The organism is Natrialba sp. INN-245 (assembly GCF_009807105.1).
GTDB classification, from domain to species: Archaea; Halobacteriota; Halobacteria; order Halobacteriales; family Natrialbaceae; genus Natrarchaeobius; species Natrarchaeobius swarupiae.
On the sequence record NZ_WUBV01000016.1, the window covers coordinates 1 to 56580 of the forward strand.

57 protein-coding genes and 3 pseudogenes (1 of these 60 only partly in view) are annotated in these 56580 nt (G+C 62.4%); 24 read left to right on the forward strand and 36 right to left on the reverse strand.

Going from position 1 to position 56580, the window contains the following annotated elements; all coding sequences use genetic code 11:
* Positions 1-160: 160 nt before the first annotated feature.
* The 5 genes and pseudogenes from GRS80_RS04285 to GRS80_RS04305 form a co-directional block, all read right to left on the reverse strand.
* Positions 161-1504: an RNA-guided endonuclease TnpB family protein gene (locus GRS80_RS04285; protein WP_160046497.1), complete on the reverse strand. Its 1344-nt coding sequence runs from the start codon at positions 1502-1504 to the stop codon at positions 161-163.
* Positions 1505-1676: 172 nt separating this feature from the next.
* A pseudogene (locus GRS80_RS04290) lies at positions 1677-1922 on the reverse strand (LLM class flavin-dependent oxidoreductase); the annotation flags it as partial.
* Between the two features lie 150 nt (positions 1923-2072).
* A complete protein-coding gene (locus GRS80_RS04295; protein WP_160046498.1) occupies positions 2073-2690 on the reverse strand; it encodes a metal-dependent hydrolase in 618 nt (205 codons plus the stop codon).
* A 107-nt stretch (positions 2691-2797) separates the two neighbouring features.
* Positions 2798-4144, reverse strand: a complete 1347-nt coding sequence (locus GRS80_RS04300; RefSeq protein ID WP_160046499.1) for a hypothetical protein — start codon at positions 4142-4144, stop codon at positions 2798-2800.
* Between the two features lie 167 nt (positions 4145-4311).
* Positions 4312-4947 (reverse strand): vitamin K epoxide reductase family protein, encoded by a 636-nt coding sequence (locus tag GRS80_RS04305; protein ID WP_200840321.1) that lies wholly within the window; start codon positions 4945-4947, stop codon positions 4312-4314.
* A gap of 491 nt (positions 4948-5438) precedes the next feature.
* Here GRS80_RS04305 and GRS80_RS04310 point away from each other — a divergent pair, with 491 nt between their 5' ends.
* The gene (locus GRS80_RS04310; RefSeq protein WP_160046500.1) at positions 5439-5843 is read left to right on the forward strand and encodes a helix-turn-helix domain-containing protein; all 405 of its coding nucleotides are present in this window, start codon (positions 5439-5441) and stop codon (positions 5841-5843) included.
* A 33-nt stretch (positions 5844-5876) separates the two neighbouring features.
* Here the strand turns inward: GRS80_RS04310 and GRS80_RS04315 are convergent, their stop codons facing one another.
* Positions 5877-8684, reverse strand: coding sequence for a cation-transporting P-type ATPase (locus tag GRS80_RS04315; protein ID WP_343161442.1), 2808 nt, complete (start codon positions 8682-8684; stop codon positions 5877-5879).
* Positions 8685-9202: 518 nt separating this feature from the next.
* Positions 9203-9694 carry a pyridoxamine 5'-phosphate oxidase family protein gene (locus GRS80_RS04320; RefSeq protein WP_160046501.1) on the reverse strand — a complete coding sequence of 164 codons (492 nt, stop codon included), beginning with the start codon at positions 9692-9694 and terminating at the stop codon, positions 9203-9205.
* Between the two features lie 175 nt (positions 9695-9869).
* Between GRS80_RS04320 and GRS80_RS04325 the strand changes: the two genes are divergently transcribed.
* Positions 9870-11228: a sulfatase gene (locus GRS80_RS04325; RefSeq protein ID WP_160046502.1), complete on the forward strand. Its 1359-nt coding sequence runs from the start codon at positions 9870-9872 to the stop codon at positions 11226-11228.
* 163 nt (positions 11229-11391) lie between these two features.
* Here GRS80_RS04325 and gap read toward each other — a convergent pair whose 3' ends face one another.
* Positions 11392-12456 (reverse strand): type I glyceraldehyde-3-phosphate dehydrogenase, encoded by a 1065-nt coding sequence (gene gap, locus GRS80_RS04330; RefSeq protein WP_160046503.1) that lies wholly within the window; start codon positions 12454-12456, stop codon positions 11392-11394.
* Between the two features lie 84 nt (positions 12457-12540).
* Positions 12541-13983: an ADP-dependent glucokinase/phosphofructokinase gene (locus GRS80_RS04335; RefSeq protein ID WP_160046504.1), complete on the reverse strand. Its 1443-nt coding sequence runs from the start codon at positions 13981-13983 to the stop codon at positions 12541-12543.
* 129 nt (positions 13984-14112) lie between these two features.
* Between GRS80_RS04335 and ppsA the strand changes: the two genes are divergently transcribed.
* A complete protein-coding gene (ppsA, locus tag GRS80_RS04340; protein ID WP_160046505.1) occupies positions 14113-16389 on the forward strand; it encodes a pyruvate, water dikinase in 2277 nt (758 codons plus the stop codon).
* Between the two features lie 83 nt (positions 16390-16472).
* Here the strand turns inward: ppsA and GRS80_RS04345 are convergent, their stop codons facing one another.
* Complete coding sequence (locus tag GRS80_RS04345; protein WP_160046506.1) at positions 16473-16913, reverse strand: hypothetical protein; 441 nt, start codon at positions 16911-16913, stop codon at positions 16473-16475.
* 230 nt (positions 16914-17143) lie between these two features.
* Here GRS80_RS04345 and tnpA point away from each other — a divergent pair, with 230 nt between their 5' ends.
* Positions 17144-17584 (forward strand): IS200/IS605 family transposase, encoded by a 441-nt coding sequence (tnpA, locus tag GRS80_RS04350; RefSeq protein ID WP_160046507.1) that lies wholly within the window; start codon positions 17144-17146, stop codon positions 17582-17584.
* A complete protein-coding gene (locus tag GRS80_RS04355; protein WP_343161443.1) occupies positions 17581-18888 on the forward strand; it encodes a transposase in 1308 nt (435 codons plus the stop codon). The genes tnpA and GRS80_RS04355 overlap by 4 nt, the downstream gene beginning before the upstream one ends.
* Before the next feature lie 69 nt (positions 18889-18957).
* Here GRS80_RS04355 and GRS80_RS04360 read toward each other — a convergent pair.
* Positions 18958-19173 (reverse strand): annotated as a pseudogene (locus GRS80_RS04360) (inorganic phosphate transporter); the annotation flags it as partial.
* Positions 19174-19427: 254 nt separating this feature from the next.
* Here GRS80_RS04360 and GRS80_RS04365 point away from each other — a divergent pair.
* Positions 19428-20402 carry an NDP-sugar synthase gene (locus GRS80_RS04365; RefSeq protein ID WP_160046508.1) on the forward strand — a complete coding sequence of 325 codons (975 nt, stop codon included), beginning with the start codon at positions 19428-19430 and terminating at the stop codon, positions 20400-20402.
* A 21-nt stretch (positions 20403-20423) separates the two neighbouring features.
* Here the strand turns inward: GRS80_RS04365 and GRS80_RS04370 are convergent, their stop codons facing one another.
* From GRS80_RS04370 to GRS80_RS04395, 6 genes are all read right to left on the reverse strand, one after another.
* Positions 20424-21320 carry a universal stress protein gene (locus GRS80_RS04370; RefSeq protein ID WP_160046509.1) on the reverse strand — a complete coding sequence of 299 codons (897 nt, stop codon included), beginning with the start codon at positions 21318-21320 and terminating at the stop codon, positions 20424-20426.
* Positions 21321-21396: 76 nt separating this feature from the next.
* Positions 21397-22650, reverse strand: coding sequence for a glycosyltransferase (locus tag GRS80_RS04375; RefSeq protein ID WP_160046510.1), 1254 nt, complete (start codon positions 22648-22650; stop codon positions 21397-21399).
* Positions 22651-22771: 121 nt separating this feature from the next.
* Positions 22772-23956 (reverse strand): inorganic phosphate transporter, encoded by a 1185-nt coding sequence (locus GRS80_RS04380; RefSeq protein ID WP_160046511.1) that lies wholly within the window; start codon positions 23954-23956, stop codon positions 22772-22774.
* A 24-nt stretch (positions 23957-23980) separates the two neighbouring features.
* Complete coding sequence (locus GRS80_RS04385; protein WP_160046512.1) at positions 23981-24442, reverse strand: YeeE/YedE family protein; 462 nt, start codon at positions 24440-24442, stop codon at positions 23981-23983.
* A gap of 1 nt (position 24443) precedes the next feature.
* Positions 24444-25001: a YeeE/YedE family protein gene (locus tag GRS80_RS04390; protein ID WP_160046513.1), complete on the reverse strand. Its 558-nt coding sequence runs from the start codon at positions 24999-25001 to the stop codon at positions 24444-24446.
* Between the two features lie 17 nt (positions 25002-25018).
* Positions 25019-26212 (reverse strand): MBL fold metallo-hydrolase, encoded by a 1194-nt coding sequence (locus GRS80_RS04395; RefSeq protein ID WP_160046514.1) that lies wholly within the window; start codon positions 26210-26212, stop codon positions 25019-25021.
* A 244-nt stretch (positions 26213-26456) separates the two neighbouring features.
* On the opposite strand from GRS80_RS04395, the gene GRS80_RS04400 reads away from it, so the two are divergent.
* From GRS80_RS04400 to GRS80_RS04415, 4 genes are all read left to right on the forward strand, one after another.
* Positions 26457-26702 carry a sulfurtransferase TusA family protein gene (locus GRS80_RS04400; protein ID WP_160046515.1) on the forward strand — a complete coding sequence of 82 codons (246 nt, stop codon included), beginning with the start codon at positions 26457-26459 and terminating at the stop codon, positions 26700-26702.
* A gap of 1 nt (position 26703) precedes the next feature.
* Positions 26704-27312 (forward strand): DsrE/DsrF/DrsH-like family protein, encoded by a 609-nt coding sequence (locus tag GRS80_RS04405; RefSeq protein ID WP_160046516.1) that lies wholly within the window; start codon positions 26704-26706, stop codon positions 27310-27312.
* A 3-nt stretch (positions 27313-27315) separates the two neighbouring features.
* On the forward strand, positions 27316-27561 hold the full coding sequence (locus GRS80_RS04410; protein WP_160046517.1) for a HalOD1 output domain-containing protein: 246 nt from the start codon (positions 27316-27318) through the stop codon (positions 27559-27561).
* A gap of 253 nt (positions 27562-27814) precedes the next feature.
* Positions 27815-28930, forward strand: a complete 1116-nt coding sequence (locus tag GRS80_RS04415; RefSeq protein WP_235019643.1) for an MFS transporter — start codon at positions 27815-27817, stop codon at positions 28928-28930.
* Between the two features lie 298 nt (positions 28931-29228).
* On the opposite strand, the gene GRS80_RS04420 is transcribed toward GRS80_RS04415, so the two are convergent.
* Complete coding sequence (locus tag GRS80_RS04420; RefSeq protein WP_160046518.1) at positions 29229-29648, reverse strand: helix-turn-helix domain-containing protein; 420 nt, start codon at positions 29646-29648, stop codon at positions 29229-29231.
* Between the two features lie 247 nt (positions 29649-29895).
* Between GRS80_RS04420 and GRS80_RS04425 the strand changes: the two are divergent.
* From GRS80_RS04425 to GRS80_RS04460, 8 genes and pseudogenes are all read left to right on the forward strand, one after another.
* Positions 29896-30597, forward strand: a pseudogene (locus tag GRS80_RS04425) (DUF2270 domain-containing protein).
* Between the two features lie 66 nt (positions 30598-30663).
* The gene (locus GRS80_RS04430) at positions 30664-32007 is read left to right on the forward strand and encodes an FAD-dependent oxidoreductase (protein WP_160046519.1); all 1344 of its coding nucleotides are present in this window, start codon (positions 30664-30666) and stop codon (positions 32005-32007) included.
* Positions 32008-32009: 2 nt separating this feature from the next.
* Complete coding sequence (locus tag GRS80_RS04435) at positions 32010-33296, forward strand: M20/M25/M40 family metallo-hydrolase (RefSeq protein ID WP_160046520.1); 1287 nt, start codon at positions 32010-32012, stop codon at positions 33294-33296.
* Positions 33297-33402: 106 nt separating this feature from the next.
* The gene (locus tag GRS80_RS04440; protein ID WP_160046521.1) at positions 33403-34518 is read left to right on the forward strand and encodes an aminotransferase class V-fold PLP-dependent enzyme; all 1116 of its coding nucleotides are present in this window, start codon (positions 33403-33405) and stop codon (positions 34516-34518) included.
* 436 nt (positions 34519-34954) lie between these two features.
* Positions 34955-35206, forward strand: a complete 252-nt coding sequence (locus tag GRS80_RS04445) for a hypothetical protein (RefSeq protein WP_160046522.1) — start codon at positions 34955-34957, stop codon at positions 35204-35206.
* A gap of 171 nt (positions 35207-35377) precedes the next feature.
* Complete coding sequence (locus GRS80_RS04450) at positions 35378-36040, forward strand: methyltransferase domain-containing protein (RefSeq protein WP_160046523.1); 663 nt, start codon at positions 35378-35380, stop codon at positions 36038-36040.
* Positions 36041-36263: 223 nt separating this feature from the next.
* Entirely contained in the window at positions 36264-36623 is a 360-nt protein-coding gene (gene trxA, locus GRS80_RS04455; RefSeq protein ID WP_160046524.1) for a thioredoxin, read from the forward strand.
* Entirely contained in the window at positions 36620-37648 is a 1029-nt protein-coding gene (locus GRS80_RS04460) for an FAD-dependent oxidoreductase (protein ID WP_160046525.1), read from the forward strand. The genes trxA and GRS80_RS04460 overlap by 4 nt, the downstream gene beginning before the upstream one ends.
* A 115-nt stretch (positions 37649-37763) precedes the next feature.
* Here the strand turns inward: GRS80_RS04460 and GRS80_RS04465 are convergent, their stop codons facing one another.
* Positions 37764-39074, reverse strand: a complete 1311-nt coding sequence (locus GRS80_RS04465) for a polysaccharide deacetylase family protein (RefSeq protein WP_160046526.1) — start codon at positions 39072-39074, stop codon at positions 37764-37766.
* A gap of 484 nt (positions 39075-39558) precedes the next feature.
* Here GRS80_RS04465 and GRS80_RS04470 point away from each other — a divergent pair, with 484 nt between their 5' ends.
* A complete protein-coding gene (locus tag GRS80_RS04470) occupies positions 39559-40065 on the forward strand; it encodes a hypothetical protein (protein WP_160046527.1) in 507 nt (168 codons plus the stop codon).
* Between the two features lie 115 nt (positions 40066-40180).
* On the opposite strand, the gene GRS80_RS04475 is transcribed toward GRS80_RS04470, so the two are convergent.
* The 11 genes from GRS80_RS04475 to GRS80_RS20310 all read right to left on the reverse strand — a co-directional run bounded on the left by GRS80_RS04475 (position 40181) and on the right by GRS80_RS20310 (position 49632).
* Positions 40181-40381 carry a cytochrome-ba3 oxidase subunit gene (locus tag GRS80_RS04475; protein WP_149082210.1) on the reverse strand — a complete coding sequence of 67 codons (201 nt, stop codon included), beginning with the start codon at positions 40379-40381 and terminating at the stop codon, positions 40181-40183.
* Between the two features lie 164 nt (positions 40382-40545).
* Positions 40546-40737, reverse strand: a complete 192-nt coding sequence (locus GRS80_RS04480; protein ID WP_149082209.1) for a CbaC protein — start codon at positions 40735-40737, stop codon at positions 40546-40548.
* An 8-nt stretch (positions 40738-40745) separates the two neighbouring features.
* A complete protein-coding gene (locus GRS80_RS04485) occupies positions 40746-42518 on the reverse strand; it encodes a b(o/a)3-type cytochrome-c oxidase subunit 1 (RefSeq protein WP_343161444.1) in 1773 nt (590 codons plus the stop codon).
* On the reverse strand, positions 42515-43303 hold the full coding sequence (locus GRS80_RS04490; protein ID WP_160046528.1) for a cytochrome c oxidase subunit II: 789 nt from the start codon (positions 43301-43303) through the stop codon (positions 42515-42517). The genes GRS80_RS04485 and GRS80_RS04490 overlap by 4 nt, the downstream gene beginning before the upstream one ends.
* 10 nt (positions 43304-43313) lie before the next feature.
* Positions 43314-43478, reverse strand: coding sequence for a cytochrome oxidase (locus GRS80_RS04495; RefSeq protein WP_149082206.1), 165 nt, complete (start codon positions 43476-43478; stop codon positions 43314-43316).
* Between the two features lie 278 nt (positions 43479-43756).
* Positions 43757-44728 (reverse strand): deoxyhypusine synthase, encoded by a 972-nt coding sequence (locus tag GRS80_RS04500; protein WP_160046529.1) that lies wholly within the window; start codon positions 44726-44728, stop codon positions 43757-43759.
* A 72-nt stretch (positions 44729-44800) separates the two neighbouring features.
* Positions 44801-44935 carry a hypothetical protein gene (locus GRS80_RS20905; protein WP_255455245.1) on the reverse strand — a complete coding sequence of 45 codons (135 nt, stop codon included), beginning with the start codon at positions 44933-44935 and terminating at the stop codon, positions 44801-44803.
* A gap of 545 nt (positions 44936-45480) precedes the next feature.
* Positions 45481-46281, reverse strand: coding sequence for an IclR family transcriptional regulator (locus GRS80_RS04505; protein ID WP_160046530.1), 801 nt, complete (start codon positions 46279-46281; stop codon positions 45481-45483).
* Positions 46282-46526: 245 nt separating this feature from the next.
* Positions 46527-48380, reverse strand: a complete 1854-nt coding sequence (locus GRS80_RS04510) for a cation:proton antiporter (RefSeq protein ID WP_160046531.1) — start codon at positions 48378-48380, stop codon at positions 46527-46529.
* A 73-nt stretch (positions 48381-48453) separates the two neighbouring features.
* The gene (locus GRS80_RS04515; protein WP_160046532.1) at positions 48454-49482 is read right to left on the reverse strand and encodes a sulfite exporter TauE/SafE family protein; all 1029 of its coding nucleotides are present in this window, start codon (positions 49480-49482) and stop codon (positions 48454-48456) included.
* Positions 49483-49632, reverse strand: a complete 150-nt coding sequence (locus GRS80_RS20310; protein WP_200840322.1) for a hypothetical protein — start codon at positions 49630-49632, stop codon at positions 49483-49485.
* Positions 49633-50048: 416 nt separating this feature from the next.
* Between GRS80_RS20310 and GRS80_RS04520 the strand changes: the two genes are divergently transcribed.
* On the forward strand, positions 50049-50885 hold the full coding sequence (locus tag GRS80_RS04520) for a universal stress protein (protein ID WP_160046533.1): 837 nt from the start codon (positions 50049-50051) through the stop codon (positions 50883-50885).
* A 196-nt stretch (positions 50886-51081) separates the two neighbouring features.
* Positions 51082-51438, forward strand: coding sequence for an SHOCT domain-containing protein (locus GRS80_RS04525; protein ID WP_160046534.1), 357 nt, complete (start codon positions 51082-51084; stop codon positions 51436-51438).
* Positions 51439-51487: 49 nt separating this feature from the next.
* Here GRS80_RS04525 and GRS80_RS04530 read toward each other — a convergent pair whose 3' ends face one another.
* The 3 genes from GRS80_RS04530 to GRS80_RS04540 all read right to left on the reverse strand — a co-directional run bounded on the left by GRS80_RS04530 (position 51488) and on the right by GRS80_RS04540 (position 53374).
* Positions 51488-51835 carry a DsrE family protein gene (locus GRS80_RS04530; RefSeq protein WP_160046535.1) on the reverse strand — a complete coding sequence of 116 codons (348 nt, stop codon included), beginning with the start codon at positions 51833-51835 and terminating at the stop codon, positions 51488-51490.
* 88 nt (positions 51836-51923) lie between these two features.
* The gene (locus tag GRS80_RS04535) at positions 51924-52355 is read right to left on the reverse strand and encodes a PKD domain-containing protein (RefSeq protein WP_235019644.1); all 432 of its coding nucleotides are present in this window, start codon (positions 52353-52355) and stop codon (positions 51924-51926) included.
* A 287-nt stretch (positions 52356-52642) separates the two neighbouring features.
* Positions 52643-53374, reverse strand: coding sequence for a DsbA family protein (locus GRS80_RS04540; protein ID WP_160046537.1), 732 nt, complete (start codon positions 53372-53374; stop codon positions 52643-52645).
* 239 nt (positions 53375-53613) lie between these two features.
* Here GRS80_RS04540 and GRS80_RS04545 point away from each other — a divergent pair, with 239 nt between their 5' ends.
* Positions 53614-54162 carry a hypothetical protein gene (locus GRS80_RS04545; RefSeq protein ID WP_343161445.1) on the forward strand — a complete coding sequence of 183 codons (549 nt, stop codon included), beginning with the start codon at positions 53614-53616 and terminating at the stop codon, positions 54160-54162.
* Positions 54159-54713, forward strand: a complete 555-nt coding sequence (locus tag GRS80_RS04550) for a hypothetical protein (RefSeq protein WP_343161446.1) — start codon at positions 54159-54161, stop codon at positions 54711-54713. Before GRS80_RS04545 ends, GRS80_RS04550 begins: the two co-directional genes overlap by 4 nt.
* Positions 54714-54720: 7 nt before the next feature.
* Here the strand turns inward: GRS80_RS04550 and GRS80_RS04555 are convergent, their stop codons facing one another.
* Positions 54721-55371, reverse strand: a complete 651-nt coding sequence (locus GRS80_RS04555; RefSeq protein WP_160046576.1) for a DUF2270 domain-containing protein — start codon at positions 55369-55371, stop codon at positions 54721-54723.
* Positions 55372-55527: 156 nt separating this feature from the next.
* Here GRS80_RS04555 and GRS80_RS04560 point away from each other — a divergent pair, with 156 nt between their 5' ends.
* Positions 55528-55899 carry a thioredoxin family protein gene (locus GRS80_RS04560; RefSeq protein WP_160046538.1) on the forward strand — a complete coding sequence of 124 codons (372 nt, stop codon included), beginning with the start codon at positions 55528-55530 and terminating at the stop codon, positions 55897-55899.
* 126 nt (positions 55900-56025) lie between these two features.
* Here the strand turns inward: GRS80_RS04560 and GRS80_RS04565 are convergent, their stop codons facing one another.
* Complete coding sequence (locus GRS80_RS04565; protein WP_160046539.1) at positions 56026-56244, reverse strand: hypothetical protein; 219 nt, start codon at positions 56242-56244, stop codon at positions 56026-56028.
* Between the two features lie 256 nt (positions 56245-56500).
* Positions 56501-56580, reverse strand: the end of a protein-coding gene (locus GRS80_RS04570) for an RNA-guided endonuclease TnpB family protein (protein WP_160046540.1). It continues 1177 nt past the right edge of the window; only the last 80 of its 1257 coding nucleotides appear in the window; its start codon lies off the right edge, out of view; the stop codon is at positions 56501-56503.

The window sequence follows — 56580 nt, forward strand, 5'->3', positions numbered from 1 at the left end:
ATTTTCACGAAGTTGACCGATCAGCTGAGTTTCGCAGGCTCCTGGATCGAAAATCACCTCGACGGATTCATCCAGAAGTTGCGTTAATCACTAAGCTCCCTCAAGCAGTCGGGCGTAGCCCGACGACGACGGGGTTTCCTCCGTGGGAGTCTCAATCGGTCTAAGATTCCCCGGAAGCAACATTCCCGTCACGGTGGACGGTACTCGGGTCTGTGCGCTGTTCTTTGGGACTTTCGTGAGAGTGTGGTGACTCCGACCATTCATGGTCGTCCCACTCGAACCGCACGGGCCGTGCCATCGGCCTGACTACCTGTTCTGTCTGCTGTCTCAGGAACGTTTCTGACGCCGTGAGGTCGGCGTGTCCCTCGAACCCACACGGGCATGTGAGTGTGTCCTGATGCCGTGTTGTTCGGTCTGTACCGCCGCACTGCGGACACTCTTGGCTGGTCCACGCTTCCGACCGAACTTCGACCGAGATTCCGTATTCCTCGGCGGTACAGACCAGTCGCTCGGTGAATTGCTTGAACGCCCAGAAGTTGTGCGTCTTCGCGTTGGTTTCGACCGACCAGTGCGTTTCGAGCACGTCGGTCAACCCACCGATATACACCGTGTCCACTCCTTCGGCGTACAGCCGTTCGAGCAAGTCACGACACAACGCTTCCTGAGCGTGGTCGCGGCGGCGAGTCCGTTTCCGGTACAGCCGCCGGATACGCTCGCTACTGTATCGTCCTTCCCGTAGCTTGGACTGCAACCGGGCGATCTCTCGCGTCGTGTCGCGGAACCTGTGGAACAACTCGCGGCCTTCGTACAGGTATTGTTCGCCGGTCGTCGTGGTACAGGCGACAAGATTGTTCGCACCGATGTCCAGGGCGGCCTTCTCGTCGGCCAGTGGAGTTGCCTGTTCGTCTGAAGAAACAGTCACGGGTTGCGAAGCCCTGAACGTGCTGTCAGTCTCGTCGTACCACAGGTCCAACCGGCCCTGTTTCTCGTAGTCGGGCCAATTCGGGTCGCCAGCGATTTCCAGCCGGAGACGCCCGGTGTGGTCGTATCGGTCTTTCAACTCACTTCCGACCAGTACCTCGATCCGGGAGCGGTCGCCCCATTCGACGGTGTACGACGTGTTACGAATGACGGTCTTGAGTTGCCGCCCATCGTCCTCGTTGCCACGGAATCCCGGCGGTTCCGGGTGTTCCGTAACCGACGTGTTCGACTCGTCGTGATACGCTTTCTTGTTCTCGAAGAACCCGCGCCACGCTTCGCTGTTCTTTCGTATCACTTGTTGGGCAGTGGACGCACCGAGAACGCCTTTGTATCGGCCTTCGAGTCGGCCCGTATCGGCGTCCCACACGTCTTCGTCCTCAAAGCCGTCCTCGTCGTTGTACCGCATGAGGCGTTCGTAGTTGACTTCGTTCCAGAGAGCGGCGGAAGCGTCCAACAGGTCCCGTAGCAGCTGCTCTCCTTCGTTGGAGAGCGGTCGCACGGCAAACGTGTTGGTGCGCTTCATCTGCCAGCTGCCGGTAGGAGTTGTGGGAACGTAAATGCCAGTCAGCCAGAGTGAAAGTGAAACTGGTGGTGGACGTTTGAGACTCGCGGGCCAGCTGTACATGGCGGTTTCCCACCAGAGCGTACGCGATTCACGCCCGCCGTGAACGGCGGGACTCTCTCGCTGTTGAAAGGTAGTGATTGAGGAGGACGGTGCCGGAGCCGACGCGGATCAACGTCGTTTCGGCCGCGAGGTGACCGATGAGCACTTCAGGTGTCGTGCTCGCGATCGACTCTCCCATCCCGTGATGTTCGGCGACCCAGTACCGGGAGTAGCCGAGGCGTTCGGCCAGCCCTGCGAGTTCGGTCGTGTTCTCGTACGCGTCGGTCGCGGACTCGCCCGCTCGAACGGGTGCGACGTCGACGATAGAGAGGTCCATAGCCGACGTTGGGTCCTCCCCGGGATAACGATTCTCGTTGCGGTGCACTCGAGACGTCGCTGCGCATCGGTTGAACGGCCGTTACTCGAGTCCTCACCATCGGTGTACGGCCTCGAAGTTCACAGTATCGCTAACGCGGAGTTCGATGAGTTACTGGACGTGGTCGTCGGTCCGGTAGCGTTTGGGCACGTACGGGCGGACTGTCGACGGCAACACCTGGACCACGACGGGGGCGAGTGCAGCGAGGTGTCGGCGGGAGAGCGTGTAGACGGCGGCGACGAGGACGGTTCCAAGGACGACGAGTCGCAGCGATCCCTCGAGGGTCGCAAGCAACGGCACCGCGAGCACGCCCGTCAGGAGTAGATCCTCCCCGGACCCGTCATACCGGATCGTCCGACGCGGGGCGATCCACCGGCCGCGGACGTGGTCGTAAACCGCGCGGTCGGAGGTGCCTTCCCACGGGCGAAGCTCGAGGCCGCCGCCGAAGACGTCGGCGACGCAGTGGACTGCCGCTCCCAGGAGGAAAAGTGCCACGGCGACCGTCAACACCGACGGAACCGCGAGCCCGACGAGGACCCCACCGGTGGCCAGCACGGAGTAGTACACCGGGTAGTGAAGGGTCTTCCGGTGACCGACGTACATATCCAGATCGGGAACGAGCCCGCCGAGAAAGCCCGCGACCAGGCCGACGGTGGCGAACTCGGGGGCCACGACCAGCAGGGGGAGCGCAAGGACCATCCCACCCAGGACGTGCGTCGGGAGCATCATTGTGTCCTACTGTTTGGGACAGAAACGTATGAACGTGACGGTGAACTCTCCACGACGATTACAGGGATAACAGGAGAAAGCCCACGACTTCAGTCGTGTGGAGGACGTCAACCGTTCGGGCCGGAATCGTCCGGGCCGCCGAATCGCTCCTCGAGGAGATCCGCGAACGTCTCGGAGACTTCGGTGAGATAGACCGTTCCCCACGCCGCGACGATGATGGCTCCGAGCGTGTTGAATATCATGTCGACGATGGTGTCGTCGATCCCGTGCTGGGCGAGGATCGGCTCCATCCCGAGCAAGAGTGCACCCTGATCGACGGCGAACTCGAGGAGTTCCCAGACGACGCCCATCGCGAGGACGAAGACGACCGTGAACGCGAACATCGCCCATCGGGGCAGGTGAATCGACTCGCCGTGCAGATGGATTCCCCGGAGTGTGGCGTACCCCGCGGCGGCGACGACCGTCGCCGAGAGCGTATGCGTCAGGTGGTCGTACGGGCCGATCGCGTCGTACAGGCCTGCGGTCCCGATCGCGTGGAGGAAGACGGCGGTCGTCACCCACAGCGCGAGGCCGGGTTCGACCGCGATATGATAGTCCCGTTCCAGGACGGCCGGAATGAACGTGATGAGGAGTGCGAGTACGGCGTTGGTTACGACAGGTAACTGAAGCGTCCACAGGCCGTACACCAGCAAACCAACGAGTGCGAGCTGCATGATGCGGACCAGTTGGGTCTGTCGCCGCACCGAGATGCCGAGTCGGTCGCTGAGAACCGTCTCGTCAACGGGTTCGTCACCGCCTTCCTCGACCGACCTCGTGGCACTGGCTTCCCCCGTAGATCTCGCGGGGACGGTCATGCGCGAGTCGGGTTCCGGTGCGACGCGAGTGAAGTAGTAGTAGAAGATCGCGCCGGCGACGACTCCGGCGACCGTGACGTAGCCGAGTTCGATCATCACCGCCGCGTTGATCGCGTCCTGGCTCCGGCCGTCGAGCAGGAACGTCGTCCCGACGAGGACGTCCGCCGACCACCGGAGGACGTTCAGGAGCCCGCCCATCGCCATCGCGAAGAGAGTGGTGAGGACGACGGCGAACCACGGCACCAGCCGAAGTTGCGTAAACCGGTGGAGTTCGACTGCGAGCAACAGTCCGAGCGTGGCGAGTGCGAGACTCGGGACGACGGCCGTCACGAGCGGTTGCGGTGCGAACGCTTCCCACAGCACGGGCAGACAGATCAGCCCGACGAAGTACCACGGCGGCATCACCGTCGGATCACGAAACGCGATCGCTGGAGCGGCGATGACGGCGATCGCGACGATGCCGAACAGAACCGATTCGTATCGCTCGAGGTAGCCCCCACCGAGAATTACGACGACCAGGACGGCGACGAGAAGCCACGAGAGCATCGTATTCCGCGACGACTCGACGAACGCGGCGGCGAGCCGATCGGTATCGCTCATACCCACTCTGGCGAGACAACGCCGCTAAAGCTACCGGTTCAGCCTTCCAGTGATCCGTCTCAGACGCTATCGTCGTCGGTACGGGCCGTCGAGAGCGTCGTGACGGCGGGTGGATGAATCGGCAGTCGGCTCGAGGGGTGAAACGACAAACGGCAGTACGACTCCGATCAGACGAACTGGACCGCGTCGGGAAGCGGGAGCAACGGCACGAGGAACAGCCCCGCGATCGTGACCAGTCCCATGAGAATCGGGAAGAACACGACGGCGACGTTCGTCTCGGTCAGGACGCGGCTGAGGTCACTGCCCATTCGTGAGAGCGGTGGCGTCGTACTCTGGCGAAGGATGGCGAGCTCGAGTCCGAAGAGGACGACCGTCGCCGCTGCAGACATCATGCAGAACGGGCAGATCTCGCCGATGACGCCGAGTTGCAGGTAGACGAAGTACGCCGAGAACGCGACGCCGCTTGCCGTAATGGGCGTCAGAATCTTGATGAGCAACGGGTGTCGGGTATCGAACCACCAGAGTGCGAGCCCGATCGTCGTCAGGTAGTAAACCCCGCCGAGGGTGGCGAGTGGGATACCGACGACGTAAGCCCACGGACTGGTAATAACTTCGATACTCCCCTGGACAGGCGCATCGGCTGGTATTGCAGGAATTGCAAATATATGGATCGCCGTTAGCGCGACCGTCACGAACCAGCCAATCACTGCGACGAGAGTGAAGAGGCCGAACAATGACGTCACTCGTGGTGAGTAGTTCCACTCGTAGTCGAACGCCATCGAGGCCGGTGTTTCGGTTGACATACAAGACTGGCTTCGTGGTCAGTATACTAAAGTATTGTGCAATATATCCAATTCCCTCGGATCGAGTCACCGATCAAACACGTACAATGATACCAGGGATGAGCAGAGGAAGTAATTGGTATTGTACAAATAATACAAACTATAATGATTCGGCTGTCGGTTACACGTAGCGATCCGACGCGATTTCGGCTCGCGCTGGTTCGACGGCCACGTGTGGTTCACGTGATCGACACCGACGGACGTCTCTACGTGTGTGTACGCTCTCCCGTGGCCGACTCGAGTTCGCGGTATATCGGCGTTCGCGCCGGCGGAGCGGCCACACCGTCAGCGCGCTGTGGGACGTACTGGCGGGTGGACCTCTGCGTCGTCTGGCGCAGTCGGCCCTGGTGTCCAAGAGCCGGGCCGTCACCCGCTGGCACAGGTGCTCAGCATACTTGCGCAATATTCGCACAACCCTTATACCGGTACGGCTCCTATCGTAACACGAAATAATGGCACGATCGATGGCGGAACTACTGCAACAGGATATGGAGTGTGAGGGGCTGCTCGAGTGTATCCACGGCCTGAAACAACTCGACAAGGAGTGTTTCCAGGTGATGGTCGAGAGCGACGAGCCGTTGACGATCGACGACGTCGCCGAGCAGGTCGACCGCGAACGGTCGACCGCCTACCGGTCGATCCAGCGACTCCTCCAGACTGGATTCATCCAGAAAGAGCAGATCAACTACGAACAAGGCGGCTACTACCACGTCTACTATCCGACCGATCCGGACCAGATCGCAAGCGAGATGCAACGGATGCTAAACGACTGGTACGCGAAGATGGGGCAACTCATCCAGGAGTTCGAAGACAAATACGAACACGGCGAGGACACTCGAGTGGCGGCCGAAGGGTGACTCTATTCCGTTCCAAGATCCGGTCCAGGAACGTCAATATCGCTCGAAGTATCGGTCCTGGACCTTGACGAACGCAGCCATGAGCAGCGCGAAAACGCTCGCGGCAACGGCGATCTGGGCCCAGTGGACGAGCGCGAGCGGTTCGACGTCGAACAGCAACTGACCGGTCGGGGTATAGAGGACGAGCAACTGCAGCGCGACGGCAATTGTGACCGCGAGTACGAGCCAGTTGTTCGAAAACAGCCCGAGCCCGTATCGGTATCGGATCGCCTGGATGCGGACGATCTCGAAGACGACGAACCCAGTAAACACCATCGTCTGGGCGAGTTCGCGGCCGACTTCGTAGCCAGGGCTCCAGCCGACGAGCGCGGCGGTCACGTCGTATCCCGGTACGAGTTCGCCGTAGAAGTTGAGCGTAAACAACGGCAACAGACAGATCGTCATGAAGGCGGCGATACCGACGATCGACGTGATGATCCGGTCGGTAATAACCCCCTCGTCCGGCGGTCGCGGGTCCCGGTCCATGACGTCCTCTGCAGCCGGGTCGACGCCCATCGTCAGCGCGGGAATCCCGTCGGTGACGACGTTGATCCAGAGAACCTGAATCGGCGTGATCACGAGTCCGAGTCCGGCGAGCGTCCCCGTGAAGATCATCGTCACCTCGCCGCCGTTGCCCGACAGCAGGTAGTTGACGAACTTCCGGACGTTGTCGAAGATGCGACGACCACCTTTGACCGCGTCCCGGATCGTCGCGAAGTTGTCGTCGAGCAAGACGATATCGGAGGCCTGTTCGGTGACGTCGGTGCCGCGGATCCCCATCGCGACGCCGACGTCAGCGTTCTTCACCGCGGGGGCGTCGTTGACGCCGTCGCCGGTCATCGCGACCGTGTGGCCCTTCGCCTGGAGCGTCTGCAGGATGCGCGTCTTGTGCTCCGGGGACGTCCGCGCGAAGACGTCGACGTCCTCGACGACCTCGGCGAGTTCCTCGTCGTCTATCTCCTCGAGTTCCGGCCCCGTGATCACCGTCGTCGAGCGAAGCCCGACCTCCTTGCCGACCGCGCGGGCCGTGATGGCGTTGTCGCCGGTGATCATCACGACGTTGATCCCCGCGTCGAGACAGCCCGCAAGCGCGTCCGGCACCTCGGGTCTCGGCGGGTCGAGCATCCCCTGGAGGCCGAGTAAGATCATTTCCTGCTCGAGATCCTCGTCCGGATCCTCGACCTGATCGGCCGGCACGTCGGGCCGGTAGGCAAACCCCATCACGCGTAGTGCGTCCTCGGCGAACGCCTCGGTTCTGCCCTCGATCTCCGCGCGTCGCTTGTCGGTGAGGTCGACAACCTCGCCGTCGACGAGTTCCCGGTCACAGCGCTCGAGGACGGTCTCCGGTGCGCCTTTCATGTACGCTGTGACATCGCCGTCGGGCGTCTCGTGGACGGTCGTCATCCGCTTTCGTGCGGACGTGAAGTCGACTTCGCCGATCCGCGGGTGCTCCGCAGCGAGTTCACGGTGATCAAAGCCGGCCTTTTGAGCGGCAACGAACAGCGCGATTTCGGTGGGGTCGCCGAGATAAGTTCGTTCGCCATCCGCTGCTTCGCTGTCCGTCTCCGCATCGCCCTCCTCGCGCTCTCGAGTCCCGACGTCGACGTTGTTACAGAGCATGCCACAGCGCAACACCTCGCCGACCCGCTCCGCGCCGACTGGCTCGCCGTCCTGCAAGAACTCCCCATCGGTGTCGTACCCGGTGCCGGTGACCTGGTAGGTCTCACGGTTGGCGACGATCCGCTGGACGGTCATCTCTTCTTCAGTGAGCGTGCCCGTCTTGTCCGTACAGACGACGTCGACCGAACCCAGGGCCTCGACGATCGGTAGCCGACGCACGAGCGCGTTCTGGTCTGCCATCCGCCGAGCACCGAGCGCGAGCGAGAGCGTGACCACCGCGGGCAGCCCCTCGGGAACCGCGGAGACGGCGATGCCGACCGCCGTCAGGAACACCTGCAACGGCGGCGTCTCCCCGATCACGAGTTCGGTGATCGCGATGATCGAGACGATACCGACGACACCGAGCGCGATGAGTTTTCCCAGGCGGTCCATCTCCGCCTGGAACGGCGTGTCTCGCTCTTCGGCCTCCTCGAGGGCCGTCGCGATCTGCCCGATCTCCGAGTCGGAGCCGGTCTCGACGACGACCGCCGTTCCCGATCCACGTTGGACCACGGTGTCCTTGAACAGTACGTTCTCCCGATCTGCAAGCGCGACGTCCGCGTCGACCGTCCCGACGTCCTTGGAAACGCCGACGCTCTCGCCGGTCAGGGCCGCCTCGTCGACGCTGAGGTTCGACTCCTCGATGAGGCGGGCATCGGCCGGAACGATGTCGCCGGATTCGACGAAGATCACGTCTCCGGGCACGACGTTTCTGGCGTCGATCTCGGTCTTCTCGCCGCCGCGTCTGACCAGCGCGTACGTCGTCGACATCTCCTTTAATGCCTGGATGCTCTGTTCGGCCCGGTAATCCTGCAGGAAGCCGAAGACAGTAATGAACACGACCACACCCGCGATGACCCCGGCGTCGATCACGTGGCCGACCGCCGCCATCACCACCGCAGCGACGATCAACACCCAGATCAGTGCCGGCTTGTACTGATCGATGAAGATCTGCAGCGGCGAAATCCCTTCCTCACTTTCGACCTCGTTCGGTCCCTCACGTTCGAGTCGCTCGCGGGCCTCCGAAGGCGGTAACCCCTCCTCGGACGTCTTCACGTTCGCGTAGACCGTCTCGAGCGGCTGTGCGTGCCAGTCGGTGTCGGCGTCTGACTCCGTCCGTTCGTGGTATTCTGATCGTGACACGGATAGGTCGATGACAGCACCCTCTCCCTCGTATTCAGTCTCGATACCTCAGGTGAAAGACCGTGGAAGGCCACGGACACGAACCACCCTCCCAACGGACGCGACCGACGAGCACCGCCCCGACGTGGGTCTGGTACTCCGCCACGCGTCGACTGCAGGGTCGAATCGAATCACACCACCGAATTCGACCCTGTGGTTCAGGCTTGTCAAAGCACTTGTCGAGACGTCGTCAACGACAGAGCCGGCGGACGGTTCGGCGAGATACCGCGGTGACGACGTATCCCCACGTTCCTCGAGTGTAGCGTCGGTAGAGTAATGGCACGCCGAAGATCCGCCCCGTTCGTCAGCTACCGTGCTGGCCACGCCAGCGATCCGACCGATCATGTGACGAGTGCTACGACGGTTTCCCGTTTAATACCTGTACAAATCCATCCAACCGCTGATGATTCATACACTGTGACGACCGTCGCCGGGTCGTCCGTCGGGAGGGCGATCGCGAGCCGACGGCCCTCTCCGTGTCACTCCGGCCGGTCGGGACTCGAGCGTTGCATAAACGACGGTGGCTCGATCGCGTGTCGAAGCCCCGTCCACTCCTCGATCTGTAACTCGTAATACTGGTTTTCGTCCGCCTCACTCGCCGTCTCGAGAAGTTCGGGACGCCACATCGGCCCCTCGACCGCCGTCGCGTTCGACGTCTCGTCCGGGGGAAGGGCCCGGAGCGTCCCGGTCGCGAGAACGCTTTGCCAGTGGAACATCGTCTCGACGCTGTAGACGAGAAACGACGCCGCGTCCGCCCGGTCCGAGAGCTCCGCTTTCCGGCTCTGGGACCCCACAACGTACCCGAAATACAGTCGCGATTCCCCGTCGAACCCGTAGGACATCGGAATCAGGTACGGCGTCTCTTCGGCCGAGAGGCCGAGAACGCCGAAGCTCCGCGTCGAAAGGAAGCTTACGATCTCGTCGTCGTCCATTCGCTCCATCCCGTATTCGGTGAGGTCGTCGACTGTCATCCGTACTGTGCGATACGTGGTCGACTCACATAATTCGCACACCACCGCCACAGTCGTGGTCGAGCCGTCGCCATCCGCTCGAGCCGGCGGACCGGGTCCGAACACACCCGACGGCGGAGCGCCACGTCGATCAGGCGGCAAATAATTATCCCGGAGGTTACTGTAGACCAGGGTCATGAACGACTCGCAGCCGAACGTCCTCCTGATCCACGCCCACGACATCGGCCAGTATCTCGGCTGTTACGGCGTCGACATCGAAACGCCACACGTCGACGCGCTCGCCGACGCCGGCGCGCTGTTCGAACGCCACTTCGCGACCGCACCGCAGTGTTCGCCCAGTCGCGGGAGCCTCATGACCGGCCGCGTCCCCCACGTCAACGGCCTCATGGGCCTCGCCCACGGCGACTGGGAAATCCACGAAGACGAACGCATCCTGCCCCAGTACCTGAGCGACGCCGGCTACGAGACCCACCTGTTCGGCCTCCAGCACATCTCCCAGGACACGGACCGCCTCGAGTACGACCACGTTCACTCCGAGGGGAACCTCTATCCGGGCGTCTCGCCGGCCGTGCATCAGGTCAATCGAGCCCGTAACGTCGCGTCGGTCGTCTCGTCGTTTCTCGAGGGGGGCGCGTACGACGATCCGTTTTTCGCCTCCATCGGCTTCTTCGAGTGCCACCGCGCCGAAGAGGAGAACGGCCGCTTCGGGTTCGACGCCGACTACTACGGCGCCGACGATCCCGAGGACGTGCGCCCGCTTCCGTACCTCCCGGATCGACGCGGACATCGCCACGATCTCGGCGAAATGCACGGGATGATGTACGCACTCGACGACGGCGTCGGGACGATCCTCGAGGCGCTGGCCGACTCCGGTCTCGAGGAAGAGACGCTCGTACTTTTCACGACCGAACACGGCATCGCCTTTCCGCGAGCGAAGGGGACCTGCTACGATGCGGGCCTCGAGGCGGCGCTCGTGATGCGGTATCCAGGTGTTATCGAGGCCGGCGAGCGCTACGACGACCTCCTCAGCAACGTCGACGTGTTGCCGACGCTGCTCGAACTGCTCGATATCGACGGTCCTGACGCGATCGGTGGTCAAAGCTTCGCCGACCGGATCACCGATGGCGACGAGGGCGACTACGAGGCGCGCGAGCGAATCTTCGGCGAGATGACCTGGCACGACATGTACAATCCGGTTCGGGCGATCCGGACGGATCGATACAAATACATCCGGAACTTCTGGCATCTCCCCAGGGTGTATCTTCCGGCGGACGTATTCGCCAGCGAATCGGGCCGTGAGGTCCGCGAAACCGACGGCATACCAGCGCGACAGTACGAGGAGCTCTACGACCTCCGCGATGCACCGCAGGAAGACGATAACGTCGTCTACGAACCCAGATATCAGGACGTCCGACGAGAACTCTCGCAGGAGCTCTACGAGTGGATGGACGAGACCGACGATCCGCTGCTCGAGGGTCCCGTCGTACCGGGCGACTACGACGAGATTCAGTCGTGGCCACACGAGTCAACCTGATCGACTCGAGCGGCCTGACCCGTCCACTTGGCTGACCGACGGTCCGACTGGCCTGACTCGTCTCCCTGTCTGACCGACGATCCGACTGGTCCGACTCGTCCACCTGGCTGATCAACTCGACCGACCTGACTGGTCCGACTCGTTCGAGACGGCGCGGTCCTGATTATCGCATCGCCGTCGTTTCGCCGTCGACCAACCCCGATTCGGCGGCGACGTGGCTCGCGAGCGAGAGCATCTGTGCGGAGAACCCGTACTCGTTGTCGTACCAGGCCAGTACCTTCACGAGACCGTCCTCGAGTACCATCGAGCCCTCCAGGTCGACGTAGGACGCGAACGGTAGGCCGACGATGTCCCGCGAGACGATCTCCTCGTCGGTGTAGCCGAGGATGCCGGCGAGTTCGTTTTCGGCCGCCTCGCGGACGGCGTCGGCGAGGTCCTCCTTGGTGACATCCGTCTCGAGGTCGACGGTGAGATCGGTAATCGAACCGTTCGGGACGGGCACGCGCACCGCCATCCCGTCGAGTTTGCCCTCGAGTTCGGGGAGGATTTCGGTGGTGGCGATCGCGGCACCGGTCGTCGTCGGGACGATGTTGTCGGCAGCGGCACGACCGCGGCGGCGCTTGCCGCTGGGCCCGTCGATCAGGTTCTGGCTCCCGGTGTAGGCGTGGACGGTCGTCAGCAGGCCGGATTCGATGCCGAAGCTCTCGTCTAACACCTGGACGACCGGCGCGACCGAGTTCGTGGTACAGGAGGCATTCGAGAGGACGTCCGCGCCGTCGTACTCGTCGTGATTGACGCCGTAGACGAACATCGGGACCGGCTGCTCGCCTTTCGGCGGCGCCGAGATGATGACCTTGTCGGCGCCGGCCTCGAGATGCTGGGCCGCCTCGTCGTGGGTCCGAAAGAGGCCGGTCGCCTCGAACGCGACGTCGACGTCGTGGTCGCCCCACGGGAGGGTCGTGGGATCGCGTTCGGTACAGAGCCGAATCTCCTGACCCGCGACGACGAGCGTGTCGCCATCGCGGGAGACATCCTCGAGGTGGCCGTGGACGGAGTCGTACTCGAGCAGATACGCCATGTCGTCGTTGTCCATCACGTCGTTGACGGCGACGACCTCGACGCGGTCGTCTGAACGGGCGGCTCGCAGGACGTTGCGACCGATCCGGCCGAAGCCGTTGAGTCCGATTCGGACCGGCTCCGTTGCTGTGCTGTCAGTGTGTGCGCTCATACGGAGGTGGGCCACCGCTGTCTGTATATTTCTTGGCCCGAATCCATCGGACGGTCAGAGAGACGTGCGAGTCGATAGGCTGTCTTACGAAGGCGTGGATTCATCCCTATCCTCGTTTCCGTCCCCGTTCCCATTCCCGTCCCCATCCCCACCCCCGTTCGCGATCGCGAGCTCGAGGACGAAACTCGAGGACGAGACGATGTCACCAATGCCGACCGTCCCTGCGGGATCCTCGACGACCCGATTGGGGCAGGCAGCGACTGTCGGAGTCGAGAGGACGCCGTCTTGGGATGTCTCCTCGAGGTGGTCCGCGAGGAGTTCGATCGCCTTGCGTCCCTTCGTGGAGGGCTCGTACTCCAGGCCCGCCTCGAGGTCCTCGGGCGACGTGATGTCGCCCAGCGCGGCCTTCGTTGCGGCGTTGACGGCGGAAAACTCCAGCCCGCGTGCGACGGCATCCGGACGGGGGTAGGCGTCCATCACGGCGAGGTGGTACTCCATCGCGTGGAGCTGGACACAGCCGACGCCGAGGTCGTCCCGGATCGCCTCGAGCATGCGGTAGTGACTGATGATTTCGTCGCGCTCGAACGGCGTCTCCTCCGTCGGTTCCTCGTCGACGACCGCGAGGTCGGCGTCGTCGTGGAGGAGCGTGAGTTCGTGCGTGTCCGCGCCGACGACGTCTGCCTCAGGGAGAATCCACTCGTACATACTCTCTCGCAAGTCGTCGTCGTGAGTCACGGCGTACTCGATGTGAACCGGCAACTCGCCCTCGCTGCCGGATTTGAGCCGGCGAATGACGTCGCGAGCGTGGCGGTGGGCCTGCTCGTAGTCCTCCTCGACGTGCTCGGGCGTGAGGTTGTGATAGCCAGCGAGCAGTGCTCCGTCGACGACCGCGCCGACCTGATCGGCGTGGGCGTCGAGGTCGCCCGCGGTGAGATCGAACTCTGGGGGCCTCGAGGCCGCGATGAACCGGGTGTCTTCGATCGCTCGGACATCGAAGAGTTCGTCGTCGACGCGGAACTCGAATACCCAGTTGATCTTCGTTCGGTCCGTGTTGATCGCCTCACGCAGCGACACGAACGCCACCTCGCCGTCCTCGACCGTCGGGTACTCCACCGCGTCGGCGTGATCGAACATCGAGAGCTGTCTGTCCGAAATCAGGTACGTGTAGGTTACCGGCGACGCGCCCAGCGAAGTGACGAGGTTGGTCATGATCCCCGTCTGGCCGCCCATCTGCTGGCTGTCGGGCTCCAGTTCCGACTCGAGGGTCGCGGAAAACTCGTCGGTCATCGCGACTTCGTCGCCCCGGCCGGCCGCCATCGTGTGCGTGATCGCCGTCGCGAGGTCGCGTTTCGAATCCAGCTGACTCGGCGGGTGGCGCTCGCCGGGTTCTGCGGGCCGCTCGAGGAACGACTCGAGGTCCTCGCCGACCCGGACGATCGCGTCGACGTTCGCGTTGTACGCGATAAAGACCGGCAGCCCCTCGAGCGCCTGAATATCGGACGCTAACTGGGTATGGTCGTCCACCATGATGCGGGGTGCTCCCACCGCCAGCGAGTTAATGTTGTGCGTGCTACCCGAATCGATAAGCCGGCTCGGAGGGGTGGATCAGGCCCCCTTCGGACTTATTAGCGTAGGCGTGGTCAGCACGACAGATCGATGGGAGGAGATACGTTCAGCAGACGGTTAGCAGACGTTAGCAGCGAGGACGGAGGAGCCGTCGGCGGCAAGAGCGCGAACCTCGGTGAACTCGCCGACCTCGACGTACCCGTGTTGCCGGGGTTCACGACGACGGCGGACGCGTACGACTACTACGTCGAACGGACTGGTATCGGCGAGGAAATCGAGTCGGAGCTCGCCGGAGTCGACGCCGACGACGTCGCCGATCTGCAACAGCGCGGCGAGCGAGTTCGAACCCTGATTTCGGATGCGACAATGCCCGCGGAACTCGAGTCTGCGATCGTCGAGCAGTACGAGAAACTGGCAGCGCAGTTGGAACTCAGCGACCCCGAGGTCGCCGTCAGGAGTTCCGCGACCGCCGAGGACCTGCCGGACGCCTCCTTTGCGGGCCAACAGGAGACGTTCCTGAACGTCTCGGGGCGGACGGAACTGCTCGAGTCGATCAAACACTGCTTCGCCTCGCTGTTTACCGACCGGGCGATCGTCTACCGCGAGAACAACGACTTCGACCACCTCGAGGTGAAACTCGCTTGCACCGTCCAGAAGATGGGGCGGGCCGACCTGGCGTCTTCGGGAGTGCTGTTCACCCTCGATCCCGACACCGGCTTCGAGGAGGTCGTCGTCATCGAGGCGGCCTACGGGTTCGGCGAGCCCGTCGTCCAGGGCGTGGTCGATCCCGACAGGTACGTCGTCTTCAAGCCGACGAACGGGATCGTCGAGAAGGAACTCGGGGGCAAGACTCAGCGCATGGTGCGGCGCAACGGCGGCACGAAACTCGAGTCAGTCCCCGAGGACGAACAGGGCGAGTTCGCCCTCTCGGACGACCGAATCCGAGAACTCGCGACGTACGCGGCCCGCATCGAGGAGCACTTCGACCGGCCCCAGGATATCGAGTGGCTCGTCGACGGCCAACTCGATGAGCTGTTCGTCGTGCAGGCCCGACCAGAGACGGTCCACGGGGCGGCCGAGGGGAACGTCCTTCGCACGTACAGTCTCGAGGAAACCGGCGACGAGCTGCTCGAGGGAATCGCGATCGGCAACGCCGTCGCCAGCGGTCCCGTCCGCGTCCTCGAGGATCACCGCGAGATGGACCGCGTCGAGGCAGGCGACGTTCTCGTGACGGAGATGACCGATCCGGACTGGGTTCCCGTGATGAAGCGGGCCAGCGCCATCGTAACCGATCGGGGCGGGAAGACGTCCCACGCGGCGATCGTCTCGCGGGAACTCGGCGTTCCGGCGATCGTCCGCACCGGTAACGCGACAGAAGCCCTCTCGAACGGCGATCCCGTCACGGTCGACTGCTCGACCGACGTCGGCCGGGTCTACGCGGGCGAACTCGAGTACGACGTCAGCGAGGAGGTGGTCGACGACCTCCCTGAGACCGACACCGCGGTCAAGCTGATCCTCGGCGACCCGGGTCGGGCGTTCGCGCTCGCGAACCTCCCCGTCGACGGGGTCGGGCTAGCACGCGAGGAGTTCATCGTAACCTCCCACGTCGGCTCCCACCCGCTGGAACTGCTCGAGCGCGGCGCAGAGGAGCGCTTCGTCGATGCGTTACGGACCGGCATCGCGAAGATCGGCGCTGCGTTCTATCCCGACGACGTACTCTTTCGGCTCAGCGACTTCAAGACCGACGAGTACCGCAACCTCGAGGGCGGCTGGAAGTACGAACCGGAGGAGGACAACCCAATGATCGGCTGGCGCGGCGCCTCCCGATACTACGACGAGCAGTTCCGCGAGGCGTTCCGGCTGGAGTGTGAGGCGCTGTGCCAGGTTCGCGAGGACGTTGGGCTGGACAACGTCACCGTGATGGTGCCGTTCTGTCGGACGCCCGCGGAGGGCGAACGCGTCCTCGAGCTGATGGCCGAGTACGGTCTCCCGCCGGACGAGATGGACGTGTACGTGATGGCTGAACTACCCTCGAACATCGTCCTCGCGGATCGGTTTGCCGAGCTGTTCGATGGCTTTTCCATCGGATCGAACGACCTCACGCAGTTGACGCTTGGCGTCGACCGCAACTCGGAGCAGCTCGCGCCACTGTTCGACGAGACCGACGAGTCGGTGATGCGCTCGATCTCGTCGCTGATCGAAGACGCTCACCGCCACGATCGGCCCGTCGGGATCTGTGGCGACGCGCCGTCGACGATTCCGGAGTACGTCGAGTTCCTGCTCGATTCGGAGATCGATTCGATCTCGGTGTCGCCGGACGTCGCTGTCGAGACGTTGCTCACCGTGGCCGAACTCGAGGAGACGTGAAGGGGACGGTCATAAGTCGTAACCGGCGTCATAGAAGCGCTCTCGCTCTGGAAGCGGAATTCCGATCGGTGAATCGGTGACTATCACTCCCCATCCGACGATTCGTCCGCGAGCAGGCGACGGACGGCAGTGGCAGCGTCTTCGAACGCGTTCAGGTCCATACTGTCGGTTGTCAGGATCGTTCCGACGTCGCCTTCCAGCACCCTGATGACGAATCCATCCTCGTGGAACCGGATGGTGAACTCGTACGGTCCGATTCCCGTCCCATCATCCTGATGAGTGATTGTCGTTCTGACAGGTGCCTCCGCGAATCCGACTCGCTCGAGTTCGACCAGTTGCTCTTTGACCGTTCGAGCGGCGTCCGACGAATCGTAGAGGTCTTGGCGAAGGTAGAGGACGTCAAACGCCGACGGTGTGAAATACACGACGCTTCGAAGTGTGTCACCGAGGCTGGTGCGTGCCGCACTCACGAGACTGGTCGCCATGTCGTTACTGATCGTCGTGCTGTATGTTTCCGTGTTCATCGACGACCTAGAGGTGCTATCCCGTATCAAAGATTTCGCCTACAGCTATAGTAGCTACTGAAAGTCACTGCACACCTAATCGCAGGACAGCATTGCGGTCAGTGTGTAAATCGTTTCAATAGCTACTATACACAGATCCATCATACGTCACGCAGGTCTCACCACACGATTGATTTCCCACGCTCCACCGAAGGTATTAAGACGCCGATGAACCATAGTGTGCAATACGGATGAAGACCACACGGCACGCAACCTACAACCTCAACTACCACATAGTGTGGCTCCCGAAGTCTCGCAGAACCAACGGTTCTGCGGACATCGCGGAACAGGGTTCCGCTCAGTACCGCAACGCGGTACTGACGGGAGAAGTTGCCGACCGTGTGGAATCCATCCTCCGCGAAATTGCCGACGAGAAAGGCTTGGACATTCAAAACCTGACTGTTCAGCCCGACCACGTTCACCTGTTCGTCAGTAGCCCGCCCAAACACAGCCCATCACTGCTCGCCAACTGGTTCAAGGGCATTTCCTCACGGAAATATAACCACCGCCACGCCGACCACGACGGCGAGAAAATCCGGTGGGCACGCGGCTACTACGCCGGAACAGCCGGGCACGTCTCCAGCGAAACTGTCGAGAACTACATCAACCGACACAAGGAGGACGAAGCGTGACCGAACTCACGAAAACGCTCGAACTGAAGCTTGTGGACCCGAACGTCCACAAGCGGCAGAAACTTCGTGAGACACAGGACGCTTACCAGCAGGCGCTTCAGGCCGCCTTCGCCGCTGGCTGTGACACACAGTCAGCGGCCAACGACGTGGTTGTTGAGTACGACCTGAGTGGCTACGCGAAAAACGCCCTCAAGAAGTACGTCCCACAACTCTGTGGGAACAGCTACGATGCCGACGAGCTTCACGACGACCATCCGGTGCGGTTCACCAACGAGGGACCGCAACTTGACCATCAGCCACAGAACGCTATCGAGTGGTACGTCAAAGTCCCGCACCACGAGGATTACCACCTCTGGATTCCGGCACGCGCCAATCCCGAACAGCGGGATTGGCTCGAAGCGTTGTACGCAGACGACGCCGAGATGGGTGAAAGTCGGCTGTTCGAGCGGGACGGAACGTGGTATCTCCACATCACCGTTACCCGCGACGTGGAGGACCAATCTGAGGCGTCCGCCGATGAGCGGACGCCGCCAGACGAGTCTGACGAGCCCTGTCTCGCCGGGCTCGACAGGACGCCGATTGGTGTGGACATCGGAGAAGCGAGTCTCGTCACGGTGTGTCACCGCGATGGCTCTGGTTCTCCGGTTCGCCCCCGACTGTGGGCCGACGACGGCAAAGCCGTTCGTCGGCTCCGCAAAACCTACTTCACCGCCAAGCGACGGCTTCAGAAGCGCGGCAGTGAGCGAATCGCGGAGTCCTACGGCGACTCACTGTGGGACCAGATTGACGATGTGTTCCACCGTGTAACCCGCGAGGTCGTGGAGTACGCCGAGTCTGTGGAGAACCCAGTGCTGGTGCTGGAAGACCTGACGTACATCCGCGAGAACATGGACTACGGCGAGTACATGAACCGGCGGTTGCACGGATGGGGATTTGCCAAGCTCCACGCACAGATTCGCTACAAAGCCGCCGAGAAGGGGATTCCCGTCGAGACGGTGAATCCCCGGAACACGTCGAAGGCGTGCCACGCTTGCGATGAACACGGCTACCGGCCACGACAGGCGACGTTCAGATGCTCGAACGGCGGCTGTTGGGTCGGTGAGTATCAAGCCGACGTGAACGGGGCGATAAACATTGCAGACCGCTACCGTAGTGGAGAGAGTCACCGCCGAAGCGACCGGGTTTCCCGGCAGAAGGCTGGTGACGATGACTCGGCTACGGATGGGGCCTCTTTGACCGGGCCACAAGACAGCCACACCGATGCTGAAACCCAGCAGAAGACGTGTGGAACGTATGCGTCTTGAAACCAACAGGCCGCTACACTCGGCCTGAAATCCCGTGGCAGGATTCCCGCGTCTTCAGGCGCGGGAGGAGGTCAAAATCCCCTCGCTCAGCGTTTCCATCACGTTCCGGCCGACGGTCCAGCCGCCCAGGAAGACGAACCCCGTCATGATCGCCGCCGCCGTTGCCTTTCTGAGCAACCCCGCACCCACGGCGGGTCCCCAGGCGATCCCGGTCGACGAGCCGCCGATGTTGAACCCGACGAAAATCGAAACGGAAACCCCGAGCAACAGGATGGACTCGACCATCGGCGAATACTGGCGGTACGGTGGCTAAAATAGGTATTCTAGCCATCGATGAACGGCCGACTCGATTGCGGGTATTCGATTCCAGCTGCGAACCGTCCCCCTCGAGCCAGATACGGATGAAAGGTTTACCACGGGTGTCGTGGGAGGTCGTAGCCAGGACCCATCCAGATCTATGAGTACGAACCGATCAGAGTTCACGCAACTGGAGCGCGATATTGGAGCCGAACGCCGTCTCTCGGGGGCGATCTGAACCGATGAAAGCCGTCGTCCTCGCCGGCGGATACGCAACTCGGCTGTGGCCGATCACGAGGCACCGCCCGAAGATGTTCCTCCCGCTCGGGGAGACCACCGTCATCGAGCGGATCTACGCCGAACTCGAGGCGACAGACCGTATCGAGGGGGTCTACGTCAGCACGAACGAACGATTCGCGCCCGACTTCGAGGCGCAGTTGGCGGACAGCCCGTACGACAAACCGCGACTCTCGGTCGAAGAAACGCGCAAAGAGGACGAGAAACTCGGTGTCATCGGCGCACTCGCCCAGCTAGTCGACCGTGAGGGGATCGACGACGACCTGCTGGTGATCGCCGGCGACAACATCTTCGACTTCGCGGTCGAGGATTTTCTCGAGTACGACGGACAAAAATCGGGGCCGACGATCGCTGCCTACGACGTCGGCTCGCCGGAACGGGCGACAGCCTACGGCGTCGTCGATCTCGAGGGCGACCGGGTGGTCGACTTCCAGGAAAAGCCCGACAGTCCGCCCGGAACGCGCGTCTCGGTCGGCTGCTATGCCTTTCCCCAGGGTTCGATCGAACTCCTGCCGACGTATCTCGAGGAGGGCAACGATCCCGACGAGCCGGGCTGGTTCGTCCAGTGGCTCCAGTCACGGGAGTCGACGTACGCGTACACGTTCGACGGGACCTGGTTCGACATCGGCACGCGAGAGAGCTATCTCGACGCCGTCGCCTGGCACCTCGACGGCGAGTCACGGGTTGCCGAGACCGCGTCGCTCGAGAACGCGACGGTCGGCGACGACGTGCACGTGATGGCGGACGCGACGCTCGTCGACACCGATGTCGAACGGGCGGTGATCTTTCCGGACGTGCGGCTCGATGGGACGTCCGTCCGACGGTCGATCGTCGACGAGGGAGCGACGCTCGGCGACGTCGACCTGCACGACGCGATGATCGGCGCCTACACGCAGATTCCGGGCGGCTCGCGGGGGTAATTTCGCGGGCCGCAGCCGCCGTTACGGAGTCTCGGCGCTGACCGGGACGCAAAACACCGGAACGTCGGCCTGCCGGACGACGTTCTCGGTGACACTCCCGAGGAACCACTGCCCGATACCGGTCCGGCCGTGCGTTCCCATGACGATGAGGTCGACATCGCGCTCGCCTGCGGTCGTGAGGATCACGTCCGCCGGCGGGCCGGTCGCGACCGCACCGGAGACGCTGACGTCGGCGCTGCGGGCGTGCTCTCGAACCGTCTCGAGGGCGTCCTCGCCGCTGTCCTCGAGCGCGTCGAGGAGTTCGTCCGGCGCTTTGGCTCGGGAGACGCGGCTCGTGTCGACGGAGTACACCGCGTGAACCATCGACTCCAACCGGCTCGCCAGCGCGATCCCCCAGTCGGCTGCGATCGCCGCTCCGTCGCTTCCGTCCGTCGGCAGGAGGAACTCCTCGAACGCGACGTTGTCGATCTCGGTCGCGTCGGCGTTCGGCGGGACGGCGAGGACGGGTGTTCGTGTCGTCCGGAGGACGTTCTCGGTGACGCTGCCGAGGAGCACTCTGTCCAGCCCCGTCCGACCCTTCGTCCCCATGGCGATGACGTCGATCTCGCGGCGCGTGGCGTACTCCCGAATCGACTGGAACGGCGTCCCGCGCGTGACGGCCGTCGTCACCTCCGCGTCTGCGGATCGTGCCATCTCCGCGACGGTCTCGACGGCGTCTTCGGCCTCGGCCTCGAGTGACGCGTACAGCGACTCCGCCGCGTCGGTACCTTCCTCTAAGTCACTGCGAACGGCGACGACCGAGAGAACGTGTACGTCCGCGTTCGTCCGCGAGGCGAGCGCGATTGCGCGTTTTGCTCCCGCGAGCGCACCCTCGCTGCCGTCGGTCGGTATCAGTATCGAGTCGATGAGCCGGCTCATGGCTGTTACAGCCGGACTTCACCGCCCCGGTGGATAATTGTGTGGGGCCACGGGAGCCCGGCGACGGCCCCCCGACTCATCGCTGGTCGGGGTGTCGTTGCGCGACGATCACGTCCAGCAACTCCACGAGCTGACGAGGCAAGAGGAACCGCTTGCGAACGTGCTCGCGTGCGTTCTCGCCGAACTTCGTCCGACGGCCGTCGTCCTCGAGGAGGTCGCGGACGCGGTCGCCGGCCCCCGTCGCGTCGTCCGGATCGACGAGGTAGCCGGTCTCCCCGTCGACGATCTGCAGCGGGATGCCACCGACGTTCGATCCGACGACCGGCGTGCGCTTCCAGAGCGCCTCCGAGACGACCAGTCCGAACCCCTCGCGCAGCGACTTCTGGACGACGACGTCCGACTCGCGTTGCAGGACGTTCACCCCGGTATCCGGCAGGTCTGTCAGCACGTGGACGTCAGGATCGTCGGCCGCCTCCTCGGCGACCTGTTCGTACAGTTCCAGTCCCTCCGGATCGTCACCGGCCATCCCGCCGACCAGCGCTAACTGGAGGTTCGACACGTCCTCGCTGGCTCGGCGGTACGCCTCGAGGGTGCCGAACTGGTCTTTCCACGGATCGAACCGGGAGATCTGCGTGACGACCGGGTTCTCGAACGAGAGTGGATCCAGCCGGTCACACGCGGCAGACACCGTCTCTGCCTCGAGCGAGCGATTCTTTTTCGTGACCGGATCGATCGAGGGATAGATGACACTCGTGTCCGGAACCGCGGTGTCGCCGACGTAGTCGGATCGGCTGAAGATCGCGTGGTCGACCCGCTTCGTGTACTCTGAGACGAACGCGAGGTACTCCTCGGTTGGATCAGTGAGGTCGATGTGACAGCGCCAGACGATCGGCACGGTCGGCATCGTCGCTTCGAGGTGATCGAGCATCCCAAGCGGCTGTGGATCGTGGATAACGATGAGGTCGTATTCGCCTTCGTCCTCGAGTTCGCGGGCGTTTTCCTCGTTGACGGTCCGATAGGTCACCTTCATCTCCTCGGTCAGCGAGGGCCCGTCCCCCTGGAGCGCGTTGTGCATCGCCTTGGTCACTTCGAAGAAGTCGTCGGCGGCGTCCATGACGAGCCAGTCGGTATCGACCCCGAGATCGTTGCACAGCGGAACGATCGACCGGAGCAGTTCGGCGACGCCGCCGCCGGTCGCGGTCGAGTTGACGTGAAGGATGCGGCTCTCAGAGAGGGTGCCGGCGAGCGACCGCAGCCGCTCGAGACGATCCTGACCCGTCACGTCGGTGTACGCGTCGATCGTTCGATCCGAGAGTGATGGCGCGTGCATCGTCCTACCCGTCGTACAACGACCGGTGGTATCAGTTGTGGGGGCGACGGACGGCTGTGGGTTCGCCGAACGAACGAGTTGCCACGTGATAACACCGGGAAGCGGGGGATAGCAGTCCGTATCACGCGATCGGACCCAGCCCGATAACGACCATCGACCCGTAACCGAGGGCGAACGCGAGGAGAAGCGAGCCGATCCAGGCGACGACAGTGAGTCCGAGCTTTCGCGGGCTGATACCGCTGGCCCCGGTGACTGCGAGACCGCTGCCGATGATGGCACTCACGATAATTTCGTTGAACGAAACTGGCACTCCGAGCAGGACCGCGGTCTGGGCGATGAGAAACGACGGGACGAGCGTTGCGATCGAGCGTCGCGGACCCAGTGACGCGTACTCCTGGGAGATCGATTTGATCATCCGGGGTGCGCTCGTCCATGAGCCAACGAGGATACCGATGCCACCGCCGAGCAACACGGCCAAGGGTGACACCAGCGAGTGGTCCTCGATCAGCGGGAACAGCGGACCAACGGCCAGGCCGACCTGGCTCGCCCCAGCGGAGAACGCGACGAGCGCGCCAAGCGAGAGCAAAAAGCGACGCAGCCCACCAGCGAGGTCACGGCGGACGTCCCAGCGGACGAGGGCCGCCGCGAGCGTTCCGAAGACGAGCGAGACGGCGACCACGCCGGCGACGCCGGCGACGGGCAACAGACCGGTGCCGCCGGCGGCGATCGATCCGCCAACCGACTCGAGAACCACGAACTCGAGGTTGACGACGACCGCACCGACGAGACCGGCCAGGATCGGCACGCTGACGGTCTCGGGGACGTCCGATCGTGGAAGGACGCTCGCGATGCCGTATGCGATACCGCCGCCGACGAACGGGGTCAGTACCCACACGGCTCCGATTTCGGCGTACTTCCCCCAGGCGGGATCGCCGCCGATCGCGAACCCGACGCCGACGACCGCGCCGGTTACCGTGAACGCGGTCGCGATCGGGTAGCCGGTCGAAATACCAAACGCCATTAGCCCGGCACCGATCACCAACACGACGATGACGCCGACGGTCGGAAGCGTCACGCCGTCGACCAGTCCCGCACCGACAGCCTCCGAAACGCTCGCACCCTGGGTTACTGCGCCGGCGAAGCCGAGGATGCCGACGAGAAACGCCGCACGCATCGTCGAGATGGCGTTTGCGCCGACGGCTGGCGCAAAGGGCGTCGCCCCGCTCGAGCCGGCACCGATGACCCAGGCCATAAAGAGACTCGAGATCCCGGCGACGAGAAACAGGAGTATCGTTGCGAGTTCCATCGGAAAATACGCGTCTGAAACTCCTCAGTCGGCGCCTGTGGGCGTCGTCTCCGCGGCGGTGCGCTGGCTGCGCCAATAGCCCTGAACGTACGCGCCGACGAACATGCCGGCCAGCGCCCAGAGGATCGTGACGTTGCCGACACCGAGGCTGGCGTAGGCCGCGCCGGGACAGATCCCCGACAGCCCCCAGCCGACGCCGAAGATCGCACCGCCGATCAAGACGTTGCGGTCGAACGACTTCAGCCGCCGACCGTAGGTGTCGCCCGTCAGCGGCGCGCGGTCGCGGAGTCGCGGCATCACTGCGAAGGCGATCCCAGTGACGATCGCCGCACCGAACATGACGAACAGCAGTCCGAAATCCTGGAACTGCAGGAAGTTCAAGACGACCTCCGGGCGAGCCATGTGGCTGAAGCCGAGGCCGAAGCCGAAGATCAGGCCGCCGACGAAGATCACCGGCATGAACAGGGGATGTCGTTGCTGACTCATACTACGGTGTCACCCCCAGTGCCATCACGACCTGGGCCGTTCCGATCGCCACGATCAGGAACGTGATCACGCCGACGATCGACGTCTTCGACGCCGAGCCGACGCCACAGACCCCGTGACCAGACGTACAGCCCTTGCCGATCCGGGTCCCGATCCCGACGAGGATCCCGCCGAGGAACAGCCGCCACGGCTGAACGTCGGTCAGCCAGAGCGTGACCCCACCGACGTCGTAGAGCTGGCCGGTCGTCCCGGGCTCGTAGAGCCCGCTCGAGACCAGCCCGGACTGGACGGTAAGCGCGTAAACGAACGCGCCGGCGATGATCCCGAGCGTGAAGACGACCCGCCAGTCACGCGAACTGACGTACTGCTGGAACCGCGACTGGTCCGAGACGTACGACAGCGTCGACTCGAGGAAGGTGCTCGCGCCGGCCGGAATGCCGGTCCCGAGGTAGATGACGACGGCACCGAGGCCGACGAGCACCCCGCCGACGACGTACCGACTGATCCCGACGGGGAACAGCGTCTCGTACAGCGCGGGCGCGAAGAGTTCAGTTACCATTCGGTTGCTGAATGTGGTTAGTCACCGGCCAGGGACTCCTGGCTGGCGGCGCAGTTGTTCGGACCGAGCTCGAGTTCGAATGCCTCCTCGTCGCCGGCCTCCTGCTGGCCGAGGTTCGTCGGAATGATGTCCTCGTAGTTGGCAGGGCGAGGGGGCATATCCGAGAGGATCAACTCGACGAACGCGTCTTCGTCCATCGTCAGTGCATCCATCTCCGCCTCGAGCTGGCCGATCGGTGCGGTGTAGGTGCCGTCGTCGGCTGGCTCGGCGGCGTCGCTGAAGTGAGCGCCGCCGATGAGCGTCTCGTCGGGCAGAGTCAGCACGCGTTCTTGCAGCGACTCGTAGAGCTGACTCGCCGCTTCGGGCGCACCGTCGTCACCCTCCTCTAAGTCGGGGCGGGCGACGCTCTCGACGAACAGCCCGTCGCCGGTCGCGAGCAGCGAGCCGTCGATCAGGTACGAGGTCATTCCGGAGGTGTGGCCGGGCGTGGAGACGGTTTCGATCGTCGCCGACCCGACCTGGAACTCGTCGCCGTCCGCGGCCAGCGTCATCTCGTCGGCGTAGGTGACGCCCCGGTCGACGGACGCCTCGGGGATAACACCCTCGACGCCTTCCTCGGCGAGGTTCCGAACGCCCGAGATGTGGTCTGCGTGGATGTGCGTGTCGATCGCGTACTGCAGATCGACGCCGAGTTCGTCGGCGTCCTCGAGGTAGCGGTCCGTGAACGCGCGCAGCGGGTCGATCACGGCCGCCTCGTCGCCGTCGGCGACGAGGTAGCCGAGACAGCCACTCGAGGGGCGCTGATACTGGTAGAGCGTCCCGCTTCCGTCGTAGCGTTCGACCTCGACGCGCTCGTAGATGCGCGCCCAGCCGTTCATTCCCTCCTCGAGGTGGTCGACGTCGTAGCCACGCTCGGCGAGCGAACCGGCGACGAACTCACTGGCACCACCTTTGGCACAGAGAACCGTGACCTCGCGGTCGTCCGGCACCGCTGCCAGAACGTCGTCGTCGAGTTCCTCGTCGAGGAACTGGAAGTACGGAACGTTGATCGATTCGACGTTCTCGCCGTCGATCCGCCACTCCTCGTAGTCCGACTCCATCCGCGCGTCGAGCAGCGTGACGTTCTCTCCCGCGTCGATACGTGCTTTCAGCTCGTCCGGCGTCACCGATTCGATCTCGACGTCCGGCGTTGGAAAGTCCATCTCGTCCATGTTGTACACTGCCCAGTACTGGCTGCGAGCACTTAAGGTTTTGTATAGTATTTCCCACACACCACAATACCGATGGCGAGGGCGAAGAGCGTGACATTGGTATACGCGTGTATGAACGGCTATAGCTACTATACCGTGATCCAACCCAACACCGGGTGTTTGAGTACAGTGCAATAATCGATACGCTTTTATGGGTGGCACCGATATTGTATGATAGCTCCAATACAGAGCACAAAGATCGACCATGAGTTCAGAATACGATACCACGGAGACGCTCGACGTGAAAGGACAGTCTTGCCCGATGCCCATCGTCAAAACCAAACAGGCCATCGACGACCTCGAGGCCGGCGACGTACTCGAGGTTGTGGCAACCGACTCGGGTAGTATGAGTGACATCCAGGGTTGGGCCGATGGAACCAGCGGCGTCGAGCTCCTCGATCAGGTCGAGGGAGACGACCTCTACACCCACTACGTCAAGAAGACGGACTAACATGAGTACGGACAACCAACCGACAGCAGCGGACGAGACCGAGGGCGAACTGGAGCCCGAAGCCGAGATCGACCCCGCGGAGTTACAGGCGCTGCGCGAACGCGTCGACGAACTCGAGGAGTCGGTCGCCGAGAGCGACGCAGCCGACGACGGGAAGAAGATGACCATCGTCGCAACCCAGGGGACCTTCGACATGGCGTACCCGCCGCTGATCCTCGGGAGCACGGCCGCAGCCTTCGGCTGGGACGTCGTCGTCTTCCATACGTTTTGGGGACTCGATATCCTCCACGAGGAGAACTCGAAGAACCTCAAGCTGAGCGCCGTTGGCAACCCGAACATGCCGGTCCCGAACGCCATCGCCGCGATTCCCGGGATGGATCGGATGGCCACCCGCATGATGGAAAAGCGCATCGACGAGAACGGGACCGCTACCATCGAGGAGTTGATCGAACTCTCACTCGAGAGCGGCGTCGATCTCCAGGCCTGCCAGATGACCATCGAGTTGATGGACTACGACGAGGAGGACTTCTACGACGGCGTCACCACGGGCGTCGGTGCGGCGACTGCATTACAGCACATGGCCGAATCCGACATTCAACTGCTGGTGTAGTCCATGACCGACTCTGCGTTCGTTCGCTCGAAACCGAGTCTACGCGTCGTCGAACAGGTCGCCGACGCAGAGGACGTCCCTCCCGGTTCCCTCGAGCCGCCACTCAACGACGCCGTCGATCCGACTGCGTTAGACCGGCTGTTCGAACCGACGACTGCCGTCGGCTCGACGCGACGTGGCCGTATAACGTTCAGCTACTGCGGGTACGACGTGACGGTTGCGTCCGATGGCACCGTCGACGTGACGTAGCTATGACACCTCATGCGATCGTATCGACGGTCGCTCGAGAGAGGATCTGCTGACCATTCAGCGCGAGTGCTGCGTGCGTCACTTATCAATACTGATAAGTATGGTGGTTAGAAACGGTCAGTACGTGGTGAGATGAGTTTTGAAGATCTCGTTGACTAGTCTGTTGGAATCAGGGCGAAAGGAAGTCGGAGCCCTCCGGCGAGACGGGCGCGGGAAGATATTAGTTGCCGTCGCCTTCCCGTGGGCGCTCTTGTTGGGGTCACGCATGGCGTTGCCCGTGTTACTTCCCCACATCCAGAGCGAGTTCGGGCTGAGTCTGTCTATCGTCGGGTTCCTGGTGACGTTGCTCTGGCTCGGTGGTGCAATCGGGCAACTGCCCGGCGGGATCCTCGCTGATTATTACAGTGAAGGGGCGATCATGACCCTCTCCCTGGGTCTGGTAGTAATCGCCCTCACGGCTGTCGTCCTCGCACCGAACGCAGCCACCCTGTTCGTTGCGGTTGCGATATGGGGGCTCGCCACCTCGCTATACCCGATTGCACGCATCACGATCCTCTCTGAAACCTACCCGGATCGGCTCGGAAGCGCTCTCGGGCTCACCATGGCAACCGGAGATATTGGACAAACTCTCATCCCACCAGTTGCGGGTGCGCTCGCAGCAGTGCTCGTCTGGCAAGCAGGACTCGGCTTCATGATCCCGCTTCTCATCCTCGGGGGTGTCGGCATCTGGCTCGTCGTTCCGAGGCAATCTCGAGCGGAGGGTTCGACGGTAACGTTGTCTATGGACACGGCTCGCGACGTTGGAGATGAGTTGCGCCGCCCAACGATGATGTTCGTGAGTTTCATACTCATCCTGTTTTTCTTCTTCTGGCAAGCGTTCACGTCGTTCTTTCCAACGTATCTGGTGGTCGAGAAGGAGGTCTCGGCAACGATGGCGAGTATCCTCTTTGGGGTGTTTTTCGCGGCAGGTGCGATCGTCAAACCGATTGCTGGGGTGGCCTACGATCGGATCGGCATGCGATGGGCGCTCATTAGCGTACTCCTCGGACCGGTCGCAGGGCTCCTTTTGCTCCCGGTGGTCGAGAGTCTCGAAATGATCCTCATAGTGACGTTGGTGATCAGTACTATGCTCGGCAACGGAGCGATCACGCAATCGTTCGTCGCAGAGCAGTTTCCGGCGGATATACAGGGGACTGGACTTGGGTCTGTTCGAACCGTGTCGGCCGTGGTCGGCGCGACGGGACCAGTCCTGTTCGGTATCGTAGCGGACCGCGGATTTTTCAACGAGGGGTACGTCGCCCTTGCAGTAATCGTCGTGATCGTGATCGTGCTTACGTACCGAATGCCCAACCCAAAGAAAAGCGCCTAACACAGTTCTCAGGGCGTACTCAGTCCGGACAACAGCATGGTTTTCGGTGGTTCGTGGCGACGGCAATGCTGTCAGCAGTCAGACTGAAAGCTGCAACGATGTGCCGGCGCGATCGCAGGACGGCTCGCGGTCGCGCCGGGATAATTTACAGTACACCGCATCAACGCGCTTCTCACACTTCCGACGAGAACTAATACGGTGTACTGCAAATCGGGACCGCCGAAACCGCGACCGGTCTGCGGTTTCAGCGGGAAAACGGTACAGCAATCCGTACAACAGAGTGATCTCCGATCGGAAACTACTCCCGAGTGTCCGGGAGTTCAGGTGGTTCGGAACCATCGGCGAGAAGTTCGTACGTATCTTCGAACTCCTGGATGAGCTGTCCCATCTTCACGTACCAGTCGTTCATCATCCGTTGCATGTCGTTTGCGATTTCGGCCGGGTCGGTGGGGTAGTAGACGTGGTAGTAGCCACCTTGTTCGTAGTTGATCTGTTCTTTCTGGATGAAGCCGCTCTCGTACAGTCGCTGGATCGATCGGTACGCCGTCGAGCGCTCACGATCGACCCCATCGGCAACGTCGTCGATCGTCAACGGCTCGTCGCTCTCGACCATCACCCGGAAACACTCCTTGTCGAGACCTTTGAGACCGTGAATACACTCCAACAGCCCTTCACACTCCATATCCTGCTGGAGTTGTTCTGACATCGATCGAGCCATGTTCTACTAGTCCAGAGGTGCCACGATGATAAAAGGGTTTTGTGGATATTGCACACTCGTATTAGAGTTGGTGACTGTGTCTTCGATAGCCACCCGAGATGCGAGACGGCAGCCCCCACCCGAAGGCAGTGGTGACGGACCGTCTCGAACGGGTCTGTCTCGAGCGATCGGACGCTGGACGCGTCAGCAACACTGACAACCCACCGCCGTTATATCGTGGTGCTCGTCGAACGGCGACCCGGAACCGATGACCGACGACACCGATACCGAGCAGACGGCCACCGATCCCGGTCGCGAGATGGGACGGGACATGTCGGAGTTGAGTACGGTCTTCGGCGACGCGTATCGCGGGGAGTTAGATCGGGAAACGACCTGGCGAACACGTCTCGACCAGACGACGACCTGGAGCGTCACGGTGGTCGCTGCGATTCTCACGTAGGCGTTCTCGAGTCCAGACAACCCACACTACGTCATCCTCGTCGGCGTGTTGGCCGTCGGAATGTTCTGCTGGATCGAGGCCCGCCGATACCGCGATTACCACGTCTATCGCGCCCGCGTCCGACTGTTTCAACAGGACCTATTCGCGAACGTGCTCGATCCATCACTGACGGTCGAACACGACGAGTGGCGGACCGAACTGGGTGAGGACTACCGACAGCCAACGTACAAGATCACGATGTTCGAGGCCGTGTCGAACCGGCTTCGACGAATCTACCTGGCGCTGTTGATCGTCCTCGGCCTCGCATGGCTCTTTCGCGTGGCGGCGTTCGCCCCTGACGCTTCGCTCTCCGGGGCCGCATCGGTTGGAACGGTCTCCGGACCCGTCGTCTTCGTGATCGTCGGCGCGTTCTACGCGACGTTGGTCGCGGTCGTGCTCTGGCCACGCGAACGCGAGGCCAAAGGGGAGTTTCGCAACGGCGAGGCCGGCGAGTGGAAAGACGAAGAGTGATTCGAGATTGTATGGTATTGGGAACTACTGGAAATTTTTTAGGCATACCGCCCCAACTATCCGTGTATGAGCGAACCGTTCGTCGTCATCGGCGGTGACGCGGCAGGAATGAGTGCCGCGAGCAAGGCAAAGCGAGAAGATCCGTCTGTGGACGTCGTCGTCTTCGAGAAAGGCGAGTGGGTATCGTATGCGGCCTGCGGGATGCCGTACTACGTGAAAGGGGAGGTCGACGATCTCGACGACCTCGTTACCGTCACACCCGAGGAGTTTCGAACCGAACGGGACATCGACCTGCGGACGGGTGAAGAAGTCGTCGACATCGACCCCGACGCCGAAGTGGTGACGGTCGACGCCGACGGTGAAACCTACGAGCAACCGTACGGCGAACTCCTGGTCGCAACCGGTGCGAGCGCGATCGAACCGCCGTTCGACGGGCTGGAACTCGAGGGCGTATTCACGATCCACGACATGGACGAGGCCGACGCTATCGAAGACTACGTCACCGAACGGGACCTCGAGACCGCCGCAATCGTCGGGGGTGGCTACGTCGGCATCGAGATGGCCGAAGCGATGGCAGCCCACGATATCGACGTCCACCTCTACGAGATGTTGCCCCACGTGCTCCAGCCGTTCGGCGAGGACGTCGCCAACGTCGTCGAAGAGCACCTCCGCACACACGGAGTCAATTTACACCTGGAGACCGCCGTTTCGGGATTCACTGGAGCGAAGCGAGTCGACGGCGTCGAACTCGAGGACGAAACCGTGCCCGCCGACGTCGTGATCGTCGGCGTCGGCGTCGCACCGAACGTCGACCTCGCCGAAGACGCCGGGATCGAACTCGGTCCGACTGGTGCCATCGCGACCGACGAGTACGGCCGAACGACCGCCGAGAACGTCTTCGCCGCTGGCGACTGTGCCGAGGGCCGCCACGTCGTGACCGGTGACCCGGATCACGTCCCGCTGGCGCTGACCGCCAACCGTGCGGGCCGGGCGATCGGTCAGACCGTCACCGGCGATCCGACCCCGATCGGCGAGATCGCGGGGACGGCCATCGTGAAGGCGTTCGACCTCGGGGCCGCCCGGACGGGTCTCCTCGAAGAACAGGGCCGCGAGGCAGGGTTCGATCCGGTTTCTGTCACGATCTCGGCGTCGACGCGCGCTCACTACTACCCCGGCGGCGCGGAACTCACGGTCACGCTCGTTGCTGACCGAGAGAGTGGCCGGCTACTCGGGGGCACCGTCGTCGGCCGTGAGGGTGCCAAACGAATCGATACGGTCACGATGGCGCTTCACGCGGGGATGACCGTCACCGAACTACAGAACGCCGATCTGGCGTACGCACCGCCGTTCAGTCCCGTCTGGGATCCGGTCCTCACCGCGGCGAAAGTCCTCGCCGGGAAACTCGAGTGACGATGTCCGGCGCTGACGAACTCGGGAATCCTTCTGACGACGTCGACGCCCCCGTGGCGTACGTCGCCGACCACCGCGCGGAGCTGATCGATCTCGCCCTCGAGTTACTCTCGATCGATACGTCGAACCCGCCCGGCGACACCCGAGAAATCGTCGCGTTCATCGAGAACTACCTCTCGTCGCGTCCGGTTTCCGTCGAACGGATCGCGGTCGACCCGGCGAAACCGAATCTGGTCGTGTGGGTTCCGGGGCGGCGGGATCGAACGCTGCTGTACAACGGCCATCTCGATACGGTGCCGTTCGACGCCGGCGAGTGGTCGATCGACCCGCTCGGCGAACGCGTCGACGACCGCCTGTACGGACGCGGTGCCACCGACATGAAGGGGGCAGTGGCCGCGATGCTGTTCGCGCTCCGGGCGTACGCGGCGACCGACACCGAGCCCCCTGCCGACCTGGCGTTCGCGTTCGTCAGCGACGAGGAAGTCGGTGGTGACGCCGGCTTGCCGGCTCTGCTCGAGGCCGATCGACTCGCGGCCGACGCCTGCGTCATCGGGGAGCCGACCTGCGAACGTGATCGCCACTCCGTGACGGTCGCCGACCGGGGGAGCATCTGGCTGACCCTCGAGGCGGTTGGCGAGGCCGCACACGGCTCCCGTCCGGTGCTCGGCGAGAACGCGATCGATCGACTCTACGACGCGATTACCAGGCTTCGAGAGCGGGTCGGAACCCGACGACTCGAGATCGATCCCGAGATCGACCCGATACTCGAGGAGTCGGTCGCCTTCTACGAGCCGACGATGGGTGCCGACACTGCTCGTGACCTGTTCGCGACGCCGACGATCAACCTGGGCGTCCTCGAGGGCGGAGAGGCGATCAACAGCGTCCCGCAATCCGCCCGCGCCGAAATCGACGTGCGACTGGCTGCCGGTGTCCAGACGCCCGATATCCTCGCCGACGTTCGAGCGTGCGTCGCCGCCTGTAAGGGAATTACGATCGCGGACGCCTCTTGGAGCATCGGAACGGCCGAACCACTCGAGCAGCCGATCGTCGAAGCCACGTCCTCGACCGCCGAATCGACGATCGGCGACCGGGTGTACCGACGGAGCGCGACCGGCGGTGGTGACGCCAAAACGCTCCGAAACGCGGGAATACCGACGGTCGAGTTCGCGTTCGGAACCGACACCGTCCACGCCGTCGACGAGTACCTCACCGTCGACGCACTCGTCTCGAACGCCGTCGTCTACGCACAGCTCCCAGAGGCGTGGACGACCGCCCTCGACGACTCGTAGGCTGGATCGAGTTCGTCGGATTCGGAACGATGTTCGCCGTTCCCTATATTGTGCAAAAGTAGCAAGATTATTACCGGCACCGAGTGTAGTATCGGTTCCGAACACGATGACTCCACTCGAACTTCGAGCAGATATCCCCGCGCTACAGGACGATGTCTACCTCAACTTCGGCGCTCACGGTCCGAGTCCGGAGTACGTCGTCGACGCCGCAGACGAGTTCGTCCGTACACACGAGTACGACTCCCCCGTTACGGACGACCCGTACGAGACGGCGTTTCGAGCGTTCGATCGCACGCGAGAGACGGTCGCGTCGTTCGTCGGCGCCGACCCCGACGAGATCGCGCTCACAGAGAGTACGACGGCCGGAATCAACGCGATCGCGAACGCGATCGACTGGCACCCCGGTGACGTCGTCGTCCGAACGGATCTCGAGCACCCTGCTGGCATCCTTCCCTGGCAACGCCTCGAGCGAGAGGGCGTCGAGGTTCGCGTCGTCGAGACCGACGGCGGTCGAATCGATCGCGATCGGTTCGCCGAAGCCGTTTCCGACGCCGACCTGGCCTGTTTCAGCGCGGTGACGTGGACCCACGGAACGCAGCTTCCGGTGGCCGAACTGGTCGACGTCGCTCACGACGCCGGCGCGCTCGCGCTCGTCGACGCGGTACAGGTTCCCGGACAGCTGTCGATGGACGTGTCGGCGTGGGGGGCCGACGCGGTCGCCGCTGCCGGCCACAAGTGGCTGCTGGGACTGTGGGGCGGCGGCTTCCTCTACGTCGATCGGTCCGTCGCCGACGGACTCGAGCCGCGGACGGTCGGCTATCGGAGCGTCGAGACGCCGACCGCCGACCCGTTCGAGTTCGCCGCCGGCGCGCGTCGGTTCGAAGTCGGATCGGCGAATCCGGCCTCCCACGTCGCACTCCGCGAGGCGATCGACGTGATCGACGAGGTCGGTATCGGCCGAATCGAAGACCGCGTTCGCCGACTCGCCGGCCGACTGGCCGACGGCCTCCCCGACGACCGGCTCCTGAGCCCGTCGACGCCGGAATCGGGCCTGGTGACGATCGACGTCGACGACCCGGCCGAGACGGTCGATCGCCTGGCCGCCGCCGGCATCGTCGTTCGACCGTTACCCTGGCCGAACGCCGTGCGAGCCTCCGTCCACGCGGTCAACACCGCTGGCGACGTCGATCGACTGCTCGAGGGGCTGGAGCGCGAGTGGTAAATCGAGGCAGCTGAACGAAGTTACCCGATCCGAACATCGAGTCGAGCACGTCCCGATACGGTTCGTCTCCGACGCCCAATCGATGGCGCCGAACGCGTCGATCATAGGGAGGTGGACGTGATGTAGCGAACACGCCACCCGTGCAACGGTCTCGTCCTCGACTACGTCCGCGCCGTTTTCGCGCGCTGCGATCCCGGATACCAACTCGATCAGTTCGATCGGGAGTTCCTGCCCCGCGAGGACGGCGAGTGTCATTCGTCGTCGGTCGTTTCCGAGCAGCCGATACCAATCGCCTTCGGTCGGGTCGTTCGAAGCGGGCGATCCGCGTGTAGGGTGGCACACCTGAGCGACGAACGTCACCTGCGCGGCGTGATGCGTCGTGGGCTGCCCAAAAGCCCATCGGAGCGCTTTCGTCGTTCGACACCGTACGTCTCGTATGGACGAGGGCAACGTCGTGATCGAGTGTCACGACTGTGCGTTCCGCGAGTCGTTCGCGAATCTGGGCCGCGCCCGCATCGCACTCGACGATCACGAGTCGGAGACGGGCCACAGCGTCGACTGGGAGATCGATAGTGTCGCCCCTGGCGTCGAACGGGCGGGAGCCGATGCCGGCATTTGCGGCGTCCCCGACTGTGAGAATCCGGACTCGGCACTTCTCGACTGGAACCAAGCCAACGGCGAGCCGTAGCGGTCGCCAGTAGCGCCACAAAGCCAACCGAGCGCATCAGTTCCCGGTTCGAACGACCGAGGCGACGACCCGTACAGACGAAGACGGCGGGGAGCAACACACTGTCGAGAGACGCTCACGGCCGCATCCGGTCGGGGAAGACTGTAGTCCGTCCGCGGTGAAGACGACCCTATGGTCTCTCGCCGCACGTCGCAAGCGGTCGCCGCGTTGCTCGCACTCGGCGCGCTCGCCGCACTCGGCTACGCGCTCCGGTGGCGATCGAACCCGTCGCCGTGTCCGTACGCCCAGCGCCGCGCGATCGACCTCCCGCGTCCTGTCATCACTCGCTCGAGGCTGCGGGAGGTGCTCGAGCCCCGCCCCGGCGAACGCGTTCTCGAGATCGGCCCGGGAACGGGCTACTACACGGGCACGGTCGCGCGGGCGCTTGAGCCGTCCGGAACGGTGCACGCAGTGGACATCCAATCCGAAATGGTCGAGCACCTGCGAACGCGGCTGCGACAGGAGGGGCAGTCGAACGTCGAACCGATCCGCGGCGACGCGCGATCGCTTCCGTACCCGGACGACGCGTTCGATGCCGCATACCTGGTTCTCGTACTCGGGGAGATTCCCGACCGAAAGCGGGCCCTCGATGAACTCGAGCGGGTTCTGAAACCCGACGGTCGACTCGTCGTCGGAGAATCGCTTCCCGACCCGCATTTCGTCGGGTTCGAACGGCTGCGACGCAGTGTCGAACGGCGAGGACTGACGTTCGAAACGCGCGTCGGAACGCGAGCCGGGTATTTCGCTCGCTTCGACGCGGGGACCGCGAAGCGATCGACCGATCCCGCCGAATAATTGGTTGTTAATAGATGGTGCAAAACCGTATCGATACTCTCGAGAGAGGAGGGAGCCTCTCACCTCACTTCGACAGCCACTGAGGTCGGAATGGAGCAGACACAGTGAGGAATCCCGGATATCGTAGCGCGCCCGCCGCGGTACCGCCGATCGATCGAGTCCGCACTAATATTGTACATCACACACAAAACCTTTAAACACTATCAGACCATACGTAGCAGTGATGGCAACTGATGCACGCGACGACGTTTCGGCGCAATCGTTCGACGAACCGGTCTACATCGACGGCAGAAACCACCTCGAGGACGTCACGTCGGACCACGACGTGGTTCTCGTGGACTTCTACGCCGACTGGTGTGGCCCCTGTCAGATGCTCAACCCCGTCCTCGAGACGCTTGCGGACGAGACGGACGCTGTCATCGCGAAGGTCGACGTCGACGACCACCAGCAACTCGCCGGAGCCTACGGCGTCAGGGGCGTTCCGACGCTCGTTCTCTTCGCGGACGGTGAGCAGGTCGAACAGCACACCGGCGCGTTGCCGGCGGACCGACTGCGTGACCTGATCGAGGGATACACCGAATGAACGAGGCCACAACCGACTCCGTCTCCGAAGTCGTGATCGTCGGCTCCGGCGTTGCGGGGCTCTCGGCGGCGGTCTACGCCGCACGAGCCGACCTCGAGCCGATCGTACTCGAGGGGCCGGAGCCGGGGGGCCAGCTGACGCTGACGACCGACGTCGAGAACTACCTGGGCTTCCCCGACGGCGTCGGCGGTATGGAACTGATCCAGCGCGGGAAAGAGCAGGCCGAACGCTTCGGTGCCGAATTCGAACACGCCACCGTCGAGGAGGCGACGCTCGACGATCGGCCGTTCGAACTCGAGCTGTCAAACGGCAACACCCTGCGAACGCGCGCGCTGATCGTCGCGACCGGCGCGAGCGCGCGCTGGGTCGGTGCCGACGGCGAGGACGAGATGATGGGTTACGGCGTCTCGACGTGTGCCACCTGCGACGGCGCGTTCCACCGGGGTGACGACGTCCTCGTAATCGGTGGCGGCGACTCCGCGATGGAAGAGGCGCTCTTCCTCGCGAAGTTCGCCGACAGCGTCACGGTGGTCCACCGCCGAGACGAGTTACGCGCCTCCGAGGTGATGGCCAAACGAGCGCGCAACCACGACGTGATCTCGTTCCGCTGGAACACCGAACTCGTCGAGATCCGCGGCTCGCAAGCGGAGGGAGTGACCGGCGCGACGCTCGTGTCTCACCCCGACGGCCATCCGACGGAACGCGACGAATCCGCAGTCGAACGCGAGACGGTCGACGCCGGCGGCATCTTCTACGCCGTCGGCCACGTCCCCAACACCGACTTCCTCGCGGAGACGTCGATCGAACTGGCCGACAGCGGCCACCTCCGCACCCAGGAGGGGCTGACGACCGAAACGGCGGTCGAGGGCGTCTTCGGGGCCGGCGACGTGATGGATCCCCACTATCGGCAGGCGATCACGTCCGCAGGAACCGGAAGCATGGCCGCCCTCGATGCCGAGACGTGGCTCGAGCAACAGGCCGTTCGCGAAACCCCTGCAGCCGCCGAAGCACCGGCCGACGACTGACGGGAGACCGTCTGATACGGTCTGCGATGACTGATACCGGTCGATCGCTCACCGGTCCGCGCTCGGCTGGGACGGACGCATAGCGGTCCGTATGAGAGAACGACAGCGGTTCGAGTCAGCCCTCGAAGACGTAGTTGTCTGCCATCTCGGCGGGCGTGATCACCTCCACGTCGCCTGCCGCCGCGCGCTCGTCGAGGGCGGACGCCGCCTCTTCGAGGCTCGTCAGTGCATCACTCTCCTCGAGTTGATAGTAGGCAAGTGACGTGATACCGCCCCATTCGGCCGTCCAATCGATCAGGCCGGCTGCCTCCTCGGGGTCGGGATTGGCGACGAGCGAACAGAGGTGTGGATTCCCTGCGTACCCTTGCGATTGTGTCTGTCCCGCGAACGCCAGATCGAAGTGCTCCTGGACGAGTTCGTAGGAGTCGGCCGTGTACTCCGAACCGGGGAACGCGAAAAACCGGGCACCGTCCTCGTAGCCGTGTTCGGTGAGCCAGTCGATCGAGTCGGTGAGGTCCGATTCCAGTTCGGAGGGATCCACGCCACCCAGTTGCGTACCGCGTGCGGACTGACTGGCGATCGTCCAGCCGGCGTCGTCGAGTTCGTCGACCTGATCGTACTGGAGTCGGTCTCCTGCGACTGCGGCGTCGGGACGGAGCCGATTCGTCGGCACGAACGCAGTTGCCGGGAGATCGTACTCCTCGAGAACCGGGAACGCGTCCGTGTAGTGCGTTTCGTAGCCACCGTGGAACTGGAGCATCACCTTCCCGGTCTCGGGAGTGGGAACGAAGTGGAAATCATCGACCCACAGCTGACTGTCGGTGTCCTCGCTGAACCAACAGATGACCTGAAGGACGATGATTTCGCTCGGATCCGGATCTCCGTGAATGCGTGTGATCCCGAAGTTCTTGCGAACGAGCGGCATTCCGGGCAGCACCTGTTGGCTGTACTCGACGTAGTCTCCGTCTTCGTCCTGCAGTTGGATCCGAACGATTCCGCGGTTGTCGGCGGTCATCGCGAGTCCCGGCGTGACGTCGCGAACGTCGATCGGTTCGTCGAGCGAACGCCGAATTCGAACCTGCCCGTCATCCTCACGCGGTGTGAGACGTGCCGACTGTGAGCCACCGTATGCTCGATCCGTATCCGCCTCTAGCGAACCGATGTCCTGGAACGCCATCCAGTCGTCGAGCGTTTCGAAGTCGTCGAAGGTTCCGACCAGCCCCGGGGTCGGTTCGTCTTCCTCGTCAGTTTCGTCCTCCTCTGGGTCGTCATCCTCGTCGGTATCGGTCGTCTCACTGCTGTCGTCGTCACGATCACCGTTGCCATCACCGGGATCGTCGTCAGTCGCTTCGTCGCCCACACATCCCGCGATTGCGAGTCCAGCTATCGTTGCAGTCGTCGTCGTAAGGTACGTTCGCCGTCTCATCTGTGTGGTACGAAACGGTTCTGCTGACACGAATTGTTATGAGCACAATAGCTCCAGTGATCGTCTCTGTCATCGAAGATTATTATCGGTAACCGGAATGAACACCGTCGACTGTATTCCGCTACTAGGGAGCTTCGATCTGAGAAAGTCCACAGCCGTGATACGGACCGCTGTACCGCTGTCCTACACGACAGGTTTGTGGTCGAACCGGTACTGACGTCGAGCGGATAGTGCCAAGCGACGGTAACGAACGATACGTCGATCGACGGCTGTGCTGCAGTCAGGTGTACAGGGACGTTTCTACGAGAAAGGAGAGAAACCCAACGCCACTAGTCGTGAGATGAATTCCGCACTGTGCGTGTTAGATTACGTGAGATGACAGGTCGACTCTCGACCATCACGTAATCGTGTACTTCCGACGGCAGCGGGGTTGTGGGCGAATGCCGGCCACGGGTTTACCGGACCGGACCACCAACCCGTGAGTATGATATCGCCCGACCAACGCTCTCGACGGACGCTGCTCTGTGCGGTCGCGAGCGGAATCAGTAGCGCCGTTCTCGCGGGCTGTACTGATGGGACGGGCGAAGGTGACGCCGAATCGGACCGCGACGACGAGGGTCCCGACGAGGCTGCGGACGACGCCGATCCACCAGACGCCGAGTGGGAAGACGTCGACGCGATCGAACTCGAGGCCCACGCCGACGACGGGTGGATCGGACATCGTCCGGCACCGATCGACGGCGAAACGAACCCCGATCTGGCCCTCTACGAGGGCCGCGAGTACGAGTTTATCTGGACGAACGCCGACGGTGACGTACACAACTTCGCGATCTGGGAGGACGGAGACGAGCCGCTAGTTTCGACCGCGTTCGTCGATACCGAGGGTGAAGAAACGACGACCGTCGTCGAGGCAGGCAGCGAGATGGACGTCTACCTGTGTGAAACCCACGAACGGGAGATGGTCGGATCGCTCGAGGTCCGGGCCGAGTAGTTCGCCGTCTGTGCTGTATCCGGTCCTTACACCCATCAGATGGCGAGACGGACGCCCGTTCTGTACTGTCCGACAGTACGGCCAGGGCCGTTCGACCGCCGTTCCCTCGGCGTCGTCAGGAGGGTGCACCGTCGTCGATGTCGTTCGGTTCGTCGATCGGCGACAGCGCGATGTACAGCGACCCGAAGATGATGACGACGTTGACCGCAGCGACGAACCCGGCGAGTCCGGGATGACCGAGCCCGTACACGACGGTCGGGAAGAGCGCGAGCAAACCGACAGCAGCGGCGTGACGTGGTGACACGTCTTCGAGCATAGCCGATTGTACGGCTCGAGGCGTAATCAATCTAGTACCACGAGCGCAGCCAACACGAGCGCTGCGAGTCGCCGACCGCCGAGTCGCGTCTGCCGACAGCCAACGGAGACTGTCGCCTCGAGAAGGGAGTCGAGAGTCCTCGGCACCGAGCGCGTCTCGACTCGTCACTGGTCTGACTCGCTGAACAGGGGGGAAAACGCCCACACGAGCAACAGAGCGATTCCGACGATACCGACTGCAATCCCCTGGAGAACCGTCAGTTCGACGTCGAAAAACGCGAGCACCGTTCGCAGTTCGACGACGATCACGAGGAGTATCGCGATCAGGATCAGGAGTTTGGCGGGGGAGGTCCGCATCAGGTGATTCACGGTTCGGTCCCGACTAGGGCCTCGAGATACATTCCAGTGTCGATGGTAGATAGCACGGACGCGACGGTCTCGACGACGACCGGGAACGGACCGATATCGGGGCCGAACAGGCCGCCGCGACTCACGATATTGGCGAGTGGGAACGCGTAGGCGATAGCCACGAGAACGAGCGCGATCGCGATCCACACCCGGAGGTCGTCGAGGACTCGCGGTGAATCCTCGGGACCGGACAGCGCCGGCGGGATCGTCCCGTCGACGATGGGCTCGCTGTCGTCGTTGAAGGCAGTCAGGAGGATCAACACCAGAAAGAGCATGGCCGAGACGAACAGCAACACGCCGCCGATGGCGAGCTGAGCGCGGATCTCGGGAATCGAGCCGACGGCGATCTCGTAGTCGAAGTCGTACTGCGGTTCCGCCGAGCGCCGGGGAATGCCGATCAGTCCGCCGCGGTACATCGAATTCGTCATAAAGACGATGCCGACGAACCAGAGGACGACCTGCACCAGCGCGATGTCGCGTCCGACCAGTCGGTTGCCGGTCAGTTGCGGAACGAGCCAGTACGACCCGGCCATGAACGTCAACGCGACCGCCGTTCCGACCTGCGTGTGGATGTGGCCGGGCACCCACAGCGAGTTGTGGACGAGGTAGTTGATGTTCATGCCTGCGTTGACGATGCCTGTGAACCCGCCGAACGCGAAGACCACACCGGCGAGAGACATTCCGGTAAAGGCCGGGTCGCGCCAGGGGAGCGCCCGAAGCCAGTTGAAGTAGCCGTCGCCGCCGCGTTGGCGGGCCCCGTGTTCCATGCTCGCGACGACGGTGAACGCTGTTAAGAAGCTCGGTAACAGCAGGAACATCGTGTTCGTCATCACGATAAACTTAAATCCATCCGAGATGCCCGGATCGAGATACTGGTGGTGAATCCCGACGGGCGTCGAGAGCAGTATAAAGAGGATGAAGACGACGCGTGCTAGTGGATCGCTGAACAGCCGCCCGCCGGAGAGTTTGGGCAAGACGGTGTACCACAGGAGGTACGCTGGCAACAGCCAAAAGTAGACGACTGGATGCCCGAAGTACCAGAACAGCGTCCGCGTCAGCGTGGGGTTGAGACTGCCTGTGAGGCCCAGCGACCACGGTAAGATGAACGCGAGAATGGATACCGCTACGCCGATCGAGGAGATATACCACATAATCATCGTCGTGAGGACCATGAACGTTGGTAACGGGATGCGTGCATCCGGATTGGTTTTCTTCCAGGACCACCAGGTTCGGAACCAATCGGCACCGGCAAGCCACGTCCCGACGACGAACAGGACGAGTCCAACATAAAAGATCGGATTCGCTTGCAACGGCGCGTAGAACGTAAAGAGGACGTCGGCACTCAGTTCGGAGCCGAGGACGGTCGGCGGATCGTCCAGAAACCCGGCGAGTATCGCGATCGCAGCCAGAAGCGTCCCGGAGGACATCAACCCGTACCACGCCCAGGTGAGTCGCATGTCGACGGGGCCACGACCCAGACTGTCCGTCACCGCCCACTGATAGAGTCCCACGAGGAAGAAGATCGTGAACGTGATGACCAGAAAGACGCCGTGGCCCGTCAAGATGGTATAGTACGTCGGCGACTCGACGAGTCGGAGGATGTCGGTTCGGTGTAACGCCTGTAACACGCCGAAGAGCGCCCCGATCCCCAGGGCGACGTAGGCGGTCAGAAACGCCGAACGGACGACTCGAGCCTGCTTGGGATAGCTGTCGACGAACAGGTCCGTCACGAGTCGTCACCTCCGTCCTCCTCGTCGCCGACCGTTACGGACCCGCTCTCGGTTTCGTCATCCACCGAGATTGTCCAGTCGTGGTCACCCTCGCCGAGCTCCTCGCCGTCGACGGTGATCGTCACCGTCTCCGAACCGTCGCCGGCCACCGTGACGTCCTCCTCGAACGTCTCGTCGCCGATCTCCGCCTCGAGGGTGACGTCGAGGTCCTCGAGCAACCCGTTGTCGATCGTCGCCTCGAGTTCGACGTCGTCCCCAGGAGCGACCGATTCCGGCGCGTCCACTGCGAGTTCGGTCAGAGTGAACTCGTCTTCGGGGTGGACGATCAACTCGCCCTCCATGTCGTGGTGACCGGAGCCACAGTACTCGTTACAGACCACCCCGTACTCGCCGGGTTCGTCGAACTCGACGGTCATCACTGACACCTCGCCGGGAATGACCATCGTGTTCGTGTTCGTTCCGACGACGGTGAAACTGTGGATCACGTCCCGAGACGTGACGTAGAACGTCACCTCGCTGTTGGCCGGGACTTCGATCGGATTCGGCTGGAAAATGAACGTCATCGCGACGACGTAGGCCTCGTACTCGTCTTCACCCACCTGTTCGACGCGGGGATCCGCAAAGCGTTCGTCGTCGTCTATATCGTCCGGTGGGAGCGTTGCTTCCCGATCGTCGACCATGGTAATTCCGAGCCCGACCGCCCCGTACGTGATCGTGACGATGAAGCCGACGATGAGTACCATCGCCCCGATCAGCCACAGCCGTTCGTACTGGTGAATCTTCATCGTCGGGACCTTACAGGACGATCATCGGCGTCGGTGCGTTCCCGAGGAATTCGACGAAGTACGTAAACACCCACATCAGCGTGAGGACGACGAAGTACAGGACGATCAACGCCAGCGTCCCGTATGGGTCGAACTCATCGTGGTCGATCTCTCGAGCAGCGGTGGTGTCATCCATGGCGAGCGCGATACCACGGTAACGGTAATAAAAGCAGGTGCAGTTACCTGACATAAATCACACTTTCACCCGTGAAACGATGGAAGTAAGAACAGGATACACGGGGCGATCTGGCTGTCGCTGTCGACCGTACGAAGCAACATCAGTGAACTGTCTAGACTAGTAAAATTGTAGAGTCCACTGTCCGCCTGGTCGGGATCGACTCGACATCGGGGCTGTCGACGACACTACCCGAAACGAATCGATCGGTGATTTCGAATCGATGCCGACGGCGAGCGTTACGTGAACGCACTCGCGACCAGCAGCGGGAACACGAGCGTGGCTTCGGCTTCGATTTGCGTGTAGTTCGTCCGCCGTTCTTTGATCTTCCCCCACGACACCGCTTCGTTGGGCGGCGCTCCTGAGAGTGACCCATCTCCTTCCATCCCCGTCGAAATGTAGACGACGTAGTCGGCCCCACCCCGAAAGAGGTTCGTCATGATCGCGTGGTGTTTGGGCACGCCGCCGCCGACGGCGATCAGTCCCGTCGTATCGGCGAGCAAGCCGTCCTCGATGAGCGAGTCGTAGTCGTCCAGAATCTCGATACCGACCGCCGAGTCGTATCCCTGCCGGTAATAATAGAGGAAGTTTCCGACCTCCGCGTCCGTCAGCGCCGGACAGTAGACGGGAACGTCGTTGTCCGCGGCCTGTTTCAGGACGGAATCTTCGTCATCGAGCGTCTCCCCGAGTTCCCGGGCGAACGCCGTCGGCGTCCGAACCTTCTCTTCCGCGAAGAAATCCTCGAAGAAGTCGTAGAGATACTCCTCGAGCCACACGTATCGATCGGACGGGACGAAGATATTTCCGAGACGATTGATTCCACGGTCACGAAGCGTCGACTCGTCGGCGTCCCACTCGCCCATCTTGAACGGCTTCTCGGTCTTGATGACGTCTTCGGTCAACGAACCCGATGTCGTGATGAGCACGTCGACGTACCCTTCGCGTACCAGGTACGCGACTGCTTCACGCAGCCCCGAGGAGATGATGTTCGAGGTGAACGTGAGGTAGACGGTCGCGTCGTCTTCTTGCATTCGTTCGGCGATATCGACGGCTTCGGCGAGTTGCGTCGCCTGAAACCCCGTCGTCTCGTAGGACGACATGAGGTCCTGAAAGTCGAACTCGCCGCGGAAATCGTATCCACGGACGTCCGCCGTGGATAGTTCGTCGTCGCTCCCCGGAAGGACGTGTTCGCGGGATTCGTCGTCGGTCATACCCTCTCGTTGTGCGACGACTGATTTGAATCCCTCGTCTCGAGCCGAGTGAGCGCGCCGAGACGACCGCGACTACCCGACCATCGCTCTCGTATACACGAGCATAACAATGCCAACTGCGATCACGACCGTTAACCATGCGAAGAAGATCACCGTCGCTTGACGGCCCGTAAGCTGGTCGCCGCTAAGCACGTCGTCGAACACCATGCCCGATAGTAGCCAGCACCCCGAAATAAAGCGTTTGGTCTCCGGTGGGTCACAGCTCGTCCGCCGTGATCGCCTCGAGGTTCTCGAGGTGTTCGCCGACCGAACGATAGTACCAACTGTTCCCGACGCTCGTACTCACACTGTCCATAGTCACTTATTGGTTTGAGCTGAATATTTCATTTAGCCCACAACAAGGGATCGGTCGCCGACGGAACGTGATACAGGCATCGTAACAGTAGACCACATCAAGTATATAATAGTACAACATGTACGGACGTACCGACCTCGATCAAACTCACTCGATCGTTTATTACAGGAGTATGATTGTAATCGAAGAGCGACCATGTTCGGTCTATTTTTCAGGTTACAGCGGGAGACCAACCAGTAAAGGTATCGCTCGTACAACACATACATATAAAAGTCCACGTATAGCGGACCGGTACCGCGACGACACGAGCCCAGCCCAGCGCGCAATCGGTGGAACCCATCCACATGCTCCTATCCGGAGAGCAAAGCAAGCGTACCGCCCAGACTATCACGGGATGTTACCGAAACTCTTCGAGATACGAGTCCTCGATCGTCGCCTCGAGGTCGTCGACGTACTCCGTCAGGATCGCGGGTAGTTCGGTGGTGTACCGATCGTCCGTGAACCGATACTTTGGACCGATGATGGCGACCGCACCGAGAACACGCCCGTCGGGGCCCCTGACGCACCGACCGACTTCTCTGAGGCCGTCGACGTACTCCTCGTCGGCGAACGCGACGCCTCGCTCGCGAACCTGCTCGAGTTCCTCGAGGAGGGCGTTTCGGTCCGTAATCGTCTGCGTTGTCTGTCTGGGAAGCCCCCAGTCGTCGAGGATCGCTTCGACGCGGTCGTCGGGGAGTGCAGCGAGAATCGCTTTCCCGGTCGCGACGCAGTGGAGATAGTAGTAGATCCCGGCGGAACTCGGAGCAGTGGAGATGTGGCGCTCCTTGGACGGAAAGTGGCTGTCCGGGTGGAAGGACTCGTAGACCAGAATACCGCGGTTGTCGTTTTCGACGACGAACTCGACCTCCTCGTCGATCTCGTTCGACAGTTCCGTCACGGTCTGTTTTGCCAACGTGTACGACGTCTTCCGTGATCGCGCGTACTCCCCGTGGTTGAGAAAGCGCAATCCGATATGATAGACCGCGCCCTCCTTCGTGAGATACCCCTCATCGAGGAGGGTTCGGAGATGGAGGTGAACCGTACTTCGCGACATCTCGAGCTCGTCGGTCAGCTCCTCGAGCGTTGCACCACCCTGCGTCTGGATCGTATCGATCACGCCCAGTGACCGTTTCGTGGTTTTCGCCGTCTGTCTGGTCATAGCGGTTCGTATCGGATCACACAATATAAACGTTCGCTACAGTGGGACTTTTATATATTAAACGACACTGATCGCTTCGCGTACGGAGCCCAACGGTCCGGTCGAACGACCGCTGTATCGGTATGTGTCGGGTTCAGACTGGTCGCTGTCCGGCAGTTCGTCCGTTAGACCGATATCGTCCGTCAGCTCCGGTGCACCCGCAACTCGGGCGGCGGTGTGCCGGGACATCGATACAGTAATCCGTATCAGTCGTGGGGGTGGAACCGCTTGACTGCCCGGTCGACGGCCGCCGTCTGCCCGAGGAAGGTTACGCGGTCGCCGTCCCGAAGTCGGTGATCGCCGGTCGGGACCTCAGTCGCCCCGTTCCGGTGGGTGAGCAGCCCGACGATACAGCCGTCGGGAATTTCGGCGTTGACCTCGGCAATCGTCTTCCCGACGAGATCCGACGCGGTAACCTCGATCTCCTGGACGTCGCCGGTCCGGCCGAGTTCGTTCATCCACGCCGACAGCGACGGCCGTTCTAAGACGTTCTCGAGCGACCACGCGGTCGCCATCGAGAGGTCGATCGCGTGGACGCCGAGCGATTCGAAGGCGTCGACGTTGTCGGGCTGGTTGACTCGCGAGGCGACCTTACCGACGTCGAAGGTCGTCTTCGCGAGCTGGCAAACAAGCAGGTTGACGTCGTCGTCCGGCGTGGTCGCGATGACCGTCTTCGCGTCGTCCGCACCCGCGGCCTCGAGTACGTCGGCGTCCGTGCCGTCGCCCTCGAGTGCGGTGAGACCGCGTTTGCGGGCTTTCTCGACCGCGTCGGGGTCGTGGTCGACCAGCAGTACGTTCTCGCCGTCCTGTTCGAGCCGTTGTGCGAGCGAGAGACCGACGCGGCCCCCGCCGACGATTATCGTGCGCATTGGTGACACCTCGAGGTGATCTGCGATCTGGCGTGCGAGGCCGGCCTGGAGGACGACTGTCGCGAAGATAATGAGAAAGACGGTACCGGCGAGCAGCTGGGCCTCCTGTGGCCGACCGAGCACCTGCAACTCGACGGCGAACAGCGTCGCAACGCTGGCAGGAATAATTCCACGCGGGCCGACGGCGCTCAAGAAGAGTCGCTCGTTTCCCGTAAACCGTGGATCGGTCGTCGAGAGGTAGATGACGGCCGGGCGAAGCACCAGCGTGATCGCGACGACGATGGCGAGGCCGGCCAGCCCGAGCGCGCGGATATCGGCGAAGTCGATCAATGCAGCCAGTGCAACGAAGATAAACGAGAGAACGACGACCGAGAGGTCGTCGAGGAAGTCGATTACCTCCTCGTGATGGGGAAGTTCGACGTTCCCGAGGACGAACCCGGCCATCGCAGCGGCGGCGATCCCCGTCTCGCTTGCGATCGTCTCAGCTCCGGCGTAGGCGACGACGACACCGGCGAGGACGATCAATCGTGCGTGCAGCGGTGCCGCACAGGGTCTCGAGCGTGCGCGCTTGAGGACCAGCCACACGATTCCGGCGACGAGGGCACCGAACGCGAGGCCGACGAACAGCCGGACCACGAAACCGCCGACGAGCGCTGCCGGCGTTCCGTTCCCGGCGACGAGGACCTCGAAGACGACGACGACGAGGATTGCCGCCGTCACGTCGTTGATCACCCCCTCGCCCTCGAGGACGGCTGCAACGTGATCCCGCACGGTGACGACCTGCAGGATCGGTCCGATCACGGTCGGGCCGGTCGCGATCAACAGCGCGCCGACCAACAAGCCAACCTCGAGGCTCGTCTCGAGGAAGACGACGACGGCGGCGGCCGTCCCAAGCCAGGTGATCGCCGCGCCGACGGTGACGAGGCGTGTCAATGCGGCGGGACTCTCCCGGAGTTTCTCGAGGTTGAGATGGTAGCCACCCTCGAAGAGGATAATCGCGACGCTGACGCCAACCATCGCCGAGAGCCCGCCACCGAACGTCTTCCGCGAGACGAAGCCGAGCACTGCGGGTCCGATCACGATTCCGGCGACGATCAGAAAGAGGACGCTCGGAATCCGCAGTCGGTCCGCAAGGACGCGGGATGCGACGCCGAGGGCGAGGACGAGCGCGACGGTGGCGACGAGTTTCATGGGCGAGGGTGTGACGCTCGATTACACAGACGTGCGTACAGTTGAAAACGGTACTGGCGAGACGCGGCGAGCATCAGTCATCACCATCAGCGGCGGGTTGCGCCCCGGCGTCGTCTCCACCTGCCGTTTTGACGACCTGATAGAGGATCATCAGGGCGACGGCAAACGACGACCCGACGAGCAGGAGGACGCTCACCAGATCGAGCGCGCTCGTTCCCAGCCAGTTCGCGAGTTCACTGAGGCCGATTCCGAGGCTGGCGAGGACCATCATCATGCCGAAGTAGACGATCACGTCGTCTTCCTCGACGATCGTGGTCGCTGCCGAGCCGATGCGCGCGCCGAGTGCGCTCCCGACCAGTAGCAACGAGACCACCGTCAGATCGACGCTGCCGGACATGCCGTAGGTGAACGTTCCGAACGCGCCCGAGAACAGCCCGGCAAACAGGCTCGTCCCGACTGCCGCGGTCAGCGGCGTCCCGATCAGGTAGTAGATGGCGGGCATGCGGATGAAGCCGCCGCCGACGCCGATCAATCCCGAGATGAGGCCGACGCTCCCGCCAGCGCCCGAAATCGTCCACAGCGACGCCCGACCGCCCGACGTCAGCGAGATCATCGGCGGAACGGTGTACGACTGGATCTTCTGACCGATCGCCGGAATGTCGTCGTCGTCGACGTCCTCGTCCCCTGTATCGTCTTCGTCCTCGAGATTCGCGGCGCGACGGAGGAACAACGCGCCGATTCCCCCCAGTAGGACGACGTACGCGACGCCCGTGACCAGGTTCGCAACGCCAAGTGCCTCGAGGCCGAAGACGAGCCGACTGCCGAGTTCGATCCCGATCGAGAGGACGACGAAGAGGATCGCGCCGAGTTTGTAGTCGACCTGCCCGACGTCGTAGTGTTTCAGGACGGCGATCACGGAGGTGCCGAAGTAAAACGCCAGCCCGCTTCCGATCGCGACGGAGGCGGGGTAATCGAGGAGCAACAGCGTCGGCGTGATCAGGAACGATCCGCCCATCCCGAAGAAGCCGAACAGCACCCCGACCATGAAGCCGAAGCTCACGAACAGCACCAGCAGGGTCAGGCTGAGTCCCAGTATCTCCATCTATCGTGCGTCTGTGATCGTTTCGATCAGTGGTGTTGCAACTCGCTCGAGGACGCCGTAGCCGGCGTAGAGGGCCACCGCTTGAACGAGGATGACGCCCACGAGGAGCGCTGCCTGTATCGGTGCGGGGAGCGCCACGGATTCGATCATCCGTTCCTGCCTCCGTCGACGTTCGGTTGTGTGCGGATCATGGATTTCTACTCACTCTCTTCTACCCGGAGGGGATGTATAACGCTTTTGGGACCGCCGTACAATATTACTGCAAGATATGGCACGGCTATCCAACGAGAATATCTGTATACGTTATGGAGATATCGGCGGTCCAGCGACGGTCCAGCTTTGGCCTCCGTATCCCATCATGCGCGAGACATATGCGGGCAACGTAGCTGTCGTTGGACTGAGTTCCACGTGGTGTGGTTACGAACCGTCGTGCGAACTCGTCACGCTCGTCTTCGAATACGGTTAGACGGTTGTGCGCACACTGGAGCGGTTCGACGGACACAGCTCTTTAACCCAGTATATTGGGACACCCAAACAATATTATACCGTCGGCCCCTACAGCCAGTATGAAAGCGGTACTCGCCACCGACCTCTCGGCCGCCAGCGAGGCGACCATCGAGAACGAAACCTGTCTCGAGTGTCTGGGCCGTATCGGCGTCGACGAGATGCACCTCGTGACCGTGATTCCATCGAACGTTCACGCGGGCATGCCCGGAATCGACTTCGAGAAGCGCCGACGGAAAGCGATCAGCAGCTACGAGCGGGTTATCGAGAACGCCGGCTTCGACGTCGAAGTACACGTCGTCCGCGGAACACCCCATCGACGGATCCGGGGCATCGCGGAGACGATCGGCGCGAGCCTCACGATCGTCGGCTCGCGCGGGAAGAGTCCACTCGAGAACCGCGTCATCGGCTCGACGGCGCGCAACCTCGCGCGGACGACCGAGACGCCGCTGCTCGTCAACCGAGTCGAGCGGGAGGCCGACGATCCGTCCGTCGTCAGACAGCACCTGTTCCAGCGCATGCTGTACGCGACTGACTTCTCCGAGAACGCCGAGCGCGCGTTCGACACCTTCTCGTATCTCCGTCACGCGACCCAGGAGACGACGCTCGTCCACGTCGAGACGCCGAAGGATCCGGGACTCGCGGAAGACACGGATCCCGAAGGACGGCTTGCGGAGCTGGCCGACCAGCTCGAGGAATGGGATATCGAGACACGAATCAAGGTTCGACAGGGCGACCCCGCCGACGAAATCCTCGCCGTCGAAGACGCCGTCGACCCGACGACAACCCTCGTCGGATCGCGCGGTCACAGCCGGCTTCGCAGACTGCTGCTCGGCAGCGTCTCCGAGGACCTCGTCGCTCGAGCGAACGGAAACGTGATGCTCGTCCCGCCGTCGTGATACGGATCGTCATAACGTTTTACCGGTGATCGCTACCGTTCGAGCGATCACCGATAACAAATTACAACCGTATGAGTACCGGCATACACACCACACAAAAACGGAATGATGCGGTACTGACGCAATGACACGCCAAACTGTTCCGAGCTGGTGATCGGGGCCGTCTTTTATTACAGATTCCGGTGAACAATCGAGTATGTCCGCTGATACTGACCTCCTCCGGACGCTCCTCCTCGTCGTTGCGCTCGTCATTCTTGTCCCGTTCTTACTGATGTTCCTCGTCTGGCCGATGATGGGAATGTGGGGTGGTGGACACATGTGGGACAACGGTGGTGCGAGCGGAGTTGGATCGACACTGTCGTGGCTGGTGATCTGGCTCCCGATGTTCCTGCTCGTCCTCGGCGGCGCGTACCTCCTCTACAGGGCGATAGATCGCACCGAAAGTGACGACCGAGATGCCGCGCTCGAAGAACTGCGACTTGCGTACGCCCGCGGTGATCTCTCCGACGAGGAGTTCGAACAACGGCGCGAGCGACTTCAACGAGACAAGTGAGTGGCAAACGTGGCCCGAATTCGGTACTGACCCCCCACGCTGTACACGACTAGCCGATCGTCAGCACTCGATCGGACGACGTCACGACCTCGAGGAGGTCGGCCATCGTCGACATCGGACAGTACTCGCTCTCCTCGCTGTTGCGGAGTTCGAGACACGTTCCACACGCTTGCAAGTCACCACCGGCATCGACGAACGCTTCCATTCGGTCACGAACGTCGAACTGGTCATCAGTAATCTCCTCGGCCTCGACGCCTTCTCCCAGCAGGAATACTGACACGTCGTGTCCGTTCTCGACTGCCGTAATACCGAACCGTAGCGCGTTCCAGGCTCGTTCGGGATCTGCAGTCTCGAGAACAATTCCAATACTGTCGACTGACGGTTCCGATTGCTGCATTATAGATGTGTGTTATGGTCCCAATAGTATAAACTATTCTTCCCATCGAGAAAGCGAGTAAAACGAGTTCACGTGAGAATCTCAGCAGTCAGTCCGTCTGAACGTCGATATCTCCGACCTGGGTCGATTCGTGGTACGTACAAATGTACACCGACATCTCTTCAGCGGCGACTACACCCTCGAGGGTTGTCTCTTCGCCTTCTTCGCTGACGTCATCGCTTTGGTAGTCGTCAATGATCTCGTCATCCTCGTCTCGTATCTCTAGATTATGTGTCACACCGTCGGCGTTGATCCAGCTGAAGTCGTATTCGTTCCCCTCGATAAGTGTGATCGTTGGGTTGTCCTCGCCGTCGATGATACCGGGTTCCAGCCCAGTCCACGCCTCGATACGGCCTTCGAAGTAGAACTCGTCGATGTCTTCCCACTCGTCGGCGGCCTCGCCATTTTCCGCTCCGTCCGGTTCCTCCTCGTCCGTATCGTTTTCTTCTCCAGGTCCACCACACCCTGCCAGTGCTGCCATACTAACTGCACCACTCGCTCCAAGGACCATACGACGTGTCAGATAATTACCCATACAATGTCTGTCACCAGACGACCTGATAAACGGCTATTAGGCATTAGACGAACTATCTTTGGAGACCGACCTGGAATTCCCCAGTGGGCGACATCAGAAACAGCGACTGGATGGAGCAGCGACGCGACCGATCCCCCACACACGGTTCTGGCGGGTGCCTTCGCTGCAGTATTGGAACGCAAAAATCGACAACCGTAGCACGCCAGTTCGGAACGTCAGCCGTCGACGTCTCGCTACGCTTCTCGTATCTGCTCGAGTGCGTCTGCGAACCGCTCTAGTGGCTGGGCGCCAACTAGCGTCCCGGCTGCCTCCGTTTCCGGGTCAAAAACGACGAACGTCGGTGTTCCGCGGATATCGAACGCCCGTGCCCGTTCCGCATCGGCTTCGACCGTTTTTTCAAACTCCGAGCGCTCGTCCTCGAGACACGCCTCGAGTTCGGCGGCGTCGACGTCCGGAACCGAGTCGGTGATCTCGAGGAGGCTGTCGGCGCTGGCCCACCCCGAATTGCGCTCGCCCTGTTCCGCGAAGACCGCAGCGTGCCAGTCCCAGTACGTCGACGGGTCCGACTCGCGGACCTGTTCCCAGACGCACTTCGAGGCGACAGCAGCGGTCATCGAATCCGCCCCGAAGAAGGGCACCACGATAAAGACGAGACAAACCTCCCCCGACTCGACGTACTCCGAGACGAGATCGGGGAGCGTCTCCTGCTCGAACTGTTCGCAGATCGGACACTGGAAGTCGGTCCAGTAGTAGATCTCGATCGGTGCGTCCGAATCGCCCATGATCGGCTTTCCCGCCAGGTCGACGCCGAGGGCTGACGTCTCTTCGCTCGCGTGCATCGTCGGCGAAAGGGAGCTACCATCGTCGGTATCGTCCGAGCGGGAGAGATAGTAGACACCGCCGCCACCGAGCGCGAGGGTCGAACCGGCAAGCACGGCGCGACGGGTCGTCTGATCAAGCGACATTCGTGTTCGGTTGCTGGTTCACATCGATTCCTCGTAACCGACGCGCCGATTTGCCGAGTCAGCAAAACGGAGGAGTACCTTTGTGGTAATCGTGCGACGAACCACCTACTCGTGGTATCGAGCACGCTCGAGACAGTTCGAAGACAGGTCGTGAGTCGTCCGTCCTCGAAGCCCAGTGGCGACCGCTCGTCCGTGACATCCGTCGGCAGACATCTGGCCACAAACTGGGTGACGGAGTTGTGAACTGGGACGAGTCGGTCGGCAGGTTCGGGCGGAACCTTTCGAACGCGATACGGTATCCGTTCGAGTCCTGGTACGGGACGGTTGGCTTCGTCCTCGTCACGTTCGGTACCTACACCCTGTTGGTCCTGAGTACGATGCCGGGGTTTGCGCTCCAGATGCTCGGCGACGGACTCCACTGGTTCGATTACGTTCTCGTTTCGCTGACGGAATCTGTCTACCTGACCAACGGCGCTACGGGGCTCGGGATTATCGTCACCTACGCGCTCCTGACCGGCGTCGCCGTCGTCAACGCCGTCGCACAGCTCCGGCTCGTCGGCCTCTCAGGTGCGACGAGCGTATCCGGCGTCCTCCCAGGACTCGTCGCATCCGGCTGTGCGAGCTGCGGGGCGGGTCTGCTCGCCTTCCTCGGGTTCGCCGGCGGGCTGACGCTGCTGCCGTTCGACGGCACGTTCCTCCAACTCGGGGGTCTCACACTCTTGTTGTTCTTTCTCGGACGAGCGGGCCATCCTGAACAGTGCGTCGTCTCGCTGGAGGGATCACAGTGACAAGAAGAGGACACCACCGATTACTCGGCACAAACCGACGCGCGATCAGCTGGGGGGCCGCTACGTCAGCAGGTGTGTTCGTCTTGTTCGGACTCGTCACTGAACTCATCCCGAATCCGCTCTTCGTTCGGATGGTCCCGCGGACGGGCTTCGATTACCTGTTTCTCACCCTGACTGCGCTTCTGGCTGGCGTCTACGTCGCCCAGCGTCTGGCGACTGACGTCCGCAACGCTGGTGACCTCGAGGGCGAGGCAGCCGACCGAGACGACGGCGGCGATTACGATTCCGACCTCAATCACGATCATCGCCACGGTGAGAACGGCGAAGCCGATACGGATCGGCTGGCGTTCGGCGGTTTAGTCGGCGGATTTCTGGCAGTCAGCTGTCCGATCTGTAACGCCGTCCTTCTAGCGCTGTTCGGATCGTCCGCACTCATGGCGTACTTCGATCCGCTGCGTCCCCTGCTCGGAGCGGTCTCGGTCGCACTACTTGCGGGGTTGATTTACGTTCGCCACCGACGGTCGTGTCCGACGTGTGCGTCCCAATCGTGATCGGCGATCAATCAGTGTCCTTCCACTCGCCAGCCTCGACCTCGCGAAACTCCCCTTTGGCCTCGCGTTCGCGCGGCCAGAGCATTACGACGAGTAACGCTGCGTAGAACGCTCCGACGACACCGAGAACGACAGATCCGGCGAGTGTTCCAACTGCTGCGGCGGCGGGGAGAGTGGCATCCGGGACGAACGCCGTCACGCGAAAGAGCCACGCCAGGCCGAGGAGGAGCAACAGGGCGAAGTAGATGCGTCGAAGCCGATTCGACACGGCCTCGAACATTGTGATCTTGTACGTCGGGTATCGGTAATCCTCCCCCAATTCGGTCCGCCAATCGTCGTGTTCGGCCTCAAGTGACGGATCAAACGCATTCGCAAAGAGATCCTGCTGAAAGAGGCGAACGCGAGAACGGTAGACGTCGTAGTCGCGGTACCGGCGAGCCTCGATCCAGCAAAACAGGCCGACGGCCAGCACGCCGATGAGGATGATATAGTGGGGGTTGTCGGGACTCGAGAACGCCCACGTGAGGATCGCAGCCATGATCGTGACGCTCCACGTCGTCGTCTGGTCCAGTCGGGATCGCCAGGTCGTTTCACGATCTAACTCACCGCGATACGCATCGCCGAAGACCGTACTCAACTCTGACGTGTCCTTCCCCATCTCGCGCCCCGGATCGACCGTTGGCTCCTCGGTATCGGTGTCATCAGCGATCAGCCTTCGATCGTCTTTCGGTATGCAACTCAAAATAACAGTGGGCAGAGAATGTATTGCAATTATTGCACAATACTCAAATAGAGTCGTCGCGTAGAATTCTCAATGGCTGACACAGCAAGTGAAACGACTGATGTTGCAGAGAAGGCCTCGCAGACGCCGATTCAACTGAACGATGCGGCCGAGTACGACGACCTGCTCGAGGCCCACGACCTCGCACTCCTCGAGTTCGTCACGTCCGGGTGTGGTATCTGTGCGTCTATGGAGCCGGTACTCAGTGTCGTCGCGCGCAGCGCACCCGGTGCGGTGGTGACGGTAAACGCCGGACTCGTTCCGGACCTCGCCGACAAGTTCACCGTCCGACGCGTCCCGACGTTCGTCGTGTTAAAAGACGGTGAGGAAGTCGACCGACTCGATGACGGCTTCCAGTCCGCAGACACGCTCGTCGACGTCCTCGAAACGCACGCTGAAGAGTGACGACGGATCGCTTGGTACTGTCGAACAGCAGTCAATACGAAGCCGATCGTGAATTCGGGGTCGTCGCCGACGGTGACGACTCCAGCAGAACGATCGGCTTCACGTAGTTCTATCCAACAGTACGAATCATTCGCATGCTGAACAGCCCGCTCGCCAGCGGACGACGAATCCGATGACTCCCAGCGTCAGCACCGTCACGACGATCTGTCCGAGACTGGCACCTAGTCCAGCCGCAGCGCCACCGCCTGCCAGTCCAACAGCGCCAGGAGCAAGCGCCAGACAGCAGAGGCTCGCCGTGCCTGCAAGGCCGAATAGCGACCGTCGTGACGCAGTCTTTGCATCCATGTAGACACTCTATGTAGATGATACGGATAGACATTGTGGAGCTGAATCGAACGAATGTCGTGGCGACGTCCAGTGACAGATCATATGGGAGTTGGCCTCCGCAATTATCCCCAGAACGAGGCGTTACCGAGACAGTAAAACAACGCCACCCAACCGACGAAAAGACCCGTGATGACGACGATGAAGTCGGCCAGACACGTACCGACGTTGACATCCTCCTCCGCCTGAAGGCAGAGGAATCCCAAGCGTTGGGATATTATGGTTTGCAGACTCCCTGTTCTCTCGGTGTGAACCGTCCGCTCTCGCGGTCGAACAGGAAGACTCCGGGCTGTGCCA

Bases quoted from the DNA above. Each gene is read 5' to 3' on its own strand.
- GRS80_RS04285 (WP_160046497.1), bottom strand. From the start codon at position 1,504: ATGAAGCGCACCAACACGTTTGCCGTGCGACCGCTCTCCAACGAAGGA.
- GRS80_RS04295 (WP_160046498.1), bottom strand. From the start codon at position 2,690: ATGATGCTCCCGACGCACGTCCTGGGTGGGATGGTCCTTGCGCTCCCC.
- GRS80_RS04300 (WP_160046499.1), bottom strand. From the start codon at position 4,144: ATGAGCGATACCGATCGGCTCGCCGCCGCGTTCGTCGAGTCGTCGCGG.
- GRS80_RS04305 (WP_200840321.1), bottom strand. From the start codon at position 4,947: ATGTCAACCGAAACACCGGCCTCGATGGCGTTCGACTACGAGTGGAAC.
- GRS80_RS04310 (WP_160046500.1), top strand. From the start codon at position 5,439: ATGGCACGATCGATGGCGGAACTACTGCAACAGGATATGGAGTGTGAG.
- GRS80_RS04320 (WP_160046501.1), bottom strand. From the start codon at position 9,694: ATGACAGTCGACGACCTCACCGAATACGGGATGGAGCGAATGGACGAC.
- GRS80_RS04325 (WP_160046502.1), top strand. From the start codon at position 9,870: ATGAACGACTCGCAGCCGAACGTCCTCCTGATCCACGCCCACGACATC.
- gap (WP_160046503.1), bottom strand. From the start codon at position 12,456: ATGAGCGCACACACTGACAGCACAGCAACGGAGCCGGTCCGAATCGGA.
- GRS80_RS04335 (WP_160046504.1), bottom strand. From the start codon at position 13,983: ATGGTGGACGACCATACCCAGTTAGCGTCCGATATTCAGGCGCTCGAG.
- ppsA (WP_160046505.1), top strand. From the start codon at position 14,113: ATGGGAGGAGATACGTTCAGCAGACGGTTAGCAGACGTTAGCAGCGAG.
- GRS80_RS04345 (WP_160046506.1), bottom strand. From the start codon at position 16,913: ATGAACACGGAAACATACAGCACGACGATCAGTAACGACATGGCGACC.
- tnpA (WP_160046507.1), top strand. From the start codon at position 17,144: ATGAAGACCACACGGCACGCAACCTACAACCTCAACTACCACATAGTG.
- GRS80_RS04365 (WP_160046508.1), top strand. From the start codon at position 19,428: ATGAAAGCCGTCGTCCTCGCCGGCGGATACGCAACTCGGCTGTGGCCG.
- GRS80_RS04370 (WP_160046509.1), bottom strand. From the start codon at position 21,320: ATGAGCCGGCTCATCGACTCGATACTGATACCGACCGACGGCAGCGAG.
- GRS80_RS04375 (WP_160046510.1), bottom strand. From the start codon at position 22,650: ATGCACGCGCCATCACTCTCGGATCGAACGATCGACGCGTACACCGAC.
- GRS80_RS04380 (WP_160046511.1), bottom strand. From the start codon at position 23,956: ATGGAACTCGCAACGATACTCCTGTTTCTCGTCGCCGGGATCTCGAGT.
- GRS80_RS04385 (WP_160046512.1), bottom strand. From the start codon at position 24,442: ATGAGTCAGCAACGACATCCCCTGTTCATGCCGGTGATCTTCGTCGGC.
- GRS80_RS04390 (WP_160046513.1), bottom strand. From the start codon at position 25,001: ATGGTAACTGAACTCTTCGCGCCCGCGCTGTACGAGACGCTGTTCCCC.
- GRS80_RS04395 (WP_160046514.1), bottom strand. From the start codon at position 26,212: ATGGACGAGATGGACTTTCCAACGCCGGACGTCGAGATCGAATCGGTG.
- GRS80_RS04400 (WP_160046515.1), top strand. From the start codon at position 26,457: ATGAGTTCAGAATACGATACCACGGAGACGCTCGACGTGAAAGGACAG.
- GRS80_RS04405 (WP_160046516.1), top strand. From the start codon at position 26,704: ATGAGTACGGACAACCAACCGACAGCAGCGGACGAGACCGAGGGCGAA.
- GRS80_RS04410 (WP_160046517.1), top strand. From the start codon at position 27,316: ATGACCGACTCTGCGTTCGTTCGCTCGAAACCGAGTCTACGCGTCGTC.
- GRS80_RS04420 (WP_160046518.1), bottom strand. From the start codon at position 29,648: ATGGCTCGATCGATGTCAGAACAACTCCAGCAGGATATGGAGTGTGAA.
- GRS80_RS04430 (WP_160046519.1), top strand. From the start codon at position 30,664: ATGAGCGAACCGTTCGTCGTCATCGGCGGTGACGCGGCAGGAATGAGT.
- GRS80_RS04435 (WP_160046520.1), top strand. From the start codon at position 32,010: ATGTCCGGCGCTGACGAACTCGGGAATCCTTCTGACGACGTCGACGCC.
- GRS80_RS04440 (WP_160046521.1), top strand. From the start codon at position 33,403: ATGACTCCACTCGAACTTCGAGCAGATATCCCCGCGCTACAGGACGAT.
- GRS80_RS04445 (WP_160046522.1), top strand. From the start codon at position 34,955: ATGGACGAGGGCAACGTCGTGATCGAGTGTCACGACTGTGCGTTCCGC.
- GRS80_RS04450 (WP_160046523.1), top strand. From the start codon at position 35,378: ATGGTCTCTCGCCGCACGTCGCAAGCGGTCGCCGCGTTGCTCGCACTC.
- trxA (WP_160046524.1), top strand. From the start codon at position 36,264: ATGGCAACTGATGCACGCGACGACGTTTCGGCGCAATCGTTCGACGAA.
- GRS80_RS04460 (WP_160046525.1), top strand. From the start codon at position 36,620: ATGAACGAGGCCACAACCGACTCCGTCTCCGAAGTCGTGATCGTCGGC.
- GRS80_RS04465 (WP_160046526.1), bottom strand. From the start codon at position 39,074: ATGAGACGGCGAACGTACCTTACGACGACGACTGCAACGATAGCTGGA.
- GRS80_RS04470 (WP_160046527.1), top strand. From the start codon at position 39,559: ATGATATCGCCCGACCAACGCTCTCGACGGACGCTGCTCTGTGCGGTC.
- GRS80_RS04475 (WP_149082210.1), bottom strand. From the start codon at position 40,381: ATGCTCGAAGACGTGTCACCACGTCACGCCGCTGCTGTCGGTTTGCTC.
- GRS80_RS04480 (WP_149082209.1), bottom strand. From the start codon at position 40,737: ATGCGGACCTCCCCCGCCAAACTCCTGATCCTGATCGCGATACTCCTC.
- GRS80_RS04490 (WP_160046528.1), bottom strand. From the start codon at position 43,303: ATGAAGATTCACCAGTACGAACGGCTGTGGCTGATCGGGGCGATGGTA.
- GRS80_RS04495 (WP_149082206.1), bottom strand. From the start codon at position 43,478: ATGGATGACACCACCGCTGCTCGAGAGATCGACCACGATGAGTTCGAC.
- GRS80_RS04500 (WP_160046529.1), bottom strand. From the start codon at position 44,728: ATGACCGACGACGAATCCCGCGAACACGTCCTTCCGGGGAGCGACGAC.
- GRS80_RS20905 (WP_255455245.1), bottom strand. From the start codon at position 44,935: ATGGTGTTCGACGACGTGCTTAGCGGCGACCAGCTTACGGGCCGTCAA.
- GRS80_RS04505 (WP_160046530.1), bottom strand. From the start codon at position 46,281: ATGACCAGACAGACGGCGAAAACCACGAAACGGTCACTGGGCGTGATC.
- GRS80_RS04510 (WP_160046531.1), bottom strand. From the start codon at position 48,380: ATGAAACTCGTCGCCACCGTCGCGCTCGTCCTCGCCCTCGGCGTCGCA.
- GRS80_RS04515 (WP_160046532.1), bottom strand. From the start codon at position 49,482: ATGGAGATACTGGGACTCAGCCTGACCCTGCTGGTGCTGTTCGTGAGC.
- GRS80_RS20310 (WP_200840322.1), bottom strand. From the start codon at position 49,632: ATGATCGAATCCGTGGCGCTCCCCGCACCGATACAGGCAGCGCTCCTC.
- GRS80_RS04520 (WP_160046533.1), top strand. From the start codon at position 50,049: ATGAAAGCGGTACTCGCCACCGACCTCTCGGCCGCCAGCGAGGCGACC.
- GRS80_RS04525 (WP_160046534.1), top strand. From the start codon at position 51,082: ATGTCCGCTGATACTGACCTCCTCCGGACGCTCCTCCTCGTCGTTGCG.
- GRS80_RS04530 (WP_160046535.1), bottom strand. From the start codon at position 51,835: ATGCAGCAATCGGAACCGTCAGTCGACAGTATTGGAATTGTTCTCGAG.
- GRS80_RS04535 (WP_235019644.1), bottom strand. From the start codon at position 52,355: ATGGCAGCACTGGCAGGGTGTGGTGGACCTGGAGAAGAAAACGATACG.
- GRS80_RS04540 (WP_160046537.1), bottom strand. From the start codon at position 53,374: ATGTCGCTTGATCAGACGACCCGTCGCGCCGTGCTTGCCGGTTCGACC.
- GRS80_RS04555 (WP_160046576.1), bottom strand. From the start codon at position 55,371: ATGGGGAAGGACACGTCAGAGTTGAGTACGGTCTTCGGCGATGCGTAT.
- GRS80_RS04560 (WP_160046538.1), top strand. From the start codon at position 55,528: ATGGCTGACACAGCAAGTGAAACGACTGATGTTGCAGAGAAGGCCTCG.
- GRS80_RS04565 (WP_160046539.1), bottom strand. From the start codon at position 56,244: ATGGATGCAAAGACTGCGTCACGACGGTCGCTATTCGGCCTTGCAGGC.